This is a genomic window from Corynebacterium sp. CCM 9203, from assembly GCF_041357675.1.
Classification (GTDB): domain Bacteria; phylum Actinomycetota; class Actinomycetes; order Mycobacteriales; family Mycobacteriaceae; genus Corynebacterium.
In genome coordinates, this window is the sequence record NZ_JAUERY010000003.1 from 402,967 (window position 1) to 460,637 (window position 57,671).

The 57,671-nt window shown below is 60.8% G+C and carries 51 protein-coding genes and 1 tRNA gene (2 of these 52 only partly in view); 18 read left to right on the plus strand and 34 right to left on the minus strand.

Annotated elements, in window-relative coordinates; all coding sequences use genetic code 11:
• From QWU44_RS08550 to QWU44_RS08585, 8 genes are all read right to left on the minus strand, one after another.
• Window positions 1-131, minus strand: partial view of a hypothetical protein gene (locus QWU44_RS08550; protein WP_370915252.1) — the 5' portion only. The gene continues 421 nt to the left of window position 1, outside the view; the window shows 131 of its 552 coding nt (coding positions 1-131); the start codon lies at window positions 129-131; the stop codon falls past the left edge of the window.
• Window positions 132-271: 140 nt separating this feature from the next.
• Window positions 272-2,101: an ABC-F family ATP-binding cassette domain-containing protein gene (locus QWU44_RS08555; RefSeq protein ID WP_370915253.1), complete on the minus strand. Its 1,830-nt coding sequence runs from the start codon at window positions 2,099-2,101 to the stop codon at window positions 272-274.
• 20 nt (window positions 2,102-2,121) lie between these two features.
• Window positions 2,122-3,066, minus strand: coding sequence for a 4-(cytidine 5'-diphospho)-2-C-methyl-D-erythritol kinase (locus QWU44_RS08560; RefSeq protein WP_370915254.1), 945 nt, complete (start codon window positions 3,064-3,066; stop codon window positions 2,122-2,124).
• Window positions 3,063-3,974 carry a 16S rRNA (adenine(1518)-N(6)/adenine(1519)-N(6))-dimethyltransferase RsmA gene (gene rsmA, locus QWU44_RS08565; RefSeq protein ID WP_370915255.1) on the minus strand — a complete coding sequence of 304 codons (912 nt, stop codon included), beginning with the start codon at window positions 3,972-3,974 and terminating at the stop codon, window positions 3,063-3,065. The genes QWU44_RS08560 and rsmA overlap by 4 nt, the downstream gene beginning before the upstream one ends.
• 66 nt (window positions 3,975-4,040) lie before the next feature.
• On the minus strand, window positions 4,041-5,186 hold the full coding sequence (locus QWU44_RS08570; RefSeq protein ID WP_370915257.1) for a transglycosylase family protein: 1,146 nt from the start codon (window positions 5,184-5,186) through the stop codon (window positions 4,041-4,043).
• Between the two features lie 224 nt (window positions 5,187-5,410).
• Window positions 5,411-6,247 carry an energy-coupling factor transporter transmembrane component T gene (locus QWU44_RS08575; RefSeq protein ID WP_370915258.1) on the minus strand — a complete coding sequence of 279 codons (837 nt, stop codon included), beginning with the start codon at window positions 6,245-6,247 and terminating at the stop codon, window positions 5,411-5,413.
• Window positions 6,241-8,376: an ECF transporter S component gene (locus QWU44_RS08580; RefSeq protein WP_370915259.1), complete on the minus strand. Its 2,136-nt coding sequence runs from the start codon at window positions 8,374-8,376 to the stop codon at window positions 6,241-6,243. Before QWU44_RS08580 ends, QWU44_RS08575 begins: the two co-directional genes overlap by 7 nt.
• 224 nt (window positions 8,377-8,600) lie before the next feature.
• Window positions 8,601-9,449, minus strand: a complete 849-nt coding sequence (locus tag QWU44_RS08585) for a TatD family hydrolase (protein ID WP_370915260.1) — start codon at window positions 9,447-9,449, stop codon at window positions 8,601-8,603.
• Window positions 9,450-9,647: 198 nt separating this feature from the next.
• Between QWU44_RS08585 and QWU44_RS08590 the strand changes: the two genes are divergently transcribed.
• The 6 genes from QWU44_RS08590 to QWU44_RS08615 are packed head-to-tail and all read left to right on the plus strand — an operon-like array spanning window position 9,648 to window position 16,677.
• Window positions 9,648-10,226: an MptD family putative ECF transporter S component gene (locus QWU44_RS08590; RefSeq protein ID WP_370915261.1), complete on the plus strand. Its 579-nt coding sequence runs from the start codon at window positions 9,648-9,650 to the stop codon at window positions 10,224-10,226.
• Window positions 10,223-10,942: an energy-coupling factor transporter transmembrane component T gene (locus tag QWU44_RS08595; RefSeq protein WP_370915262.1), complete on the plus strand. Its 720-nt coding sequence runs from the start codon at window positions 10,223-10,225 to the stop codon at window positions 10,940-10,942. Before QWU44_RS08590 ends, QWU44_RS08595 begins: the two co-directional genes overlap by 4 nt.
• Window positions 10,939-12,444, plus strand: coding sequence for an ABC transporter ATP-binding protein (locus tag QWU44_RS08600; RefSeq protein WP_370915263.1), 1,506 nt, complete (start codon window positions 10,939-10,941; stop codon window positions 12,442-12,444). The genes QWU44_RS08595 and QWU44_RS08600 overlap by 4 nt, the downstream gene beginning before the upstream one ends.
• Window positions 12,445-12,456: 12 nt before the next feature.
• Window positions 12,457-14,253: an ABC transporter ATP-binding protein gene (locus tag QWU44_RS08605; protein ID WP_370915264.1), complete on the plus strand. Its 1,797-nt coding sequence runs from the start codon at window positions 12,457-12,459 to the stop codon at window positions 14,251-14,253.
• Between the two features lie 5 nt (window positions 14,254-14,258).
• Entirely contained in the window at window positions 14,259-16,022 is a 1,764-nt protein-coding gene (locus QWU44_RS08610; protein WP_370915265.1) for an ABC transporter ATP-binding protein, read from the plus strand.
• A 13-nt stretch (window positions 16,023-16,035) separates the two neighbouring features.
• Complete coding sequence (locus QWU44_RS08615) at window positions 16,036-16,677, plus strand: TetR/AcrR family transcriptional regulator (protein WP_370915266.1); 642 nt, start codon at window positions 16,036-16,038, stop codon at window positions 16,675-16,677.
• Between the two features lie 16 nt (window positions 16,678-16,693).
• Here QWU44_RS08615 and QWU44_RS08620 read toward each other — a convergent pair whose 3' ends face one another.
• From QWU44_RS08620 to rsmI, 5 genes are all read right to left on the minus strand, one after another.
• Complete coding sequence (locus QWU44_RS08620) at window positions 16,694-17,494, minus strand: HAD-IIA family hydrolase (protein ID WP_370915369.1); 801 nt, start codon at window positions 17,492-17,494, stop codon at window positions 16,694-16,696.
• A gap of 55 nt (window positions 17,495-17,549) precedes the next feature.
• Window positions 17,550-19,823, minus strand: a complete 2,274-nt coding sequence (locus QWU44_RS08625; protein ID WP_370915267.1) for a hypothetical protein — start codon at window positions 19,821-19,823, stop codon at window positions 17,550-17,552.
• Between the two features lie 199 nt (window positions 19,824-20,022).
• The gene (metG, locus tag QWU44_RS08630) at window positions 20,023-21,852 is read right to left on the minus strand and encodes a methionine--tRNA ligase (protein WP_370915268.1); all 1,830 of its coding nucleotides are present in this window, start codon (window positions 21,850-21,852) and stop codon (window positions 20,023-20,025) included.
• A 116-nt stretch (window positions 21,853-21,968) separates the two neighbouring features.
• Window positions 21,969-23,801 carry a BCCT family transporter gene (locus QWU44_RS08635; RefSeq protein ID WP_370915269.1) on the minus strand — a complete coding sequence of 611 codons (1,833 nt, stop codon included), beginning with the start codon at window positions 23,799-23,801 and terminating at the stop codon, window positions 21,969-21,971.
• A gap of 157 nt (window positions 23,802-23,958) precedes the next feature.
• A complete protein-coding gene (gene rsmI, locus QWU44_RS08640) occupies window positions 23,959-24,807 on the minus strand; it encodes a 16S rRNA (cytidine(1402)-2'-O)-methyltransferase (protein ID WP_370915270.1) in 849 nt (282 codons plus the stop codon).
• A 254-nt stretch (window positions 24,808-25,061) separates the two neighbouring features.
• Here rsmI and QWU44_RS08645 point away from each other — a divergent pair, with 254 nt between their 5' ends.
• On the plus strand, window positions 25,062-26,546 hold the full coding sequence (locus QWU44_RS08645; protein ID WP_370915271.1) for a dolichyl-phosphate-mannose--protein mannosyltransferase: 1,485 nt from the start codon (window positions 25,062-25,064) through the stop codon (window positions 26,544-26,546).
• Window positions 26,547-26,567: 21 nt separating this feature from the next.
• Here the strand turns inward: QWU44_RS08645 and QWU44_RS08650 are convergent, their stop codons facing one another.
• From QWU44_RS08650 to galE, 4 genes are all read right to left on the minus strand, one after another.
• Window positions 26,568-27,812 (minus strand): alpha-amylase family protein, encoded by a 1,245-nt coding sequence (locus tag QWU44_RS08650; protein ID WP_370915272.1) that lies wholly within the window; start codon window positions 27,810-27,812, stop codon window positions 26,568-26,570.
• Between the two features lie 115 nt (window positions 27,813-27,927).
• Window positions 27,928-28,620 carry a zf-HC2 domain-containing protein gene (locus tag QWU44_RS08655; RefSeq protein ID WP_370915273.1) on the minus strand — a complete coding sequence of 231 codons (693 nt, stop codon included), beginning with the start codon at window positions 28,618-28,620 and terminating at the stop codon, window positions 27,928-27,930.
• On the minus strand, window positions 28,617-29,021 hold the full coding sequence (locus QWU44_RS08660; protein WP_370915274.1) for a DoxX family protein: 405 nt from the start codon (window positions 29,019-29,021) through the stop codon (window positions 28,617-28,619). Before QWU44_RS08660 ends, QWU44_RS08655 begins: the two co-directional genes overlap by 4 nt.
• Window positions 29,022-29,086: 65 nt before the next feature.
• Window positions 29,087-30,094 (minus strand): UDP-glucose 4-epimerase GalE, encoded by a 1,008-nt coding sequence (gene galE, locus QWU44_RS08665; protein ID WP_370915275.1) that lies wholly within the window; start codon window positions 30,092-30,094, stop codon window positions 29,087-29,089.
• A gap of 271 nt (window positions 30,095-30,365) precedes the next feature.
• Between galE and QWU44_RS08670 the strand changes: the two genes are divergently transcribed.
• Entirely contained in the window at window positions 30,366-31,214 is an 849-nt protein-coding gene (locus QWU44_RS08670) for a mechanosensitive ion channel family protein (protein ID WP_370915276.1), read from the plus strand.
• 454 nt (window positions 31,215-31,668) lie between these two features.
• On the opposite strand, the gene QWU44_RS08675 is transcribed toward QWU44_RS08670, so the two are convergent.
• The 6 genes from QWU44_RS08675 to QWU44_RS08700 all read right to left on the minus strand — a co-directional run bounded on the left by QWU44_RS08675 (window position 31,669) and on the right by QWU44_RS08700 (window position 39,159).
• On the minus strand, window positions 31,669-32,463 hold the full coding sequence (locus tag QWU44_RS08675) for a hypothetical protein (RefSeq protein ID WP_370915277.1): 795 nt from the start codon (window positions 32,461-32,463) through the stop codon (window positions 31,669-31,671).
• A gap of 1,897 nt (window positions 32,464-34,360) precedes the next feature.
• A tRNA-Ala gene (locus QWU44_RS08680) sits at window positions 34,361-34,436 on the minus strand.
• 167 nt (window positions 34,437-34,603) lie between these two features.
• Window positions 34,604-35,932 (minus strand): gephyrin-like molybdotransferase receptor GlpR, encoded by a 1,329-nt coding sequence (gene glpR / locus QWU44_RS08685; RefSeq protein WP_370915278.1) that lies wholly within the window; start codon window positions 35,930-35,932, stop codon window positions 34,604-34,606.
• Between the two features lie 138 nt (window positions 35,933-36,070).
• A complete protein-coding gene (locus tag QWU44_RS08690) occupies window positions 36,071-36,775 on the minus strand; it encodes a GNAT family N-acetyltransferase (protein WP_370915279.1) in 705 nt (234 codons plus the stop codon).
• Window positions 36,776-36,801: 26 nt separating this feature from the next.
• The gene (gene glp / locus QWU44_RS08695; protein WP_370915280.1) at window positions 36,802-38,091 is read right to left on the minus strand and encodes a gephyrin-like molybdotransferase Glp; all 1,290 of its coding nucleotides are present in this window, start codon (window positions 38,089-38,091) and stop codon (window positions 36,802-36,804) included.
• Window positions 38,092-38,247: 156 nt separating this feature from the next.
• Entirely contained in the window at window positions 38,248-39,159 is a 912-nt protein-coding gene (locus QWU44_RS08700) for a UTP--glucose-1-phosphate uridylyltransferase (RefSeq protein WP_370915281.1), read from the minus strand.
• Window positions 39,160-39,242: 83 nt separating this feature from the next.
• On the opposite strand from QWU44_RS08700, the gene QWU44_RS08705 reads away from it, so the two are divergent.
• The 3 genes from QWU44_RS08705 to mscL all read left to right on the plus strand — a co-directional run bounded on the left by QWU44_RS08705 (window position 39,243) and on the right by mscL (window position 41,177).
• Entirely contained in the window at window positions 39,243-39,884 is a 642-nt protein-coding gene (locus QWU44_RS08705) for a 5-formyltetrahydrofolate cyclo-ligase (RefSeq protein WP_370915282.1), read from the plus strand.
• A gap of 78 nt (window positions 39,885-39,962) precedes the next feature.
• Window positions 39,963-40,643, plus strand: coding sequence for an SAF domain-containing protein (locus tag QWU44_RS08710; protein ID WP_370915283.1), 681 nt, complete (start codon window positions 39,963-39,965; stop codon window positions 40,641-40,643).
• Between the two features lie 108 nt (window positions 40,644-40,751).
• Window positions 40,752-41,177, plus strand: coding sequence for a large conductance mechanosensitive channel protein MscL (mscL, locus tag QWU44_RS08715; RefSeq protein ID WP_370915284.1), 426 nt, complete (start codon window positions 40,752-40,754; stop codon window positions 41,175-41,177).
• Window positions 41,178-41,373: 196 nt separating this feature from the next.
• On the opposite strand, the gene QWU44_RS08720 is transcribed toward mscL, so the two are convergent.
• The 6 genes from QWU44_RS08720 to QWU44_RS08745 all read right to left on the minus strand — a co-directional run bounded on the left by QWU44_RS08720 (window position 41,374) and on the right by QWU44_RS08745 (window position 46,291).
• Window positions 41,374-41,949 (minus strand): molybdenum cofactor biosynthesis protein B, encoded by a 576-nt coding sequence (locus QWU44_RS08720; RefSeq protein WP_370915285.1) that lies wholly within the window; start codon window positions 41,947-41,949, stop codon window positions 41,374-41,376.
• A gap of 74 nt (window positions 41,950-42,023) precedes the next feature.
• Entirely contained in the window at window positions 42,024-43,331 is a 1,308-nt protein-coding gene (locus tag QWU44_RS08725; RefSeq protein WP_370915286.1) for a S1C family serine protease, read from the minus strand.
• A gap of 101 nt (window positions 43,332-43,432) precedes the next feature.
• Window positions 43,433-44,893 (minus strand): ATP-binding protein, encoded by a 1,461-nt coding sequence (locus QWU44_RS08730; RefSeq protein ID WP_370915287.1) that lies wholly within the window; start codon window positions 44,891-44,893, stop codon window positions 43,433-43,435.
• Window positions 44,890-45,582, minus strand: a complete 693-nt coding sequence (locus QWU44_RS08735; protein WP_370915288.1) for a response regulator transcription factor — start codon at window positions 45,580-45,582, stop codon at window positions 44,890-44,892. Before QWU44_RS08735 ends, QWU44_RS08730 begins: the two co-directional genes overlap by 4 nt.
• Window positions 45,583-45,835: 253 nt before the next feature.
• Entirely contained in the window at window positions 45,836-46,009 is a 174-nt protein-coding gene (gene rpmF / locus QWU44_RS08740) for a 50S ribosomal protein L32 (RefSeq protein ID WP_370915289.1), read from the minus strand.
• Window positions 46,010-46,024: 15 nt separating this feature from the next.
• Complete coding sequence (locus tag QWU44_RS08745) at window positions 46,025-46,291, minus strand: type B 50S ribosomal protein L31 (RefSeq protein WP_370915290.1); 267 nt, start codon at window positions 46,289-46,291, stop codon at window positions 46,025-46,027.
• A gap of 759 nt (window positions 46,292-47,050) precedes the next feature.
• On the opposite strand from QWU44_RS08745, the gene rpmB reads away from it, so the two are divergent.
• From rpmB to QWU44_RS08775, 6 genes are all read left to right on the plus strand, one after another.
• Entirely contained in the window at window positions 47,051-47,287 is a 237-nt protein-coding gene (rpmB, locus tag QWU44_RS08750; protein ID WP_198735422.1) for a 50S ribosomal protein L28, read from the plus strand.
• 3 nt (window positions 47,288-47,290) lie between these two features.
• Complete coding sequence (rpmG, locus tag QWU44_RS08755; protein ID WP_010187624.1) at window positions 47,291-47,455, plus strand: 50S ribosomal protein L33; 165 nt, start codon at window positions 47,291-47,293, stop codon at window positions 47,453-47,455.
• Window positions 47,456-47,458: 3 nt separating this feature from the next.
• Window positions 47,459-47,764, plus strand: coding sequence for a 30S ribosomal protein S14 (gene rpsN / locus QWU44_RS08760; RefSeq protein ID WP_370915291.1), 306 nt, complete (start codon window positions 47,459-47,461; stop codon window positions 47,762-47,764).
• A gap of 12 nt (window positions 47,765-47,776) precedes the next feature.
• Window positions 47,777-48,025 carry a 30S ribosomal protein S18 gene (gene rpsR, locus QWU44_RS08765; RefSeq protein WP_370915292.1) on the plus strand — a complete coding sequence of 83 codons (249 nt, stop codon included), beginning with the start codon at window positions 47,777-47,779 and terminating at the stop codon, window positions 48,023-48,025.
• Window positions 48,026-48,323: 298 nt separating this feature from the next.
• Window positions 48,324-49,271 carry a putative nucleotidyltransferase substrate binding domain-containing protein gene (locus QWU44_RS08770; RefSeq protein ID WP_370915293.1) on the plus strand — a complete coding sequence of 316 codons (948 nt, stop codon included), beginning with the start codon at window positions 48,324-48,326 and terminating at the stop codon, window positions 49,269-49,271.
• 86 nt (window positions 49,272-49,357) lie between these two features.
• Window positions 49,358-50,020, plus strand: a complete 663-nt coding sequence (locus QWU44_RS08775; RefSeq protein WP_370915294.1) for a TetR/AcrR family transcriptional regulator — start codon at window positions 49,358-49,360, stop codon at window positions 50,018-50,020.
• Window positions 50,021-50,044: 24 nt separating this feature from the next.
• On the opposite strand, the gene QWU44_RS08780 is transcribed toward QWU44_RS08775, so the two are convergent.
• From QWU44_RS08780 to QWU44_RS08795, 4 genes are all read right to left on the minus strand, one after another.
• The gene (locus tag QWU44_RS08780) at window positions 50,045-50,902 is read right to left on the minus strand and encodes a CoA ester lyase (protein ID WP_370915295.1); all 858 of its coding nucleotides are present in this window, start codon (window positions 50,900-50,902) and stop codon (window positions 50,045-50,047) included.
• 129 nt (window positions 50,903-51,031) lie between these two features.
• Window positions 51,032-52,588 carry a bifunctional phosphoribosylaminoimidazolecarboxamide formyltransferase/IMP cyclohydrolase gene (gene purH / locus QWU44_RS08785; protein WP_370915296.1) on the minus strand — a complete coding sequence of 519 codons (1,557 nt, stop codon included), beginning with the start codon at window positions 52,586-52,588 and terminating at the stop codon, window positions 51,032-51,034.
• A 70-nt stretch (window positions 52,589-52,658) separates the two neighbouring features.
• A complete protein-coding gene (purN, locus tag QWU44_RS08790) occupies window positions 52,659-53,279 on the minus strand; it encodes a phosphoribosylglycinamide formyltransferase (RefSeq protein ID WP_370915297.1) in 621 nt (206 codons plus the stop codon).
• 80 nt (window positions 53,280-53,359) lie between these two features.
• The gene (locus QWU44_RS08795; RefSeq protein ID WP_370915298.1) at window positions 53,360-54,763 is read right to left on the minus strand and encodes a DUF6350 family protein; all 1,404 of its coding nucleotides are present in this window, start codon (window positions 54,761-54,763) and stop codon (window positions 53,360-53,362) included.
• A 497-nt stretch (window positions 54,764-55,260) separates the two neighbouring features.
• Between QWU44_RS08795 and QWU44_RS08800 the strand changes: the two genes are divergently transcribed.
• Complete coding sequence (locus QWU44_RS08800; RefSeq protein ID WP_370915370.1) at window positions 55,261-56,004, plus strand: M23 family metallopeptidase; 744 nt, start codon at window positions 55,261-55,263, stop codon at window positions 56,002-56,004.
• 180 nt (window positions 56,005-56,184) lie between these two features.
• On the opposite strand, the gene QWU44_RS08805 is transcribed toward QWU44_RS08800, so the two are convergent.
• Window positions 56,185-57,671: the 3' portion of a UvrD-helicase domain-containing protein gene (locus QWU44_RS08805; protein ID WP_370915299.1), read on the minus strand. Its footprint extends 1,012 nt past the window's final position; the window shows 1,487 of its 2,499 coding nt (coding positions 1,013-2,499); its start codon lies off the right edge, out of view; the stop codon is at window positions 56,185-56,187.

The window sequence follows — 57,671 nt, forward strand, 5'->3', positions numbered from 1 at the left end:
CCTACGAAGACACCGAACGCGGCCAGTGACAGCAGAAGCATGAGGGAGCAGAGCGAGTACAGATTCCCCGGGCAGCTTTTCCCGTTCAAATCCGAGACATGGGGGGCATCCCGGATTTCCTCGGAGCTCACCCGGGCACCACCTTTCACCGCCTCCACATTTGCTAAAACCTTTCGGCTTTTAGCCTTCTCTTATGCAGGCGTCAGTTTATCGCATCCCGGCGCTGATGCAGAGTTTCGTTACACCTCCCCCCAATACGGGGGTAACGCCGTTAGCCCTCCAGTGCTTCCCCAAGCTCCATCCACATGCTCTCCAACTCCGAGATCTCCTCTTCAAGCGCCACCTGACGGGCGTTCAGCTCAACAAGACGTGGCTGGTCAAGCAGCTCCGCAGCCTCCGCCATCTCGATCGCCAACGAAGATTGCCTGGACTGGAGCTTGCCCATCTTCCGCTCGATCGCCCGCATCTCCTTCGTCAGACGCTGCTCCTCAGCCGCCGACAATTTCCGCTCCCCGGAGTCTCCACCAGAGCTCTCCATCTGTGAATCACCCAGGTTGTTGGCTGAACCGAGATCCAATACCCCACCACCGTTCCGGGCTTCCGACCGTGCACGGCGTTCGAGATACTCCTCGATCCCACCGGGTAAGTTCGTGAGTTGCCCGTCCCCGAACAATGCCCATGTGCTGTCACAGACCCGCTCGATCAGGTAACGGTCGTGAGAGATCACGACGAGGGTTCCGGGCCAGCCATCGAGAAGTGACTCCAGCTCCTGCAAGGTGTCGATGTCAAGATCGTTGGTGGGCTCATCCAATAGAAGTACGTTCGGCTCAGCCATGAGCACACGCGTCAACTGCAGACGGCGCCGTTCCCCACCCGACAGATCACCGACAGGGGTGCGCTGGCGTTTCGCCGAGAATCCGAGCCTTTCGGCGAGCTGTGAGGCACTCAGTTCACGTTTACCTAGTTGTACGTAACTCGCCACATCCTCCACAGCGTCAAGGAGTCGCTGCCTCGGATCAAGATCATCCAGTTCCTGGCGCAACCATCCGAGCCTAACCGTCTTTCCCTCGACACGTCGACCGGCTGCCAGTTCATGTTCTCCGGCGATGGTTCGGAGCAGGGTCGTCTTCCCGGAACCATTGACTCCGACCAAGCCGATACGTTCACCGGGATTTAATCGCCAGGTGAGATCACGAACCAACTCTCTTCCATCGGGGGTTGTGATGGTGGCATCCTCGAGTTCGATGACCACACGCCCCTGACGTTTCCGGGAGAAGGCCATGAGCTCGACGGTGTCCCGGGGAGCCGGAACGTTACTAATCAACGCTTCCGCAGCCTCGATCCGGTACCGGGGTTTCGAGGTCCGGGCCGGTGCCCCCCGCCGTAGCCAGGCCAATTCCTTGCGGGCGAGATTCTGCCGCCGCTGTTCGATCGCGTCGGCTTGCCGGGTTCGCTCGGCCCTCGCAAACATCCAGTCGTTGTAGCCACCCTCGTAGGCATCGACGACGCCGTCATGCACCTCCCAAGTTCGGGTCGCCACGGTGTCAAGGAACCACCGGTCGTGGGTCACCACAACGAGAGCACATCGGCGGGCAACGAGATGGGCAGCGAGCCACTGAACGCCTTCGATATCGAGATGGTTGGTCGGCTCGTCGAGAATCAGCAGATCCAGATCCCGGACCATAGCGGCCGCGAGATTCGTGCGACGCCGTTCACCCCCGGACAACTGGCCCACAGGTGTCTCCAGGCCAAGATCGACGATTCCCAGGCCCCCGAGCACTTCCCGGACCCGTGCCTGAGAGGCCCACTCGTAGGTGTCGAGGCCGAGAGGCCGCAGTACGACATCCGCGACGGTGTCAGTGTCAGTCAGGTTCGCACGCTGAGTGACCACGGCCATCCGAAGATCACCCATGTGCGAGACTCTGCCGGTGTCCGGAGGTTCCACACCCGCGAGAATCTCGAGCAGTGTAGTCTTTCCCCCGCCGTTGAGACCGACGACGCCGATGCGGTCACCCGTCTGGACACCGATACTCACGGATTCGAGCAACGGTTTCAGACCGAAGGTCTTGGACACATTTTCCAGGTTGATCAGATTGGCCACAGCCATTTAACCTTTCATCGTCAAACGAGTTCGGCCCCGGGAGCGGGTCCGGTGGTAGTGACCGTTCGGATGACGGCACCCCCCTGAGCCGCCAAGTCTGCTGCAACACAGCGGGCCGATTCCGGATCCGCGCACAGGAAGACACAGGTCGGCCCGGAACCTGAAACCAGGCCCGCGAGTGCGCCGGATCGCACACCAGCCGCAAGGACCGACGCCAGCTCGGGTTTCAGCATAGTCGCGGCAAGCTGAAGATCGTTGACCAGGTGCGTAGCGACCTCTGTGACGTCACCGGCTGCAAGTGCCGACCGAAGTGCATCCGGGGCAAGCACCGTTCTCGGCGCAAACCCGTCTGCGCGCAATTGATCGAGGGTGGAGAATACACGCGGCGTCGGCAGCCCCCCACGGATGAATGCAAGCACCCAATTCACCCTCGCAGTGGTGCTCACCACCTCAAGTAGTTCCCCCCTACCGGTACCGATGCGAGTACCGCCAAGCAGGGTGAACGGCACATCCGAACCAAGTTGGGTTGCGAGATCCAGCAGCCTGTCAGCGCCCGGGGTCGGAAGACCATGCTCCCGCAGGACCGCAGCGGTACCGATCAACGCTGCGGCGGCGTCCGCGGAGCCACCCGCCATCCCGCCTGCCGTCGGAATACGCTTATCGATGTGTATCCGTATTCCCGGGAGTTCGGCGGCAGGATCCAGCGTCAGCACATCCGCAAAAACAGCCTGGGCAGCGCGCCAGGCAAGATTCCTCTCATCCCCGGGCACCTCTCCGGCGTCGAGTCCACTGACACTCAGCCCACACACCCCCGACACGCCTTCCACAGATTCGACGGTGACCAGGTCATGGAGAGCAAGGGACTGGAAGACGGTGGTGAGCTCGTGGTAACCATCGGCACGTAGATCCCCGACCCCGAGGTGCAGATTGATCTTGGCGTGACCCGCTACAACGACGCGAGTCACCCGCCCACTCCCGCGAGCCGCACGAAATCAGCGACACCGAGCCTCTCACCGCGGAGCCCCGGATCGATCCCCGCCGCAATCAACGCGGCCTCAGCATCAGGACCGGAACCATAGTACCCGGACAACGCAGCGCGAAGCGTCTTTCGCCGCTGTGCGAAAGCCGCGTCGACGAGCGGGAAAACCTCACGTCGAGCTTCTGCGGTGACCGGCCAAGGTTCAGCTCCCACCGGAAAACGATCAACACGGACGAGTCCTGAGTCGATCTTCGGAGCTGGCCAGAAAACATTGGTACCTATGGCCCCGGCTCGCCGTACCGAACCATAGAAGGATGCCTTGACGCTGGGGACACCGTAGATCTTCGATCCGGGCCCCGCCGCCAACCTGTCAGCAACCTCCGACTGGACCATCACAAGCACCCGGGTAATCGACGGGAACTCAGCGAGCAGATGCAGGAGCACCGGAACAGAGACGTTGTAGGGAAGGTTCGCCACGAGCGCTGTCGGCTCGGGAGCCCCCGCTCCCGACAGGTCCACTGGGCGCACGGTGAGCGCATCCTGCAGTAGCAGGACCAGCTTGCCCGAGTGCTCAGACGACCGCTCCGAAACAGTTCTCCGAAGGCGTCCCGCCAGTCGGGGGTCGATCTCAACTGCGGTCACGGATGCAACCGTGTCGAGAAGCGCGAGAGTGAGGGAACCGAGCCCTGGCCCCACCTCGATCACATGATCGGATTCAGTCACACCTGCGGCGGCAACGATACGGCGTACCGTGTTCGGATCATGAACGAAGTTCTGCCCAAGTTTCTTCGTGGGGGTCAGTCCCAGTTCATCAGCCAGTTGCCGAATCTCCGCCGGGCCGAGGAGCGAGGAGCGGCGGGGCGGGGCGGGATCATTGTCCGGGGATATATCCATCGTATTGCTCAATCTACCGCAGCTTGAGAGCGGGACCTACCACAGACCCCTGGTGTTTCGGTGGCGTTACCGGATTCCGAGCTGCCGGGTACACGCGGGCCATGCGCCCCACCCCTGACCGGCACGAACCTTCTCGCCGATTGCGATCTGCTGTTCCCGCGTTGCCATCCATGCCTCCGGTGCATACTGACCACCACCGAATCCGAGCCAGGTTGAGGGGGTGAACTGCAGACCACCGGAGAAACCGTTTCCGGTGTTGATGGACCAGTTGCCGCCGGCTTCACACTGCGCGAGTGTGTCCCACACCGATCCGTTGGACACCGCAGGCGCAGCAGGCTTGGTCCCCCGGGCGATGGTCGCCGGAACAGCCGGGGTGACATCCTTCTCCTCGATGACGTTGTTCGCCATTTCCTTGCCGTTGACATAGCGAATCTGACGTACGATACGACGGCCACCGGGCACCCCCTCCACCGTCACGGTCTCTGTACCGACAGTCGCCTCGGGATCATCGACATAGATCGGATCGACAGTGAACGGAACAATATCCGTCACCGTGTCCGTGTGAATCCGGTCGATGACGACGTTAACCCCGTCAACCAGGCGGGTATCCGCGGCGGGACTCAGCGTATCTTCTGCCCCCAATACCACCCCCTGCGCCTCAAGCAGATCCCCGACCGTCGCGACAGCCTCGGTGACGGTCGCCATCGAGCCACCGTCATAGAGATCCACGGTCTTCGGGGTAGTCACCTCCAACGTGAAACCGGAGGTCGGCAATGCCGTGGAACGCTGTGCGCTCAACACATCATCGGAACCGATGAACCCGAGCTCATCGACCAGCGCCCCGACCGTGAGGGCCGTGGTCTCCACCATGTGCTCAACACCGTCGACACTGACGGTGACAGGCCGGACGGTACGTACGACAATGCGTGAATCCTGACCGGTCAAACGCGCGTCAAGGTCGGGTGTCACAACAGTTTCGGTCGATCTAACATCAACCCCCGCCTCATCCAGGACAGCATCGACGGTGGAAGACATCGTGGCCAGTCGGATGGTTTCACCATCCACATCAACGGCGACGTCCTTCTTCGCCACCACCGCCAGCCCGCCACCAACCATGAGCGTCGCGAGCATGCCCCCCGTTGCGACCCGTAGGGGGACGGAATGAGTGCCGTTGAGACGGTTGATGCGAGACTGTCGGTGCTGTGCTGTCATGACTGTGGAGTTGAAAACCTGTCTGCCTCGGATGACCAGTGGATGCCGGACCACACTTAACAACCGGGAAAAACACGGTTGTGATCCGACACAATCACCACCAAGTTACGGTAATCAACTCGCAGTTGTCGACCCTTCAGCAAACCTTAAGCAACATGAGTCACACCAGGTAACAGATGGTTTCTCGAGCACCGCCAGCACCACGACGGTACAGACCCCGGATGTCAGCCGAGAAGGAACAAACCCAGGACACTGGCTACGACGATGAGCACGGGAAGTACCCAGTGCACGGCACGGATGCCGACAGCATGGTGCAGTGTGCGGCGTCGATAAGCCCCGAATGCCCGACCGTCGACGGCGACGGCGAGCTGCTCGCCCTGCCGCATCGACGCAGCGAGGACCGGAACAGTCGCAAGGGCAAGCACCCTCGGACGAGCGCCTGCCCGACCCCGGGCACGCAACCCGGCCATCCGGGTGACAGTCACGATGTCACGACCGATGATCCGCAAATAGCGCATACCCAGACCCAACACATCCACCACCCGGTAACTGACGGGAACATAACGCAGCACAGTGTCGGTGAGTTCACGCCAGGTCACCAACAACAGAAGCGGAGCCCCCGCCGTTCCGGCTGCCGTTGTCCGTAACCCGCCGGTCATCCCCTGGAGCACCTTCTCCCTGGGCGGATCCCCGGGCAGCCAGTTCACCGGCGGCGAGGGTACAGCCGGTTCAGGCAGCCAGAACAGAAAACTCAGCCCCACAACAACCACGAGAACAGGCACGCATACCGTGGCCGCAAGCCCCCATCTCGGGTTGAGAAGCCAGATGGCGAAGAGAGTCACCCCCAGGACCACCGCGGGCAGCGCAGGCCCCTGCGCCAACAGGGTCACCACCATCGGAACCGTGACCGCCACGGTGGTCAACAACGGGTGCGCCCATCGACTCCGGTCACTGCAGCGGTCCCAGGCACATACCACCGCCGTACGCTCCTCGGGGGTCAAAGGGGTGCCGTGGTCCCCGGCAGGTACTTCCCGATCAGGAACTGATCTGGATTTCACCATGGTGTCACTCCTTCCGTAGACCCGGAAACCAGGTGCATCCGGTGTGTCGCCACGGCTGCCGCAAAGTCAGGGTCATGCGTGGCGATCAACGTCACCCGTTCCGCGGCATGGGTGTTGATGGCATCAGCAAGCTGGCGGGCGCCGGTTCCGTCCTGCGAACTCGTCGGTTCATCAAGCAGCACCAGGTCCGGATCGGAGATCAGGGCGACAAGGACGGCCAGTCGTTGACGCTGACCACCGGAAAGCTGCAGCGGATGCCTGGCTCCGGCGTCAGCAAGCCCGATCATCTCCCGCCACTGTGCAAGTTCCCCAGCACCCACAGCAAGACCGGCTGCTGTCGCAGCGGAGCGAAGTTCGCCGTCGACAGTGCCATTGAGGATGAGATCACCGCTACGCTGCGGCGCCCAACCAATTCCCCCACGGATGCGTTCCGCCCGTCCAGGAGTGATGCGCCCCTCCAATCCATGGTCGACCCCGGTGAGAGCACGAATCAACGTGGTCTTTCCGGCGCCGTTCGGACCTGTCAACGCGACCACTGCGCCAAGCGGGACAGCGGTGGTGACGTCGTGGAGAAGTTGTTTTCCATGTCCGTGCACTCCGACGCGGTCCAGCTCCAGGGCGGTTCTCCCGGGCCCGGTCCCCGGCGTCCGACCACACCCGGAGCCCCGGAACACCGCCGTAGTATTCTCCGCCCACGGTTCAGGCACCCGCAGCCCGAATTCACGGCACTGCTCCGCATGCTCGGCATAGACTTCCTCAGGGGTTCCATCGACCGCGATCCCCCCGCCTGGGGAGACGATGATCACCCGATCAGCCAGACCCATGTGTGCCTCGGCACGGTGGTCAACAGCGAGAACCGTCATCCCCCTCTTCTCCCGTACCCGGTGCAATACCTCAGTGAACTGTGTCGTGGCCTCGTCATCGAGCTGGCTGGTGACCTCGTCAAGCACAAGCACGGGGGTATCCAGGACCAGTGCCGCGGCGAGCACGAGGCGCTGCTGCTCTCCGCCGGAAAGGGTCCAGGGGTCCCGCAACGGATGAATGTGGGTCAGACCGACGTCATCGAGTGCCGCCAATGAACGCCGAGTGCCTTCCTCCGCGGGGACACAGAGGTGGTCGAGACCACGCCGCACCTCATCAATGACCGTTGCCGCGAACAACTGACTCTCCGGATGCTGCCATACCGCCGAAACCCGACGGCTAACTTCAGCGACCGATGCCACGGTGCCGTCCGGACCCGCGACCACAATGCCGTCGATGGTGATCGTTCCACTGGTCTCTGCCGGGAAACCGGCCCCGAGTGCACCTGCAACGGACAGAGCGATCGTCGACTTGCCGGAGCCGGTCGGACCAGACACAAGCGTGTAGCTGCCTGCCGCGAGTGTGAGACTGACGTCACTGACTGCTGGAGCCGGAGCTCCCGGATAGGTGACCGTGACGTGATCCAGTACCACCTCCGCGGCCTCCGGCCGCACCTGTACACCCGGCTCCCGGGAAGGACGCGGAACATCCACGGACCGCGCGGTGTCCAGCGCGATACCACGGAGATCAAACCCGGCGCTGACCAACTTCCGCGCGAGAAGCCAGGCCAACCAGCCATAGATGAGGCCCAGACCGATTCGCACGACTCCAGCCATGATGATCCAGATGGTGTCCAGGAGCAGAAACTCACGGTAAAAGAACATGGAGATCCAGTTCACCGCACCTACTGCCGCGCTGGCGAGCATCGCAGCGAGCAACCACCCGCTGCTGGTGTCTCGGTTCCCACGCATCGTCCACGGTGCGAGCACCGCATCTATGATCAGACCCGATATCGGGGAGAACGGATTGAACCCCACGATGCCAGCCACCACCGAGGTCACCGTCGCCACCCCAGGACGCCGGAGCAGAAGCGCCGCCGTGATCATCGGGAGCATCCAGGGGAACGGCGTCGGGAACGCCAGCCAGGGAACCGTCGCCCGGAGCATCCATCCGATCGGTCGAACAACCTGGATGATCAGCCCTGACGCGGCTCCCAGAACACAACAGACGATGAGCGCCCGGGTGGTGAGGCTGGGTAGCCGTAGTCGGTTCCACCGCAGCCTGGTGTCCGGCTCCGTCCTCCCGTTCACAGCGGCGTCAGCGGGCATCAACCCACGCACCCCTCCCGGAGAAGTCGAAATGCAGCGGCTGGGACGAGTGCGGTAGTTGCGGTAACACAGAGGGATCCTCTCGGCGGGGTCGGACAGAGAGACACGAGCGCCGGACGGAGAACGGAGCCTCAGCTCCCCCGGTGGGCTCCGGCGGAATGACCATCAGGCACACCTTATCTCAACCATCTGCTTCATCTGCGCTCCCAGCCTTTCCGGGACGCTCAGCCCGGAAGGGTCAGTCCGTAGACCCGGTCGAACGTGGAATTAACCTCATCCGCGAGTTCCCTGACCTCCACGCCACGAACCTCGGCGATACAGGCGTAGGTGTGCCCTATGAGTGCCGGTTCGTTCTTCGATCCGCGGTACGGGACCGGCGTCATGTAGGGGGCGTCGGTTTCCACGAGTAACTGTCCTGCGGGGGCGATCCGCGCCGCCTCCCGCAGGTGGTCATTCGCATTGAAGGTGACATTGCCACTGAAGGAGAGGACATAGCCGCGTGACAGTGCCTCCTCCGCCACATCCAGTGGAGAGGAGAAGCAGTGCAGCATCACCTCACGAGGAGCCGGGGAATCGGCGAGTATCCGCAGGAGATCGGCGTCAGCCTCCCGGTTGTGGATCATCAGTGTGCGGCCCGAATTTACGGCTAGGTCGATGTGCCAGCGGAGCGCCTCCTCTTGGATATCCATCGGGGCGCAGGTCTCGGAGTGATTGATCCAGTAGGCATCCAGACCGGTCTCCCCGATCGCGACACAGCGCGGATCACGAGCCATTTCGGCGAGTCGGGTCCGGACTGTGTCATCCATCTGATCCGCTCTCGTGGGGTGCACCGCACACGCCGCGTAGACCCGCTCGTGACTGTTGGCCGCCGCGAGTGCGGCACACGCTTCCTCCAGCCCATCCCCCACGGTGCAGAGCTTCTCGACACCAGCGTCCACGGCACGGGCAACGAGAGCACCGATCTCCTCCGGGGTGCGGGCACCACAGCTCGCGAGGTGCGTGTGGGCATCCACCATCCCCGCAATTCGGTCAGCGGGGACAGGTGTGGGGCGGGGCTTTTTGTTCTTGGCCATGTCGCTCGATTCTAACGGCCCCGGGGCAGGTTCCCACGCCCATCCAAACACCCCTACCAACATGTGTAAGCCTATGCTATTACTGAATAGCAATCACCATTATGTGAAGTAGATCAGAAGCAGCCTTTCGTGCACTATGCGAAAGATCAAAAGACCAGGTAGTCGCTCCGCGACTCTCACCACTCCAAGGAGCACCGCGTGTCATCCCGCCTCGACACCAGAGATTTCATCAACGTCGGTATCTTCACCGTCATCTACTTCGTCGTTCTCTTCCTGACCGGAATGCTCGGGATCATCAGTCCGTTGAGCATGTTCATCGGATTCACCGTGGGGCTCCTGCTCAACGGCACCGTCGTCACCCTCTACCTCGCCCGTACCCCGAAGATGGGCGCCCTGACCCTCCTGAGCCTGCTCGTCGGCATACTTCTGTTCCTCACCGGCCATCCGTGGATCGCCCCGGTCGTGAGCACCATGGCAGGCTTCGCGGGAGACGTCGCTTTCGCCCGACTACGTGGCACCTGGCGGGTACCGGTGGCCTACGCGTTTCTCTCCCTGCTGTACCTGGCCCCGTGGATGCCGATGTTCTACAACTCGGAAGCCTACTTCGCGTACATCGCCGATGAAATGGGCCAGGACTACGCCGACACCCTGGCCAGTTTCCTACAACCGTGGACCCTGCTGTTGTGGGCCGGCATTCTCTTCGTTGTCGCTTTGATCGGAGGACGGATCGGGGTGCGCATCGGACGGCGTAGTTTCGCGCGGGCTGGGCTGGCGTGAAAAATCCTGACCCGCGCACCCTCCTTCTGTTGCTGCTCACCGTCAATGCACTGGTGATGGGGAACACCGACCAACTGGTGATCGCTGTAGCGGCACTGGTCACGAGCCTGGCACTGGTGGGTGCTGGTCGACTGCGGTGGGCGGTTCTGCTTCTACTCTCGTTCATTGCTCTGACCGCCGCCGCCCATATGGTCCCCGACCTCTGGCAGAACCCTGTGACGGCACTGATCGGAGTGCTGGCCTATTGGATCGCCAGATTTACGGTCGCGTTCGGGGTCGCGGTCTACGTCCTCGTCCAGTTACGCCCGGCAGAACTGAATGCGGCACTCCGCAGGATGCACGCACCGAACTGGCTCATCATTCCGCTGGCCGTTGTCGTCAGGTTCCTCCCTGCACTGTTCACAGAGACCCGTGCGATCAACGAAGCGATGAGCCTGCGCGGTATCCGGCCCGGAGCCTTTGGGCTACTGTTCCACCCGCTGCGCTTCGGTCTGTACGTCGTCATACCCTTGTTGTCCTCGGCAGTCCGGATCAGCGATGAACTCGCGGCCGCAGCTCTGATCCGTGGTCTGGGTGCCACGAAGCATCCCGACGGATCCACCATTCGGCCGACCACGGTCACGAGGATCGGCTTCGGTGCTGCGGATCTCATCCTCCTCATCGCCATTGCTGCTCTCGTAGCACTGAACTTCAGCGGATGGAGGTTGCCGCGATGACGGACACCGGGCTAATCACCCTCGACGAAGCAAGTTTCAGCTATGGCAGCACACGCGCCCCCGGGGCCGAGGACATATTCGGTCCCGCCCCAGACGTGACTAGAACGGAACCCGAGCACGGGGTCGCCGATATCACCATGCACTGTGCACCGGGCAGTCTCACACTGCTGTGCGGGCCCTCCGGGTCGGGTAAATCGACCGTTCTGCGCCTCATCAACGGTTTGAACCCACATTTCCACTCCGGAGATGTGACAGGAACGATCCGCGTCAGCGGGGTCGACATGCCAACCACCCCACTGGTCCAGGTCGGTCGATTGAGCGCTACCGTGTTCCAGAATCCCCGTACACAGTTCTTCACGTCGACGGTCACAACCGAACTTGCCTTCACCCGGGAGAACTTCGGACACGACCCCGAGTTGATCCGGCGGCAGATCGACAGTGCGGCCCTCCGCTGCAGGATCGACGAACTCCTCGGGCGACGCCTGTCGACGCTCTCCGGTGGACAGCTCCAGCGGGTCGCCTGCGCCTGCGCCGTCGTCGCCGGTGTACCTGTCCTCCTGCTCGACGAGGCGACTTCGAATCTCTCTCCGCAGGCGATCGATGAACTCAGTGATCTACTCGTGGAGCTCAAGTCGGAGGGAACGACGATCATCACCGCCGAACACCGGCTCCATCACCTGCGGGAGCTCACGGACGAGGTGTACTACCTCCGCGACGGGCGCATCAAGCACCACTTCACCGGGCAGGAGTTCTTCGATCTCGATGAGGGAACACGGCGAGCTCTGGGACTCAGGTCACTCACCCGCCCGACGCCGCCCAACCCCACCGCAGATTCGGGTTCTCCCGATACCACCGACGGACTGGAGCTGCGGGACATCCGCTTCTCCTACGGGAGGACCCCCGTGCTGAACATCGACCGAATGGTTTTCCCGGCGGGTGTCATCACGGGATTGATCGGACCCAACGGAGTGGGAAAGACCACTCTCGCACGACTGATCTGCGGACTCGAAAAACCTGCACGCGGTGGCCGTATCACCTTGGCAGGCAAAACTCTCTCCGCTCGGGCCCGGGCGGCGGCCGGGTACATCGTCATGCAGGACACCGGACGCCAACTGTTCGCGGACACCGTCCTCGACGAAGTCACCCTTGGCACCCCCGGAGACCACGACGCTGCCGAACTTCTAGCGGCGCTCGGATTGGCGGACACCGCCTCCCGGCATCCCCTGTCGCTGTCCGGTGGGCAGCGGCAACGGCTGGTCATCGCCACAGCATTGGCACAGAACAAGAAAGTTTACATCTTCGACGAGCCGACGTCCGGGGTGGACCTCGCACACCTGGAGGCGATCGCCGCCAAGCTACGGGAACTCGCCGACGCCGGTGCCGTGGTCATCGTCATCACCCACGACGCCGAGCTGATCTCCGCCTGCTGCGACCGCGTCATCGAGTTGTCCGGCCACCGGGAACGATCTTCGCACACGGTCCCCGCCCAACAACCAGAGTAAGGAGAATCACCCATGACAGCACCCCAGGTGAAACAGTCCACGACCGTGCAAACGGTGGAGGACCCCAAAGCCAGGTCAGCGGCGGAGAAAGCCGCCCTGAAGGAACTGCTCGCCCCCGTGTCGAAAGCCCTGCTACTCGGACGGGTATTCGGAGTACTCTCCGGGATCACCGCCATCGCCCCCTACATCGCTCTCGTCCGACTGGGCACGATATTGCTCGATGCCCGGGCAGCCGGGGTGCCCCCGGACGGTGGAGATGTCCGTTCCGTCACCGCGTGGCTCATCGGCGCGTTCCTCCTCCAGGCGATGTTCATGTTCATCGGTCTAGGAATCACACACCACGCCGATCTCAGACTCGGGGCACTCGTGCGGCGCGCCCTGATCGCCAGAGTCGCCACCGCCCCGTTAGCGTGGTTCACGGACACCAACTCCGGACGGGTCCGCAAGGCGGTACAGGATGACATCCGCACACTGCACACACTTATCGCCCACGCCCCGGTGGAGACGGCGGCCGCTGTCTCAGCGCCAACGGCGCTCATCATCTACGCGTTCGTCGTCGACTGGCGGTTGGGCCTGCTCGCCATCGCGAATCTTCCCGTTTACATACTCATCATGGCCCTGTCCATGCGGGGCATGGCAGAGAAAACCGTGGAGATGGATGTCCTGCTCGGGGACGTCTCCGCAACCGCCGTGGAATTCGCCGAGGGTATCGAGGTGGTCAAGGCGTTCGGCCAGACCGGCCGTGCGCACCGACGCTTCGCCGATGCTGCGGACCGCTTCGCGAATTTCTTCTACGACTGGTGCGGCCCACAGATGCGCACGTCTTCGCTCGCTGAGTCGATGATCAGTGTCCCGCTGCTCATGCTCGTCAACGTCACCGGTGGTGCCTTCCTCGTCCGCAGTGGCGCAGTCACCGTCCCCGATGTCCTCGCAACCACACTCATCTCCCTGGTGATCCCAGCGGCGATCACCGTCGTCGCCACCTCGAGCTGGGCCTACATGACCGCCGGGGCATCAGCGATCCGGTTGCAGGAAACCCTCGACACCCCCTCCCTCAGAGCCGGTGCCGGAGCAGAACCTGACAGCCACACGATCCGGTTCGAGGACGTGAGCTTCGCCTACGGGGATACTCTCGCGGTGGATCACGTCACTATGACCTGCCCCGAGGGAACCATCACCGCTCTCGTCGGTCCCTCCGGATCCGGAAAGTCCACCCTCGCGACGATGCTCGCCCGGTTCACCGACCCCGATTCCGGACGCATCACCCTCGGTGGCGTCGACCTCAGGAACTTCACCACCAGACAGCTCTACCAGCACGTCAGTTTCGTACTTCAGAACCCGAAGCTGCTCCGCCTGTCTGTCCGCGAGAACATCCGGCTCGCCACACCCGGGGCGACGGACGAGGAGATCTGGGCCGCCGCCGAATCCGCCCACATCGCTGATGAGATCCGTGCTCTCCCAGAGGGGCTGGACACCGTCATCGGTGGGCCCGACGGCACCACCCTGTCAGGTGGGCAGTCTCAACGTATCGCCATCGCGCGCGCACTACTCGCCGACGCCCCCGTGCTCATCCTCGATGAGGCACTGGCCGCGACTGACCCCGACGCCGAATCCGCGATCCAGCAGGCACTGAACACACTGGTCATCGGCCGCACTGTCTTGGTCATTGCGCACCGGCCCGAATCCGTGTTCGGCGCAGATCAGGTCATCAGGCTCGCCGAGGGCCGTATCACCGACACACTCACCGGCGAGCAGGTCACCGATGACGCAATCGCCACCCTCATGGGACAACCCCGAAACAGGAAGTGACCATCATGGCTGCCACACGATTCGATCCACTCCAGCTCGCCGTCCTACGCAGGCAGATGAGCCCCGAGGGAAACCGGGAATTCACCGTCCATCTCACTGTGAGTGTCGCCAGCGGAATCTTCGAGGGGCTCGCACTACTGTCACTGCTTCCCGCCGCTGCGGCGCTCGCAACCGGCGAGACCGCAGCGGGGTTGCCGTTCGGTGCTTGGCTCGGAATCCTCGCGATTCTCGCTGTCGTTACCTTCTACAGTCGCTACCGCCAGGCGGTGACGGGTTACGGTGCCGTCACCGACTACATGCGCTGTACCCACCACGCCCTCGGAGACCATCTCGCGACCCTGCCCCTCGGATGGTTCAGTTCCGCCTCAACCGGGGGACTGTCGAGGTTGGTGTCCAGCGGCTTCATGCTCGTCTCGCAGATCCTCGCGCACATGCTCCACGCCGTAGTCACCCAGGTGAGTTCACTGGTCGTCGTCACCATCGGGGTGTGGATCTGGGACTGGCGGATCGGCTTGACCCTCACCCTCACCACGCCGTTGATCTTCGCCAGCCTGGCGTTGCTGAGAAGGTACAAGAATCTCAGTGATCAGAAGGTCGCCCGCACCGACCGCGAACTGTCCGACCGGCTGGTGGAGTTCGCGATCTGCCAACCCGAGCTCCGCGCGGCAGGCCACACAGATGACTTCGGTCCCCTTGTCCTGGCGGGCGAGCACAATGACTCCGAGAGAATGCGGGACTTGAAGCTCTCCGTCGTTCTCCTCGGAATCAACGGGCTTGTTCTTCAGATGGCCGTCGTCGCGCTCATCACCGCAGCCACACTCGTCGCCACCGCTGGTTCGATGAACCCGGTCGAAACCGTGGCTTTCATCGGGTTGATACTCCGGTACAGCCAGAATCTCCAGATACTCAGCGATTCCTTCACCGCAGTGACCGTCGCTCAGGCCCCCATCGCCCGCATGGGTGCCATCCTCGACACACCCGTCTTCGAAGAGCCCACACAGCCTGCCGTTCTCGACGCCCCCGGTCGTGTCGAGCTCCGGGACGTCAGCTTCGGTTATAGCGACGGGACCCCGGTTCTCCGGAGCATCTCCTTCACCGCGGAATCCGGCACCCTCACCGCGCTCGTCGGCCCCTCCGGTTCAGGAAAGACGACCATCGCCCGCCTGATCTGCCGCTTCTACGACACGGATGAAGGATCGGTGTGTGTGGGCGGGGCGGACGTACGTGACCAGTCCACAGAACAGTTGATGAAGCAGGTGTCGATGGTATTCCAGGACGTCTATCTCTTCGACGACACACTCGAGGCCAACATCCGGATCGGCCGACCTGACGCCACGGACGAGGAGGTGCGTGAAGCCGGACGCATGGCCGGTGTCGACGCCATCGCAGACCGTCTCGGGTGGGACGCGAAAGTCGGTGAGGGAGGCCGTTCGCTGTCCGGGGGTGAACGCCAACGAGTGTCCGTCGCCCGGGCGCTGCTGAAGAAGGCACCGATCGTGCTCCTCGATGAGGCGACCGCCGCCCTCGACGCGGAGAACGAGGCCAACATCGTCGCATCCGTCGCGGAGCTGGCCAGACATTCCACCGTCATCGCGATCGCCCACAAGCTGGACACCGTCAGGGCCGCTGACCAGATCATCGTTCTGGATGACGAAGGGCGCGCCGTACAGAAGGGAACCCATGCGGAGCTCATCTCCGGGGAAGGACCCTACAGGCGTTTCTGCAGGCGTCGCGAAGCTGCGGCAGGGTGGCGTCTGACACAATCCTGATAGCCTTTGCCCCATGGAACCATGTCAGCCCCCGCGCCGGAAGACTGGCCCCAAACCTGTGTTCACTCTCGATCAGGCGGTGGACGCCGCCATCGCGCAGGGAATCGACCGTTTCACACTCACCGGTGTGGCCAAGATCCTTGGGGTTGCAGCCCCCAGCCTCTACCGGGTCGTCGACTCCCGCGATGACCTGCTCATGCATTGTTTCCGCCGCGCCACTGAAGAGCTAGATCTGCCGGATCCCACGTCGAGCTGGCAGAACCAGTTGCGCGAATACACGGACGCAATCTGGAGAATGTGCAGGGCCTACCCCGGTATCGCACAATCGCTGTTAACCTTCCCCGGGTCACACTTCGCCATCCAGGACTACCTGGACGACCTGACCCGGGGACTAGTCCACGGCGGTTTTCCCGGCGGGGATGATGACATGCACTTCATCGTTGACATGCTCGGAGACAATGTGCTCGTCGCAAGTATGGTCACCCAGTCACTACGCGACGGTGACGGATTCGAGTTGGCCAGGCAGCGTCTCGGCTCCGTCCGTAGCGAGGACAGGCAGCACTTCCCGATCCGGGAAGATCTGTGGGACTACAACTGGCTGCAACGCAAAACCGAATTCGCGATCCGGGGACTGGAACTCCAATTAGGCAACTGAACCGGACCGCACCGGCTCAGTTTTTCTTCGCGGATTCCTTCATAGGTTGCAGAAGCTGGTTGACGCCATCAAGAATCTCATTGGACTGGAACGGGAACTCACGGATCGATTCTTTTGAGGAAATCCCCGAGAGCACCAGGACGGTGTACAACCCGGCCTCCATGCCCGCGACGATATCTGTGTCCATCCGGTCTCCGATCATACCGGTGTGTTCACTGTGCGCACCGATCTTGTTCAACGCCGACCGGAACATCATCGGATTGGGTTTCCCGACCACATATGGTTCCTTCCTGGTTGCCTTCGTGATCAGCGCAGTGATGGCTCCCGTCGCGGGGAGTATCCCCTCCGCACTCGGCCCTGTGGCATCTGGATTCGTCGCGATGAACCTGGCCCCCTCGTCGATGAGGCGGATCGCCTTGGTGATTGCCTCAAACGAGTAGTTTCGGGTCTCCCCCACCACCACGAAGTCGGGCTCCCTATCCGTCAACACGAATCCGGCTTCATGCAGCGCCGTGATGATACCCGCCTCACCAATCACGTACGCGGTACCACCACGGGCCTGCTCCTTCAGGAACGTCGCCGTAGCAAGAGCGGAGGTCCAGATCCGCTCCTCGGGTACATCAAGCCCCGAATCCTGGAGTCGGGCGGCCAGATCACGCGGCGTGTAGATGGAATTATTTGTGAGTACCAGGAACGGCGTTTCATCCTTCTTCCAGGTCTCGATGAGATTCTGGGCACCGGGGAGTGCCTTGTTCTCATGAACGAGGACGCCGTCCATGTCCGTGAGCCAACTGGAAATATCTGATCTAGTACGCATGACCTCCACGGTAGCCCATCTGTACAGCGTCGAGGGACGGCTCATGTTTCCACGACTACTGGTAGCGCGTGGTCCCTTCGGGGCCGACATCATTCGACACAAGTCGCGCATAGCAGTCGTTCGGACCCCACCCCTCGTTCCGGCACCACTGTAGGGCCCCGTCAGCGGTCGGGAACCCCACACCGGACAGTGTGACCCACCATTCCTTACGGTCATAGTTCCGCCAGTCACCACTCCACACCAGCCGTGACGTGGGGTACCTATCCCGGAACTTCAAGTGCGTACGAAGGATGGAGTCACAGTCGTGCCCACCCGTACCTGGTTGCATGGACGCCAACTGGGGTTGCCAGAGACCGGCGAGTTCATCGGCGACGATGGGGCGGTCACGCCGCCGGATCTCCTCCAGTGCCCCGCACGCGGTGGATGATGCCTCCTCTGGCCCTAGTCCGCTACTTCGAGCGATCTCAACCGCTGGTTCATCGTCGATTCGTGAGTCCCCGGACCACTCACCGTCATCCCGCCCTTGTTTCTCACCACGTTCACACTCGACGAGGATGAGTCCACCGGACAGTTCAAGCGTCCCCGACACCGTACCCGGAGATGCGGCCTTATCCCCCGCGAGACTTCCCGGGGCGATCCAATAGCTGCCCTCTGGGAAGCTGAATGTCACAGTCCGTCCCCCAGGCGGAATGACGATGGGCGACGCCGACAGGTCGAACACCCCACTCGCAACGGTGATCCCGCTCTGGGTTCTCAACCGAAGAACGAAATCCCGACCGTGGAGTACATCTCCCTCCGGGCAGGCGGGTTTGACAAACATGTCAGCGGAGAGGATCCCCGAGTCCAGCGACAGAACATCGGCACGCAGTTCGGGGACTCGTCCACACGCGGTGAGTGCATGTGGGTCACTGCGGGACACATCCACCGACGATCCAGTATCGGAATCCCCCACCCCGGCGACGGTGATGTTCTCCTGCCCGGGGAGCGAAGTGACGAGATCTCCCGTCGCACGGTAGAAATTCACACCGGCCCGGTCACTCACAATGAGACCGTCTGGTGCCGTAGCGACTCCGCCACCGGCTCCAGTGACGGATAGTGTCCACACCACATCACCCGTTGCGAGGTCGACCGCCTGACCGGTGGTAGTAAACAGTCGCTGGCCGTCTGTTCCCACCGGCTCCCCGGGATCCTCAACAGGCCCGCTCCAGAGGACATCCCTGGTTGCAATGTCAATACCGATACGGCCCCCCGACGCGGTGAACACAGCGGTGTCCCCCACCACGACGAGACTACGCACACTAGAGAAGGAAGTCGCCGCCCACAGAATCAGATCGACGATGACGTCACCGTTGTCGAGGTCCACCAGATCTCCACCGGCGATGGCGATGCCCCGTGGTGTCGTGCTCACCTGCCAGGACGGTAGAATTACCGACTCGTAGTCACCGATGATTGTCCCGTTTATGGCAGTCAGCGTTCCCCCTCCGGCGGGGCCGCCGCTGGCACCGGGGGCGGGGTTCGTGCAGGGCTGGGAGAACAACGGCCCGTCCGGCCCTGGGACCGCAGAGAATGTGGCGCCCATGGTGAGGATCTCGAGGGTGTCCGGATCGAACACGAAGGTTCCCGCACTGCCGGTGTCTAGCCCAATCGAACCGTTGAATGTCGCGGAGGGCACCGGATCACCGAGGATCGGGCACATCTGGGATGTGGCGATCGTTTTGATCGACCAATCGGTACCTTTGATGTCCCTTCTGGCCAGCAGATAACCGTCACCTCCATCGGGGTAACCATGGAGGTACACCGCGCCACGGTAGACGAAACCACCCACGAGCCTCCGCATGATGCCCGTCGCCACCGGATTCCCTACGAGCTCCTCTCCGCCACCGGTGACCGCATCAATCAAACGGGCTCCCGTACCGGCGGACCTACACACAAGCTGTCCGGAATGCGCGAAATCCGGAAAACACCCCAGTTCATCGTCCCTCCACATCTCGGTACCTGTACCGGTGTCGTACGCGACTACACCATCGCCGTCGGAGTCGAGCACCGCCACGCCCCGCTCGACGTAGAGCGGAGCCCTTGCTATGGGGTTTGATCCAGGTGCTCCGGATGCTCTCATCGATAGGGAGGGGGCGTGCCATTCAGCGACGGGAGTCGTGGGAAATGTGACCCGCGACAGGTACGGGGAACTGATGGTGTGCGTATCCGTCCCGGAAATATCCCCATCCGAGTCGGCTCCTGTGCCACCGGAAAACCCCGGAACCCGGCAGGCGACGACACCGAGAAGAAACACCGCAGCGAGGGTCCGGAGAATAACATTCCACGGCTTCACACCGGCATGGGACCGACCTGAACCATGAGGATAGAACACTGCTGCCAGCTCCCGGGGTAATAGGCCGTCGCCGAGAGCGAGCCCCCAATGGACTCCGGAAACCCTAGGCTACGTGCACGAACAACTAATTACCTGAGAGTACCGGAGTCGATGTAACGGGTGACCATGGAAAGGGGGAACGTGGCGCCGGTTCAACCCCTCAGTGCACCGGAGCCCACTCAGGGCCCGTCTCGCCGAGCTCGGGATCGAGCTTGGCGACGAGCGGTTTCGGTTTGGCGAGTACAGTCCCGGGCACAACGTCGATGCGCTCCCAACGTGCCTGTTGATTGACATAATCTCCCATGATGACGGGATAACTGCGCCCCTTATCAGGAACCCCAACACCGACCGGCTCGACGGGCATGTCATCCGTAACGTCGTGAATCTCAGGCATCGCCGCCCAGATTCCGTCGCGTCCCAGAGTCTCGTGCACCTTCTGTGCCGTATGTGGAAGATACGGGGTGAGCAGTGTGTTGCAGTCACTGACCACCTGCAGGGCGGTGTGCAGCACGGTGGCCAGCCGCTCGCTCTGCGACTCATCCTTGGCCAGCTTCCAGGGTTCCTGCTCCGCAATATAGGCGTTCGCCTCTCCCACCACGTGCATCGCATGGGTGATCCCGGCCTTGAACTTCGACTGCCCGAGTGCAGCTCCCACGACATCAAAAGCATCAGCCGACAGGGTGAGAATCCGGCGGTCGGAGTCAGTCAGCTCCCCGGGTACCGGAACCTCACCGAAATTCTTGTGTGCCATCGACACCGTCCTGTTGACCAGATTGCCCCAGCCATTAGCCAGCTCATTGTTCACCCGACGGACGAACTCGTCCCAGGTGAAGTCAGTGTCGGTGTTCTCAGGGCCCGCAACTGCGATGAAGTAGCGCAACGGGTCGGGGCCGAACTCCTTCAGGAAGTCCTTCACGTAAATGACCACGCCCTTGGAGGATGAAAACTTCGATCCTGACATCGTGAGGTACTCGGAGGACACAACCTCCGTGGGGAGTTGAAGCGCACCAAACTCGCCTTCTTCTCCTCCCCTGGCACCGAGGCCCCGGTATCCGAGGAGCTCACCGGGCCAGATCTGGGAGTGGAACGTGATGTTGTCCTTGCCCATGAAGTAATAGGACAGAGCATCCGGGTCGGTCCAGAACTTCCGCCAAGCCTCCGGCTGGCCGGTACGCCAGGCCCACTCAATGGACGATGAGAGATAGCCCACAACAGCGTCGAACCAGACATACAGTTTTTTCGCGCTGTTTTCGGACCAACCCTCGATGGGAACCGGGACACCCCAATCGATATCTCGGGTCATCGCACGCGGCCGAAGATCAGCCAGCAGATTCAACGAGAACTTCAGGACGTTCGGGCGCCAATCAGTACGCCCCTTCAACCATTCTTCCAATGCTCCGGCGAGTGCTGGGAGGTCGAGGAGGAAGTGTTCAGTCTCGACAAACTCAGGGGTTTCACCGTTGATCTTGCTCACCGGATCGATGAGATCAGCCGGGTCAAGTTGATTACCGCAGGCGTCGCACTGATCTCCCCGTGCCCCTGCAGCACCACAGAGTGGACAGGTACCTTCGATGTAGCGGTCGGGCAATGTCCGCCCCGTGGACGGACTGATCGCCCCCATGGTGGTTTCCGCGATCATGTACCCGTTGTCGTGGAGTCCCCGGAACAGTTCTTGGACGACGGCATAGTGGTTACGGGTCGTAGTCCGGGTGAACAGGTCGTAGGAGAGGCCCAGACCAGCAAGATCCTCGACAATCTGACGGTTGTATCTGTCAGCGAGCTCCTGCACACTGACGCCTTCCTTCTCCGCCTGGACGAGCAGTGGAGTGCCGTGCTCATCTGTTCCTGAGATCATCAGCACATCAGAACCCGACATTCGCTGGAAACGGGCGAACACGTCGGAAGGAACGCCGAACCCCGCCACGTGTCCGATGTGGCGAGGGCCGTTGGCGTAAGGCCAGGCAACAGCAGTGAGCACAGACTTCGTCATGTCGACAAGCCTAATTTATCGACTGCTCCAGTGCCGACGCCGGGTCCCCACGCCATCACAAAACCCCGTCGGCGGATGTTCCGTCGGCGGGGCCTCGCGAGTGAAACTCGGTACTGCTACTTCTTATTTACCTTCTTCATTGCCTTAGCAACGTTTTTGATCTTGGGGCTTTTCGATGCTCTGGCTGCTCTCTTAGCCTCACGCTTCTGGTGCTCAGCATGGATCCGAGCTTCACGAGCCAGGTTCATAGCGAACTCGCGCTGCGCCTTGTGGTCCAAATAGAGCTGATCGTTACGCAGATCCTTCACGATAGCGAACATCAGCACAAAGATGACCACCAGGAACGGACTGGCCACAATGATGGTCACGTTCTGCAGATTACCCAGGACATCCGCGCCACCGCTCAGCAGAAGGGTAAGACCAATGGCCGCAGTTCCAACACCCCATCCGGCGGTGACGAAACGATTAGCCTCGAGACGACCATTCTGGCTCATCGAGCCCATTACGGTGGAGGCAGAATCCGCCGAGGTGATGAAGAAAGTGGCGAGCAGCAGCATCGCGATGAATGCCGCGATCGACCCACCGGGAAGGGTGTAGAGGAGATCGAACAACTGACGCTTCGCATCACCATCGCCATAGATGGATTCACCGATCTGTTCGAGGTGTATCCCGGTGCCACCGAAGATGCAGAACCAGAGGACGGATACAGCCGCAGGAACGGCAATAACGCCGATGACGAATTCACGAATGGTACGACCGCGGGAAATACGCGCCAGGAACATGCCGACGAAAGGACTCCAGGAGATCCACCACGCCCAATAAAAGATTGTCCAGCCGGAGAGCCATTCGCCGGCGGTGCCATCAGCGGAATCGGCGGTTCGGGCTGCCATCTCGAAGAATGCGAGCATATAGTTGCCCACCGCAGTCGGGACCATGTTCAGGATGTGGACCGTCGGACCTAGGATGAAGACGAACAGGGCGAGGCAACCCGCCAGAACCATGTTGACGTTTGAAATGTACTGGATACCCTTGCCCACACCGGACATCGCGGAGATAACGAAAGCCAGGGTCAACACGAGCACAATCATGAGGATCGTGGAGTCGGAGGCATCCGGAATCAGGCCGGTCTTGTCCAGCCCTGCGGAGATCTGGACGGCACCAATACCGAGTGATGCAGCCGTACCGAAAACTGTCGCGATAATGGCGAGAATATCGATGATTTTACCTGGTACACCTTCGGCACCCTTGACCCCGATCAGCGGGGTGAAAGCTGAACTGAGCAATTGCTTGCGCCCGACGCGGAAGGTCGAGTAGGCGATACCCAGTCCCACGATGGCGTAGACGGACCACGGGTGCAGAGTCCAGTGGAAGAGGGTTGTGGCGAAAGCGGTACCAACCTCCCGTTCACTATGCCCGGGAACACCGGAGCGGTAGTGACCAAGGGGCTCTGCAGTTCCGTAGAACATCAGACCGATGCCCATACCCGCCGCGAACATCATCGCAATCCAGCTCGTCGTGGAGAACTCCGGGGCCTCATTGTCCCGCCCAAGCTTGATCTGGCCAAACTTGGTGAAGGCGATGAACACGATGAATGCTACGAACACTGTTCCGAACAGTGCGAAAGCCCAGCCAAAGTTATTCACCACGACCGCGAGCGTTTCCGAGGCGAAGTCGGAGAACCCCAGGGGACTGATGAGGCCCCATGCGACAACCGCAATGACGATCGCCATCGCGGGGAGGATTACGGGCCAGCAAAGTCTGTGGAACTCCGCATCGGCTTCAGAGACAATGGCGTCAGTGTCATCGTCATGGTGGAGCGGAGCCGGAGATTCCAGCATCGACGCCAGGGTCTGCGTCGCGGAACGGGGCTCGGGTTCAGTCAGACCGTCCTTCGGTCCGCGCTGATGGGTATGGTGCGCGTCTTGTTCATTCGGGTCAGAGTTGGTCATGCTTCCAACATGGTGCCAAACCGGTGATTAATCAAATGACCAGCATTTTTTATCGCGAACTTAAGGAATTTATAGCGCACTTACGCCCTTAGCGAACCCCCCATTGTCGCTGACCAGAGTAGCTTCCAACCGGTTCTGATAACAACTGTGCAACATTTTAGTCACGGATTCGAATAGCACCGTCGTAGATCTGCTTCTTGGAGACGCCATGCGCTGCGGCAAGGTCCGCGCACACAGCCTTCAGACGCTCCCCGCCAGATGCCCGCCGAGCAGCCTCCACCACGAGATCAGCAACATCCCGAGTGTCAGGTCGTGCACCTTCAATAACCACGGATATTTCCCCCCTAACGCCCCCTTCCGCCCATTCCGCAAGGTCAGCGAGTCGCCCTCTCCTGACCTCTTCATATGTTTTGGTCAGTTCCCGGCACACCGCCGCACGGCGGTCACCACCGAGTACATCCGCAGCATCCGCCAGCGTCTGGGCCAACCGGTGCGGAGACTCAAAGAAACACACCGCCCGACGTTCGTTCCGTAGTTCCTCCAGCCAGGAAACCCGCGCCCCATGTTTCCGTGGTGCGAACCCATCGAAACAGAACCTACCAACGGGGAGCCCAGACAACGCAAGGGCCGTGGGCACAGCCGACGGCCCCGGGAAACAGGTCACCGATATACCGACTTCATGCGCCCTGTCAATGAGCAGAAAACCGGGGTCCGAAACGCTCGGCATCCCTGCGTCACTGACAATCACGACGGTGCCTGTACGGGCGAACTCAAGTAACTGCTCTACTCGCCCCGCCTCGTTGTGGTCGAAGTTGGAGATGATTTTTCCCCGCGGCCTGACACCGAGCGCGGCGGCAAGCATCAGAGTTCTTCGGGTATCCTCAGCCGCAATCACATCCGCAAACTCGAGGGCCGCCGCGAGACGCGGGGAAGCGTCCGAGACATTGCCCAACGGGGTTGCGGCGACGATCACGCCCACCGGTAACTGACGAGATTCGGACTGCATGGGGCCAGTGTCCCACATCCCACCCGCAGTACCCCACACGACAGCCCCGGACACCATGAAATGAGAGAGCAAGTAGCCAACCATCCCACACCCGCACCCGGGCCAATACACTTGGACGGGTGATCGCAGACATGCCCCCTACTCCCGCGACAAATCAGTCCTTGATGCAACCGGAGACCACCCCGGAACAACGTTTTCAACCCCCTCCACCTATCGGTCCCCTGTCCCATCCCTGGACCCGCACGGATACCTGTGTGTTCCTGGTCATCGGCGCCCTCGCGGCGATCACCCGTTTCTTCAGGCTCCCCTTCGCCACGGGGAACGGAACCCCTGTCTTCGACGAGAAACACTACGTCCCCCAGGCATGGGAGATGGTCCGATCAGCAACAGATCCACTCACCGGTGGCATCGAAGCCAACCCCGGTTTCGGACTCGTCGTACACCCACCTCTGGCGAAACAGCTAATCGCCTATGGCGAGATGCTCTTCGGATACACACCTACAGGCTGGCGTCTCAGCACTGCGGTGTTTGGTGTCGGGACAATACTTCTCATCATGGCACTCACCCGTCGACTCACCGGTTCACCGTCCGCGACAGCCGTCGCCGGTCTCCTGGCGCTCGTCGAGGGTGTTCTCCTGATCTCTTCTCGATTCGGCATGCTGGATATCTTCCAGGCATTCTTTATCACAGCCGCCGCCTATTGCATCGCCAGGGATTTCACGCAGGTCCGGGATAGATACCACCGCGCCTGGAGCGAGGGGAAGCTGATACCGGGAGGATCCGTGTTCGGCCCCTCCGTCGGCTACCGGTGGTGGAGGTTCGGCTGTGGACTCATGCTCGGACTGGCGCTCTCGATCAAATGGTCGGGTTTGTACTACATCGCCTTTTTCGGCATTCTCACCGTCTGCCTGGACATCTGGTTACGGCACCACTATCGCATAGCCAAACCGTTCACGGGCATGCTCGTCCGCGACGCATTCCCTGCCTTCGCTTCTCTCGTCTTCCTCCCCGTCCTTGTCTACGCGTGGAGCTGGCGTGCCTGGTTCGCCTCAGAAACCGGTGTATACCGGCACTCCGCCACCAATGGGGACATCAACCCGGATTCTCTGCTGTCCAGACTCCCCGACGCGCTCGCAGGCTGGGTCTATTACCATCAGCAGGTCCTCCAGTTCCATGCTTCGTTAACCAGTTCGAGCGGACACAGCCATCCTTGGGACTCGAAACCCTGGTCCTGGTTGGCCGCGACCCGGCCGATCCTCTACTACTCATCGACCGGGTTGCCCTGCGGTGAGGACACCTGTCGACGGATGATCATGCTCTTCGGCAACCCCGCCGTCTGGTGGTTGACCGTTCCCGTCGTCCTTTGGGGGCTGTGGTGTCTGATCATCCGCAGCGACCTTCGCTTCGCGGTACCGGTGACAGGATTCATCGCGAGCTGGCTCCCGTGGATCATCACTTACGATCGCCAGATGTACTTCTTCTACGCCACCGCGATGGTGCCCTTCACCATTGTCCTTCTGGCGATCACGCTGGTTCAGATTTCTCGCACCGGGGGGCACATCAGTTCCCGAGTTCCCCAGGCGAGGATTCTCCCGAAGCTCACCTGGGGCGGGTTCGGGGTAATCGTCTACCTAGCTCTCACCGTGGCACTGTTCCTCTACTTCCTACCAATCCTCTACGGCTTCCGCATCACCGACGAGCACTTTGAATCAATGATGTGGCTGCGCAGTTGGAAATAACAGGACACATACCCGGGAACCTCACACGTCGAAACGGTAGATCTCCTCGCCCTCGCGGGTGATCCGCACCTCCGTGACGGGATCCGTGGACAGAGCGACCCGGAGGCGCTCACCGTCTCTGCCCACACAATCAAACGTGTACGCGGTATTCGCCAGGTCCACCGTCTCCACCCGGGCGTGAACCAGCCACGGGTGGTTACGTCGCACAGAGATCAGATCATGGTGGATCCGACGCAACCACTCGCCCTGTTCCCCCAATTCAGCGGGTGATCCCGGGAAGGCTGGGCGAACCTCGTCATCACCACCGACACGTTCGTACTTCTCCCCTTCCATCCCGAACTCATCCCCGTAGTAGACAGCCGGAACACCACCAACCGTGAAGAGGACCGCAGCAGCGACAGCCGCCTTCCGCGGGCCGATCTTCGTGGCGACACGAGTCACATCATGGTTGCCGACGAACGTGTAGGGAGTGAACGTCCCCAGCAACTCATTGTGGCGGCGCAGGCACCACTCAAGCTCGAAGAAATTGTCGTCCTTCAGGGAGCTCCACGTCGCCTTCCACAACTCATAGGCGGTGACGGAGTCCACCCCTGAGCGTTCGACGTAGTCCGCGTAATCACCGTGAATCATCTCCCCGTAGATATACGCCTCCGGGAATTCCTCACGCACACGTGGAAGGACGGACCTCCAGAATTCCGGGGGTACCGCGTACACGGCATCCAGACGCCACCCTGCGACACCCCGACGCAACCAGTGAAGCATCACCTCGGCGACCAGATCCGCCACGCGCGGATCATCATGGTTGAACTCCACGAGCCCATCATGCCCCTCGAATGTCTCCGGACGCGCCGTCTCACCGTCAAAGGAGATCCGGAACATTCCCGCGTACTCCCCCTCCGGCCCCTCGGACAGCGCCCGCCGAACCAGAGGATGGTCACTGCTGACATGATTGAACACACCGTCGAGAAGAACCTTCACCCCACGTTCAGACGCAGCATCGATAAAACCGTCGAAGTCCCCGTCGTCACCAAGCCTGGGGTCAATTCGGTGAAAATCGAGGGTGTCATATCCGTGCGACGTCGAATCGAAGACCGGGCCGAGTTGAACCACATTGAATCCCAGACCGACCGCATAATCCAGCCAGTTGACCAAGGCAGGCAATCGATGCGTGAGTTCACGCTCCCCCGGGCCCGAGGGACGCACCGGGGCCGCGGTGAAACCCAGCGGATAGACGTGCCAGATGATGGCGTGATCGGCGAAGCTCATGCGAATTCAACTCCTGGAGATCGGTTCAGGTCGACGGGCATCACGGAAGAACGTCGACCCTGTCACCCCAAGTCTGCCACGGCCATCCGCCCGGCACACAGCCAGCAGGACACCCCTAATCAGGTTGTGCAGTGGCCGCACGCCACGCCCGCCCCATCGCCACCAGACCGAAACCAGACAACCACGTCCACAACAGAACCAGAGCGGAGACCAGCAGCAGCACCAGCCCGAAAATATCCGACGTACTGGCGTACCCGAGCACTACATCCCTGGCAGCAAAACCGAAACTAAACGCCCAGAGCGCCCCGTAAACGGGTAGCATCCCCGAAACGCTCTGCGGCCTCCATGCCGCGAAGAACAGACCGAAGGCAAGCGAGAGCCGCACCGCCGCGGCATCGACGAGCAGACCCGCCACCACCGTCGCATCCGTCAACGGATCCACCGGCACCGCAGCCACTGACGCGGACGAACTCAACAACACGATCGCCCAAACCACATATGCCACACCAAGAAGCACCAGGATCAGCCTCGACACGACCAACCCGAATTCCCGAGCCGCGGCCCGTCGCCGCATCTCGGGTTCAATCCCCGCCAAAATGGACGCCGACAGATCAGGAGGAACCATCGGATCTGAGCCAGTTGCCGCAGCCAATTTCAGATGTCGATTCAGCGCCGCCGCAGAATTCAGAAACGCCCGGCATTCCCCACACGCAGCCACGTGGGCATCCACGACCTCGTCATCGATCCCGGCTGATTCCCCATCCAACCGCGAAGACAACGCCCGCTGAATCTCCACACAGTCGATCATTTACCCAGAACCCCGTCGATGCTCGCGCGCCCCGGCCCGAACACGACCACCATGAGAAGCGCAACGATAAGCACGACAACATACTCATAGCCACCGTCGGCGACGAACATCTCCGACCCGAGATGCACAAAGTAGAAGGCACACGCCATCAGAAGCGCCAGACCACCGGCAGCGAGCGTCGCCAGTAATCCCACAACCAGCATGCCCCCACCCGCCAGCTCCGCGACCGCAGCGATCCACGCCGAAATCTTAGGCTGTGGCACCCCAGCCGCGCTGAACCGCCCGGTGGTCTCGGTGATGCCCGTCAAATAAACCTTGTCCCAGCCATGGATGATGAACACCAGCCCGAGGACCAACCGAAACACCAGTAACATGCCGTCCCTGACAACCGGTTTATCCATGAGGACAGACTACCCGGTGGCATCCCCACCGATGTGACACTCCCCGCACACGCGCGGCGCGTGGCCTAGAACTCGTCGAGAACGGTTCCCCGGACCTCGAACCACCTCAAGGTATCCGCGATCCCCTCATCAAGGGAATACTCAGCCACCCAGCCCAGTTCATACTTCGCCCGACTGGACCGGGTGAATGCACCCGCGACGTCGCCCGGGCGCGGCGGACCGGTCACAATCTCTAGCTTCTCACCGGAGACCCGGGAGAAGGCGTCGGCCAGCTCGAACACGGTGGTTCCGTCGCCGGTACCCAGGTTGATCACCCGGTAGGAGCTCTCAGCATCCGTGCCCGGGACCACGTCATCGAAGCGCTCCACAGCCCGACAGTGCGCCTGAGCGAGGTCCCAGACGTGGATGTAGTCACGGATACCGGACCCGTCCCGGGTGGGCCACTCGACACCGGTCACGGTGAACGGCTTACCCGCGTTCTTCGCCTCGATCATCTTGCCCATGGCGTGCGACGGGAACTCCAACTGGAGCCCGGTACGCATCTTCGGGTCGGCCCCAATCGGGTTGAAGTAGCGCAGGGACAGAACCTTCAGGTCCGTGCCGTGCGCGATGTCCCGCAGCATGCCCTCGACGTGGGCTTTCGTGCGTGCATAGGGGCTCGTCGGTGAGATGTCGCAGTCCTCGTCCACCGCGAAGTCCCCCCGAACCGCGTAGATCGACGCCGACGACGAGAAGATGATCCGCTGACAGCCATTGGCGAGCAACGCATCAACGAGTTCGAGTGTGCCCTCGACGTTGTTGCGGTAGTACCTGATCGGCTCCGCAACGGACTCGGGAACGACGATCGACGCCGCACAGTGGATCGTTACCGCGATATCCGGATGTTCGGTGAAGATCCGGTCCACCACGGACCGATCCGCGATATCCCCCTCGTACACGGTGCGATCCGTGACGAACTCCCGCCGACCGGTGGAGAAGTTGTCCAGCACGATGACGTTGTGGCCGAGCTCCATCAACGCGGAGCCGACCGTCGATCCGATGAAGCCTGCACCGCCGGTGATGAGAATGTCCATGTGGGTTCCTTGCCTGGGTTCGTCCGTCGCGCGACCGGAGTGATCGCCGCCGCCCTCTGTCGACGGGTAACGGAACGGTCTCGTTTCCACCGAACCTATCACTGCCAGGCTTGCATCAGTCGGGGCATCGCCGGGAAACCGGACGATTCACCGACCCTGCAGCTCCCCCTTCCTGCTCCCTGGCGATGGCGCGAGACATCCCGTTACCCTGAACATCAACGGGAATATCCTTACCCCCGACCGTCCGACAACGCGAAGGAACCGCTGACAGATGCTCGAACTACCACCGATCACCTGGCAAGCGGCACTGCTCGGACTCACCGTGACACTGTGCGGCTATGTATTCTCCCGAGTCATGAACTGGGCGACCTCCCGATTCCTGCACTGGCGGGGCCGCAGCGACTCCTCCCGCCGGGTGTTCGCAGGCCTGGTCCAGGCAGCAGTGATCGTCATCTCCCTCGGCGCGGCCCTCACCATCGTCTTCCCCAGCGTCAAACCCGTCGATATCCTCGGCGGAATCGGACTCTTCTCCCTGGCGATCGGTATCGCCTTCCAGACGGTGCTGGGCAACATGTTCGCCGGAATGGTCATCCTCGCCCGTGACCGATTCCGCGTCGGCGACCAGATATCGCTGAAGGATCACGCGGGAACAGTAGTGGAGATGCAGTTGTCCCACACCGCGATCCGCACCTTTGACGGCCGATTGGTCCTCATCCCAAACTCCGCACTGCACTCCGAGATCGTCACCGTGCAGACGGGCTTCGAGTACGTCCGCTCCACCGTCGCCTTCAATCTCACCCTCGGCACCGATCTCACCGCAGCCCGAGAGGTCGCGCTGAATGCCATCCGCGAACTGCCCAGCGTGCTCTCCGATCCACCGGCCCAGGCGCTGTTCTCACAGGTAGACAGCACCGGAACAATACAACTGGACCTGAGATTCTGGACCAGCGCCCGACAACTCGACACCAAAGAAGCCCAAGACGCGGTGATCGAGCATGTCCTGGGCTCCTTCGCCGAGAACGGAATCACCATCGGGACACCGCCGTTGGTCGTACAGCTCACGGAGATACCGGGTTCGTACGATACGACGGGAGTAGCGGGAACACATGATCGCCTCTAGGCGGAGACATCTGGGCACAATACGATCGACGCCGCCTGCACAAGCCGATCATTGTCCCCATTCCGGAGCTGCTACCAGACCAGAGGAGTACATCGGACCCTATATCGGGTAACTGCAAAGATCCGACCGAAATCTCGGAATTGAACCAGCAACTTAAACGAGTTACAGAAAATCAATATCGAACGCCAAAGATAATTTCACCGACATCGGATGAATCATTCCAGAACTCAGTACATCCCATTAAAGAATACCAGCCAAGGCCCCTCAAGGCGCTGAACGATAGCCTCGCTTCACTAACCCCATCATTTGAAAACTAAGATGGCCAATTAACGGGCCCACGCAAAAAGCACCAAAATACCGGTTTACGACTCCAGAAAAACTAGTTAACAAACCATAAAAATCCGCACAATTTAAACATGCAGAGAGTAGTTTCATCTACGACTCGAAATACACCTTATTCTTTACCAGATTCCTGAACAAATGCCCCTTTTTCGGAAGAGCCAGCCTCATAGCCAACACTGAATCTTAATACTTCCTCAACCCCTGACCTAGAGCCTCCCATATCCTTCCATTCAATTTTAACCACTTCAGACCGAACCATTGCCCGCATACCATACAACAGGAAAACAACAACTATAATCGAGGCCACCGTGAAAGCATTTCGAAACGCAAAACCATCAAACAATGAGGATACTGAATATGTGAATATACATAGCCAGAAGAGAACAACTGAAAGACTAAGCAAATGGTTAATTTTTGACACCGAATAGGGGTACGCTCGTAAGGGGTCAAGACACTTTCTTTTATTTGGCAGTTTTCTAACAGAGTGGATTGGAATTTCCGAAATCACCTCAAGCACAGTGACATGGTATTCCCAATTTTCCTGCCAATACTTACTCCCCAAACTTGACCAGTACCAGCCTACTGCAAATAGAACTCCGAGCAATGAAAACAGAACCTCGAGAACATCAGACCCGTCGCTTCCCCATTTGAGACCAGCGAAAATTGCAACCATGAAACCCCAGTAGTAGGTTGCCCTTCTCCAATAGAGTTCTATCTCAAAATTCCTTGTTTCGTGAGCGATTTTTAACAGATTTTTCAAACGATCATCCCGATTAACATCAATCTCACCTGTCTCCATACCCATGCATTTGATCGATCGCTCAGGCCAAGGATCTTTGTAATTCAGGAAAAAATCTTTGTACGCTTCTATTCCTTCAAGTTTTGTGATTCTATTTTTATCACTCATCAACCCCAAATCCTTTCCACATGATTCACTTGACTCTAAAATGAATACTAGAAACAGTTTAATCAGCATCGCCTGCTATAAATACATTTTACCCACATAATATAATGCAAAAACAACCTAACAACTGACGCTATTCAACCAGCAATTCCCGACCACACTCTATCTGAACTACACATTCTCCATAATAGATATGGACATAAAGAAACCCTACAGTAGTTGAGTGGCGGTGGTATTGCATAAAGTGTCGTCCACCAAATTTGTGACGGGTGAAGTTTTCATCGAACAGTCGTCACGACATCCAACTTCCTATACTGCTTCATTTTCGACCGAACGTCCACAAATAACATCATACCCAGCCCTGTCAATACTGCTATCACGATCTTACCACAGATAACATTGCCAGATACCCTCGGTGATACGTAACGAGAATGTTATTTTGTAGGTAAAATACTCTGATTGAAGATCCAACTGATCCCACCTGATGATGATGGGAGAAGTGGCCTCATCAGGACCGTTTCGACGACATCAGACAGGCCTGGGTAAACGTCGCCAGATTAGGTCGCGTTGCACGAGGATAAAACAGCTACCGCGGATACCAGAATAAGACAATGAGATCCAGCGCTACGCCTAGTCCACCTCTTCTATGCGAAGCTGTCAGGTGCTGAGCAAGCTTAGGCGTCGACGGCTACCTCTGACGATCAAAATATCCGGATGTTCGAACTCTCCGCACCACCGGCTTCCCTGCGACGATGACGCAAAACGGGAGAATCGACGTCCATTCTGATGATCCGGAGCGTAGCTGCATGTTCATACCCGGACAAGGCCATCCCACGCCGACAAGGTAGTCGTTGAACGAACTATGGGTCGGATCGGTTGGACGGAACAGTGATACTGAAAGTTCAGGAGATCGATGCAGGCAAGCACAAAACGCGCCCGTCACTCCGTTAAAAACGGACTGGGCGATTCAACAAATCAGTGGGGCGCCAAACCGGTTATGCCTCACCAACACTTCCGAACAAACGACCCCTGCAGACATTTTTACGTCTCTGTACGGTCAACAACCTCGGTTCAACACAGTCATCGGCGACTCATCTGGTTCCGGGATGTAAGCCAGGTTTGTGGTCATGTCTGCGGGCAATGGCGAGGAAAAATCAGTTAGGTTTCAACTACACTTTCGCGGTTCGCCAGGCCTAGCTCATCTCCAAGCTATGAAGTAAAAGAACGTGATCATCCCCACCGGGTCATCGGATAGGTCGGACAGATTGCGCAACAGACGACTCCCAGCGATAAAATCTTTTGAGCTGGTGCAAAACAATGAAATCGGCCGTCCCTCCCCTCCTTCCCACCGGTGGGCTACTCGAGGCCGGTTGCACAGTCATGATCGCAGCTTAACGCGAACTACCTACTATCACTATCGATGGCAGGATAGACTTGGCCGGTCGGCACCTGGGAACATTCGAGACGATCATCAAACAAGTAGTCGCCAGACTGTGCATAGCAACTGGCATCTGCCCGTGCAGTAGATCCGTGTTCCATAACGCGAGACCACCAACACGTCTCCAGACGAGCCGTCAAAGACCTCATAGGGCGTCACGACGGTGGTTTTCCGAAAGTCACGATCCACGGACATGCGCCATACCGCGGCATCCCTCGCGGTGTCCTCCGGGGCCAATGTGAAGGAGTTCAGCGGATGCTCGGGCACGCGAAGGCCTCGATGCCCCTGGACCGCTACGCGGATCTGTTCGACGACGATCTAGACCTCGTTGCGGTGTCGATGTCCAAGTTGATCCGGGACTCCGGGCACTGACCGAATCGTGAAGCGTACGGAGAGCGTACGCGCATGAAAGAAGCGGCACCTTCCGTTGTCTGGAAAGTGCCGCTTACCTTGTGTTTCTTTTGGTGGAGCTAAGGGGAATCGAACCCCTGACCTCCTCGATGCGAACGAGGCGCGCTACCAACTGCGCTATAGCCCCTTGCAGTGCGTCCTCATGGACCCACTAGGGAACCGGGGCCTGGATCAACCGGACCACGCGGTACTGGTGGACATGTTACGCCCACTGGCCCGATGACACAATTTGGCTTCGATGCACCGGAATCGGCACCTGTGAGCTCGCCCAACCGGTGTCGCCAGGTTAGCTGATCAACCTGCCCTGCGTGGGTGGTAGGCCGCTATATCGATGACGGTGTTCTCGTCCGTTCCGGTGCCCGCATAGCCTTCGTGAAGTTCAAGCTCATGGAAGTCGGGGCTCTCGTCGTCGATCTCCAGGACGATGGCGCCGGGGCGCCGGAGGCGTGCGGGGACTCCGAGTTCGGCGTCGGCGGCGTTCCGTACGCCGAGGCGTGCGCGGCGGATCTGGCGGATACGGCGGGCGCGGAGCTCCTGTTCCGCCATGACCTGGGTGCGCAGCGCGTAAAGGTACATGCCGAGCAGTAGCCCCACTGCCGCTGGAACGAGCCACGACAGCCCACCGAACAGGAAACCGATCCCCAGCCCGGCGAGCAGGAGCACCGCGAGGATGATCAGGATGCGTTGACGCCGGTGGAACCGGGCTGCGGCGTAGGCGTCGTGGGTCTCGGGGTCGAATCCGCCGCGTCCACGTCTACGGGCGGCGAAGGCGATGTCTTCGTCGGTGAGTTCCGGGGTGTCGTCCTCATTCTCGGTGGATTCCGTTCCCCGGGGTTCGTGGGTGTAGTCGTAGGCTTCACCGATGTCATCCGCAGGGCTGTAGTCTCCGGCAGGGTGCAGGAGGTCTGCCGGGTCAGTGTAAGCATCATCGTGGTGGAAGACTTCTTCGTCGTCGTAGTCGAGGTCTGCGGCCGGGATGACCACTGTGTCGGAACCGTCGGTCTTTCGGGGCAGCACCGTGAGTTCGGTGATGACCTCGCCTTCCAGGATCTCGATCGTCTCTTGTTCCGATGGATGCATCCGGGGGCGCATGCGACTACGGATGTCCGCCACTGCGGCCCTGCGTCGTGCGCTGGTGGCGGCCCGGGGCTGCTGGTCAACATTTTCGGTGTCGTGTTGCCCGCCATCAGAGTCGTCCGCATCACGGTTGAACAGTGCGGAGATGTAACCCCGGACACGGTCCCATGTGGATTCACCGTCTTTGGTTCTCTTGACGGTCTCGGGGCTCGGTTGAGGGGTGTCGTCGGTCGTTTCCTCAATGTCTGCGTCAACGACTTCCCCGGCTCCTTCTGGGGAACGGGGATCCTCAAGTAATTCATAGTCGGAAGCGACATCCGGGTGATCTGTGGCAGTCGGCTCCACACCGTGACTGCGGGTATCAATAGGCCCTAGCCGGGGGCGCCGTCGCGGTACCGGGTGTGTGCCGTCCCCGGAGAACACGATGCGGGTGTCTTCGAGTCCTTCACCCGCGTGCCGGATCGGTCGCCGGTTACGCAGAACGAGCGGAAGGAGTACAAACAGCCAGACCACGACGGTCAGACTGATGACGAATGTTCCGAACATGAGCGTACGCCCACCTTCCACTTGGGTACGACGGAATAGCGGGACAGAATGACCTGCCACTTCTTCCATACACTAACCGGGCTTCCGGAAAGGACAGTGTAGGCACGCCGCGAGCGGATATCCGGAGCTTCTCACCGGTCAGGTCGTAGCCCTGATTATCCTCCCGTGTCGGGTGAGACGTTCTACACACGGTTCGAGGAACTCCCCTTCGGTGAGCGCAACGAGATGGTGGTCCCGCCAGTCCCCGTCGATGTGGAGGCACCGGGCAAGGTAGCCTTCCTCCCGGAATCCATTGTTCGACAGTACTTTTCCGGATGCGGGATTAGACGGTAGATAGGTTGCCGTCACCCTATGGACGCCGACCCTGTTGAAGGCGTGGTCCGTACCGAGGGCCACTGCTGCCGTCGCGACGCCCCGACCCGAATAGCGGCTTGACACCCAGTATCCGATCCAGCAATCGGACACGACGCCGTGCTGGATGTTTCCCAGTGTGAGCTGCCCGGCGAAACGTCCGTCGCATTCGATGACCATCGGTACCAGTACACCTTTCGCCGCCATGTCGCGGAGAGTGAGAAGGAGGCGCCACCACGCGGAGTTGTCGTGTTCCCGTTCCCAGGGACCATCGGCGGTGGGCTCGACAGGGCGAAGAATGTCGACATCCTCGATCCGCATAGCTGACCAGTCTCCCGCGTCACGCCGGAGGAGGGGGCGTAGCCGAACCCGGGTTCCGTCTGGAAGCGCGACGCGTTCCGTGACCTCGGGCCAGCCGGGATGTTCGGGATGCGGGGTGCGGCGGGCACGGCGTTCCGCGCGTCCAAGGGCACGTCCAAGTGGATCTATCACAACCGAAGCCTATCTGGCTGACCGGGTCACTGGTTCTGGGAGAGGAAGAGAACATCTACGACGTCACCGGGGCGGATGGCGGTGACCGTCTCCGGGATTCGGATCATCGCGTTCGCTGCTCCCATTCCGGCGAGCAGATGCGCCGGTGCGCCACCCGCACCGGCAAGTCCCTCGACGAGATAGTCCCCGGTCTCGGCGTCACGCATGAGCTGGGCACGGATGAGTCCACGCCGCCCTTCGCGTGAAGATATCCGATTCAGTACCCGAGCTTTGACCACCCGGCGGTTCGGGTTTCGTTTACCCAACGAAAGCCGTACGACAGGTCGAATGAATGTCTCGAAGATGACGAGCGCGGACACCGGGTTCGAGGGCAGCAGGAACACAGGTATCCCTTCGTCACCGAGGAGGCCGAATCCCTGGACTGAACCCGGATGCATCGCAACCCGGGTGGTGTCGATGTCACCGATCTCGCACAGAACCTTCCGGATGTTCTCGGAGCCAGCACCACCGACGGCACCGGAGATGACGATGATCTCGCTTCGGAGCATCTGCCCCTCAATGATCTCACGCAATCGACGGGGTTCACCCGCGGCAATGCCCACCCGGTGGACGTCAGCACCTGCCTCTCTGCCTGCCGCCGCCAACGCATAAGAATTGACGTCGTAGACCTGTCCCCGACCCGGCTCGCGATCGATATCGACGAGTTCAGCCCCCGCAGAGATGACGGACATCCGGGGGCGGGGATACACCAGTACCTTCGAACGCCCGACTGCCGCGAGAAGACCGATCTGTGCGGGACCGAGAACACTCCCCGGGGACACAGCGACATCACCTTCGCGGATGTCATCACCGATCTTCCGGACGAATTCACCTGAACGCACAGGACGTTCCGCGGTCATTCTCTTGTGTCCGCGATCCGACCATGCCAGCGGGAGAACGGCATCGGCCAGTGTGGGCAATGGTGCCCCCGTGTGTACGCGGACCGCTTGTCGGGGTTGGAGCCTGAGCGGTTGTTGGGAGCCTGCCGGAACTTCTCCCACGACAGGTAGGGAAGGCGCGTTACCGACCGCTTGGGGACGGGTGGGGTCGATCGCTGTGGGGTTCTCAGGGGTTCCGATTCCGCGTTCCCCACCGATGTCCACGGCACGGACGGCATATCCGTCGATTGCGGCTTGGGTGAAACCGGGGAGTGGGCGGGTGGCCTGGACTTCCTCCGCACACATCAGACCCAACGCCTCGGAGATGGCGATGCGAACTGGCTCCGGGGTAACCGCTGCACGGGTCACCAGGGACAACTGCTGTTCGACGGAACGCACTCGCTTCGTCTCCTTCCCGACGGACGCGGGTTCGATCACCGCGTCATTCCGCCGTAATTGTAATGCGGCGGGGTTTTCTCCATGACGTCATCCACCGGTGGGCGGGACGGACGGTGGCACGTACCCTCCCGCTGTCCACGTGCCACTTGTCGGTGGTTACTCCGAGTCGAGGAGTTCGGCCACCCATCGACGCAGGGAAGGACCATACTCCGGGTGGTGGATACCGTAGTCCACGCAAGCGCGGATGTAACCGCCTGGGTTACCCAGATCGTGTCGGCGTCCCTCATGGATGACGATGTGGACGGGATGCCCCTCGGTGATCAGTAGTTCGATCGCATCGGTGAGCTGTAGTTCCCCACCTTTACCGGGCTCGATCCTTCGGAGGGCGTCGAAGATCGCCCTGTCCAGTAGGTATCTGCCGGTGGCTACGAAAGTTGAGGGCGCTTCCTCCTGCATCGGCTTCTCCACCATGCCGAGGACCCGCTTCACGTCGTGGGATCCACCATCGATTTCCTCGATGTCGAACACCCCGTAGTTGCTCACTTGGTCGGGCTCCACCTGGAAGGCGCAGAGTACGCTGCCACCGCGTTCAGCGCGGACCTCGGCCATGCGCTCCATCACGCCTGTGGGAAGAACCAGATCGTCGGGAAGCATCACCGCGACCACATCCTCGTCCCCGTCCAGGACATCCTCAGCAAGCCCGACAGCATGACCGAGTCCCAGTGGTTCGCACTGCTCAACGGGGACGGCACGGATCAATGACGGCGCCCGGCGCACCTTCGCCAGATGTTCCTCCTTACCGCGTTCTTCAAGAGCCTTCTCCAGGTCGGGATGCTCCCGGAAGTGTGCGAGCACCCCCTTCTTGTTCGGGGCGGTGATCACTGCAAGCCGCGTGGCCCCCAGTTCCGCCGCTTCCTCGGCGATCAGTTCGATACCGGGGGTATCAACAACCGGGAGCAGTTCTTTGGGAACGGTCTTGGTCGCTGGCAGGAAACGGGTGCCAAGTCCCGCTGCGGGAACGACGACCGTCTTCACCGCATGTTTGTGCAATTTCGTCGGCTTGCTCATACCTTGAGCCTACCGGCACCGCGCGGCGAACCAGGCAACGCGGAGCCGGTGAGTACCTCATTCGGAGATTAAAGTGGATGGACATGGAGAACACGATTAACCGGCTCCCGGAAAGTCCACCCGGAGAGGTCGGCGAGTCGAAGAATCAGCTAAGGAGCAGGCTACTTGCTGCCCGGAAGGCACTGCGGCCCGACAACCGCAGGTCGTTCAACGAACGGCTCACCGCCGAAGCCGCGCGACTGGTACGGCTGAATCAGCCGGATTCCGTCGCCGCTTATTCCCCGATGCCCGACGAGCCCGGTGGAGACCTTCTCGTCCAGGGATTGTTGTCGGTGACATCCGAGCTCTGGCTCCCGGTCAGCGGATCCGGTGGACACCTGGACTGGGGCAGGTGCTCATCGGTCAAGGAGCTGCGACGCGGACGTTTCGGGATCACCGAGCCCACCGGTCCGCGGTCGGGATCAGTCCCGGGAAACACCGTTCTCATCTTTTGCCCGGCACTGGCCTGCGCCCGGAACGGGATACGCCTCGGTAGAGGAGCGGGCTACTACGACCGCGCACTCGCGGACCTCGACCACACCCGATGCACCGTGATCGCAGTACTCCACCACTGGGAATTGCTCGACACGATCCCTTCGGAGTCGCATGATGTTCCGGTGGATGGTGTCCTCACCCCCGAGGGGGTTCGATTCTGTTCGCCAACCCGGGATCACGGGGAACCCTGACGGTAGCCAGATGGTCTGACGGGTATGAGATTCCCTGTCAGACCCGGTCTGCATTCATCGTCAACCGAATCCGCCTCCGTGCTCCGAACCACCATCATGGCGATCAAAACCCCGGGGTGGCGGCGCCACCGCACGGTACGTCAGGTGATGGCGCTGGTCCTCGTTCTCCTGGCAGCCCTCACCGCATTGTCCTCCCTGCGGAGCACCGACCCCTGGGGAGTCGTGATCTCGCGCCCCGTGACAGCCGGCACGGAACTCGGCCGGGATGATCTGGAGCGGCGGAGGATCCCCGCGAGTTTACTTCCCCCCGGCGGACTCACCGAGATTGAGGCTGGTGTAGGGCGAATCATCGTGGTGTCCGCCGATCCCGGGCAGATCCTCACGGAGACACTACTCGTGGGCCCTGAGCTGACTGCACGAATGATCGACGGTCTAGATACCGATCCACGCCGGGGAACACCGACACTCGTCCCCCTGAGACTCTCCGATTCATCGGTGATTCCGTTTCTCGGACACGGTGACACAGTGACGGTTCTGGTTGCCGAAGACACAACGCCCCCTGACACCGGGGTGAGACGGGGTTTCCGGGTCATTGCAGAGGGGGCACGCGTCGTGCTCGCAGGAGATCCAACAGGCAAACGTGCCAAAGATCCGGCTACGGTGCTGCTCGCACTGCCAGAGGAGGATGCACGGATGGTTGCCTCTGCCGCATTGACCGCCCCAGTTGCCGTGGTACTGACGGGAGCGCGGGCCGGATGAGAGTGAAAGGAGGTCACCGGGGCTAGAGTGTTGTCGTTGCCTTCGATACCTCTACGTAGATGGTGACATAACTCATATATTTCCCCGATCGAGGAGCCTAGAACTCTCATGCTGAACGGTTTCAAGAATTTCATCCTGCGCGGGAACGTCGTCGATCTCGCGGTCGCCGTCGTCATCGGTTCCGCATTTACCGCGATTGTCACCTCATTCTCGAACCATCTCATCAATCCGTTGCTGGCGGTCTTCGGTGGGACCGACTACGCGGGCTTCGGCTTCCACCTCCGCCCGGGTAACCCCGCGACGTTCATCGACATCGGAGCTATCATCACCGCGGCAATCAACTTCCTCATCATCGCGGCCGTGATTTATTTCGTACTCGTTGCCCCGATGAACAGGATCAAAGAGCTCCAAGCCGCGCGTTCCAACAAGGAAGAAGAAGAGACCCCCGCCCCCGTGGAAGTCGAACTGCTCACGGAGATCCGTGATCTGCTCAAAGAGCAGCGCCGAAACTCTACAGATGAAAGCCCACGTTAACCCCAGTGCGGCGGACGTTGACTCCGCCAGTAGGCTTCGTCGAAACCCCCGTCCGCTGACACATCGGATCTGCCGTGTTCAGGGATGCCTGTGATTCGACGAGTGACCGCCGCACGGTCGACGGAACGGTCGATATTCAGTGCAGTGGAACGTCGAACCACTCTACGTCGCGGTGATTGCGAGGGAGCCACCTTATCTAGTCCACCGACCACGCCTGGAGCTGATCGATGACGTGGTGCACCAAGGGACCAAGTGTGGCCATACCGTCACGGATGGCCGCGCGTGAGGCAGCAAGGTTCACGATCACGGTTGACCCCGAGACGCCGGCTATACCGCGAGAAGTACCTGCGTCGATGGCGCCGCACGCAAGACCAGATGCACGCAGCGCCTGCGCCACACCGGGAAGAATCTGATCGAGGACAGCCCTCGTGGCATCCGGAGCCTTGTCCCTGGGACCAACACCTGTGCCACCCACGGTGATAACCAGATCGGCTCCACCGACGACGGCTGTCTCTATCGCCTTCCGGATGTCATTCTTCGTGGAGGTCACCTTCACCACGGCATCGACCGTGAAGTGATCCTCCTGCAACAACTCCGTGACTAACCTGTCCGTGTCGTCCCGGTCGTCGGCAGTCCTGTCCGTTACCAGAACCACGAGTGCCCGCCTGGGAGCGGGAAGCGGCCGGTTTCCTTCAGACGCCTTAAGAAATTCCGGGTCCGGCTCACCAAAATCATCGAGAGCGGAGTTGTCGGGAGCCAGGTTGTTGTCCATGTTCTAGGAGTGTACTTTCTCGGAGCCAACGACGTCTATTGATCATTTCTTTCCGGGGTTGCTGCCTTGCCGGATCAGTTTCCGGTCAAGGTGACTTCAACGTCACGGCTCGTTCCATTCTCCGGATCCGCAACCTTCAGAGTGACGGTCTCCCCGAATTCATGGGACCGGATCGTAGCGATCAGCGCGTCATTACTATCGATAATCCTGTCATTGACCTTGATCACAATTTCTCCCGGACGGAGACCGGCTGACTCCGCAGGTCCCCCGGGAGTCGTCGACTCAATGAGAGCACCCCGGTAACGCGACTGTGATGCGAGAAGAACCCCCAGGAGTGGATGGGTAACTTCTCCAGTGTCGATGAGCTGCTGGGCGATGCGACGCGCCTGGTTGACGGGAATCGCGAATCCAAGACCGATGGATCCCGCCTCCGCACCGCTGGCGGTCGAAGCGATGACAGAGTTCATTCCCACCAACTGTCCCTCCATATTCACCAGCGGGCCGCCCGAATTCCCGGGATTGATCGCGGCATCGGTCTGGATCGCATCGATGAGTGAGGATTCGCCACGATCACCACCAGCACGCACCGGACGGTTCAGTGCAGAGACTATGCCGGTGGTCACCGTGGCGCTGAGCCCGAGGGGTGATCCTATAGCAATTACCTGCTCACCGACCGCGAGATCATCCGAGTTCCCGAAGCTCATCACCGGCAGGTCAGTGGCATCCCGAAGCTTGATGACGGCAATGTCGGTCTGCGCATCAGCAGCGACGATGTCCGCCGGAAAAGACCTACCGTCGTTCAGAGTCACCCTAATCTCTGAGGGCTCTCCAACCCCGGTCACGACATGATTGTTGGTCAAGATCATTCCGTCGGCGGAGATAATCGATCCCGAGCCCTCACCAGCTTTACGCGGCCCGGTGACGTCAATGGAGACCACCGCTGGAAGTACTCTGGCGGCGACCTCTTCCACACTTCCGGCGGCAGGCAGACTGGTTCGCCGTGCGGCCGGTTCATTGAGCGCGTTCACCTTCGGCGCTTCGGGAATCATCGCCTGATTGTTCTGGCTGACCACGACCCCGGTGATCGTCCCGGTGAGGATCGCTGTCGTCAGCATGAGCGCCGTGACCGGAATGACCCCGAGGCCACGGCTCTTCCTGGAGCGGTGCCTGCGAAACTGCCGGGGAGCGGGGGTGGTGCATCCAATTTCAGCGTGACCAGCATAAGGCTGACCCTCGCACGAATCGGACGGCCGCGAATACGGAGAGGTGTCTCCTACGGCCGACTGCCGGTCGATGCCGCCCCATCGCTGTGATCCTGGGGACGCTCCAGTGGACTTCACGTCAGTTCGATCATCCGGGTAGCCGTCTACATCATCTGTCACGGGTTTTCCACCAAAACTCTCGTCATCGTTCATAGATCTGATTATCGTCCTTGTTTCTGTACCCCACCTGTGAGCCCCCTGCATGTCCCATGCGTCTCCGGTCAGACACCGCGGTCTCCCTCGACGCTTGCAACACCGGGAAGCGTCACCCGCATCATCGCACCTCCATCGTCAGACTCTTCAGCAACGATGGTTCCCGCATGCCTCGCGATAACCTGGGCGACAATCGCGAGCCCAAGTCCGGAACCCGGCATACTACGGGCCGCGATGGACCGGTAGAACCTCTCGAAGACCTTCTGGCGGTCCTCTACCGGGATACCGGGGCCGGAATCCGAGAACCGGATCTCCATGACACCGTCCCGGATCTGTTCCATGTCAATCCGTACCTCTCCCCCTTCCGGCGACCATTTCGCGGCATTATCCATGAGGTTGAGCGTCGCTCTACCCAGTGCGAACGGATCGCCGTAGAGGAACCACGGTGTTGAACGGAACGTGAAGGTTACATCAGGACGGCGGCGTCGAACCCGCTCCAGTGAGGTTTCCATGCATTCGACAAGATCGACGCACTCGACAATCTGCTGCGGCCCATCCTCACGTGCAAGATCAACCAGATCGCCGATCAAGGTCGACAGTTCCTCGATCTGCGCAATAACGTCCCGTTCAAGGTCCCGACGGTCCTGCTGACTGATCGAGGCCCCACCCTGCCGGTCCACCATCATCAGAAGTTCGATGTTGGTGCGCAGACTCGTCAACGGAGTCTTGAGCTCATGCCCGGCATCCGCCACCAGCTCCGCCTGCCGACGTCTCGATGCCGACAGCGCGGCCAGCATACCGTTGAAACTCCGGGTGAGCTGCGCCAGTTCATCATTACCGACCACAGTGATGGGGCGCAGGTCGTCGGTGCGCGCGACGTAGTCGACGGCCTGCCGGAGGCGACTCACCGGCCGTAAACCGGTGGTGGCCACCACCATGCCCGCCGCGATGGCAATGAGCACACCTATCCCCCCTATGAGGAGGAGAACGAGTCCGAGTGAGGAGATCAGTTGATGGGTCCCACGCATGTCCTGGGCCAGGATTACGGTCGCACCGATCTTGTTGCGCGCAGCGAGAATTCGTTCCTCGCCACTACTTCGTACGGACATCTCTCGGGTGCCCTGAAGTACGTACACCTCACCCAGAATCGGAATATTGTCGCCGATCGGCTTCACCGATCCAGGCGGATAGTAGGCGACCCTGATGTCGGGGTTGTATGTTTTGAAAGTGGCAACCTCAACATCAGGGTTGTAGACAAAAGCCGGGTCGAAACTGTTCTGCAGCAGCGATGAGGCCTTTTCCTCCAGCTCTTCATCGACATGTTGGGTCAGCGAGGTGGACACCGTCCAATAGGCGACGAGGGTCATCACGCCGACGGCCACCGCAACCATGAGCGCGGTGACCATCGAGAGTTGCCAACGGAGCGGTGCACGCCGTGACCAGCCGACGTGTGTGTGCTCGAGGGGGTCCGGAGAGCTGTCCCCCACTGCCGCCGGGCCGGAATCCGGCGTCGGCGTGCGAAGAATCACGGAGCTGTCTCCCGCAGAACGTAACCGACACCTCGGACCGTGTGGATCAGCCTCGGCTCACCGTCAGCCTCGGTTTTACGCCGCAGATATCCAATGTAGACCTCAAGTGCATTGCCCGACGTCGGGAAGTCGTATCCCCAGACCTCCTCCAGAATGGATGCGCGTGACAGAACTCGCCGGGGATTGCTCATGAGAAGCTCGAGAAGCGCGAACTCGGTCCGGGTCAAACTGATCGGGCGCTCACCTCTCGTCACATCACGAGTATCGGGGTCCAACCGAAGATCCAGGAACTCGAGTTCCTGAGAACCCGTGCTGTTGACGGCGTCTGCAGCAGCTCGGCGCAGCAACGAGCGCACCCGTGCAAGAAGTTCCTCGAGAGCGAAGGGCTTGGGGAGATAGTCATCCGCTCCGGCATCGAGACCCGCTACCCGGTCGGAGACACCGTCACGGGCGGTCAGGACGAGGATGGGACGGTCATCGCCGGTGGAGCGAAGGCTCCTGCAGACCTCGAGACCGTCGACTTTCGGCATCATCACATCAAGAATCACGAGATCGGGCTGTTCCTTGGTGATCAGGTCAAGCGCAGCTTCCCCATCTTCCGCAAGTACGACATCGTAACCGTTGAAGGAAAGCGAACGCCGTAGCGATTCACGAACCGCCTGTTCATCATCTACAACCAGAATCTTCATGTCTCCCATTGTGCCTTGAACGGATGTGGTTTCGCTGAACATCTCCTGCGCAGCAGATGTGACTGGCCGTGACATGCGGAAATAGAACTGAATGAGGCCCGAAACCTCCGTGGATCACGTTTTCGACCGCTTCTCGGGCCACACCTGCTCTAGAACCCACACCTACGACACAACGAAAGCCGCCCCTGCACCGTGGAGGCACAGGGGCGGCTTTCATTATTACTCGATCAGCCGGAGCCGATGGACCGTCAGATCAGAACTGCTCGACCTCGACCAGCCCCATCTGCGCAGCCTTGACCAGGCGGCGCGGGATCAGGTGCTCACGGCCGTCAATCTTGACCTCCTGGAGGGCGACATTGTCGGCCTTCCACTGAGAACGACGGTGGTGCGTGTTCGCACGGGACATACGACGCTTCGGAACTGCCATTTTCTATTCCCTCCTCTAAGCCTTTTTAGTGCGCCGGGCACGGGACCCGTAGCGACGCTGGAACTTCTCGACACGACCGGCGGTATCCATGACACGCTGGGCACCGGTCCAGAACGGGTGCGACTCGCTGGTGACGTCGACGACGATGAGTGGGTACTCGTTGCCGTCCTCCCACTCAACGGTGCGCTGGCTCTTTGCGGTGGAACGGGTCAGGAACTTGTGACCCGTGCCCGCATCCTGGAAGACCACCGGGTGGTAGTCGGGGTGGATATCCTTCTTCATTCTCATCCCTTTAAGATCACGTACGTGTGCTGATCGGCGTACTGGCGCGCTGGAAGCGCGGTATGCAGCCGCTAACAGATACTGGTACTAACGGTGCCCGCAGGCCTGCCACGCCACCTCGACGAGCGACGTCATCCGAATGAACCGGCGCCGCACCCGTCCACGCTGGTGATACCCCAACAGTCAGACCACAAAGGCCGATCTCGGGGCATACCTGGACGTAGCCGTGTATGCATCGGTGAATCCTACAACGTAGAACGCCGAAGACCGAAATCCTGGACCGGCAATGGCGCACCATTCCGGAAAACCGGGTAGGTGAATCACTGCCGTACGTCAACCCTCCAAACGATCCCCGCGGGAATCAGGTGGATCAAACGACGGATTCAATTCGACCCGCCTATTCTAGTCGTGAAGTGCACCAAAAAGCAATAGAGTCAATTTACTCCGTCGTCATCCCAAGCGCCGAAGATCCGCCGCCGCCGAGGTTGAATACCCTTGACCGTAGATGGAAGCCAAGCAGACCCCGCCCGATCCCACCGCCGAGAAACGGAGAAGGTGGGCGAAGAATGGGTGGCACACCGGTAAAATTAGGCAAAAACGGGCCTTCCCGGTATGGTTGTCCCTTGCTGTTGTCGAAATATTCGTTATCGCCCGCACAACTGTCATGGCCGCGCCCCGATACCCCCCTGTTAACCCAGGTCAATAACTCGGAGCGGCTGCGGTCAGCGTTGTAGACGGGCGGCTAGGAGAAAGAAACCCATGTCGGCTATTTGCCAGGTCACGGGACGCAAGCCAGGTTTCGGCAAGTCCGTCTCGCACTCGCACCGACGCACCAACCGCCGTTGGAATCCCAACGTGCAGCGTCGCAAGTACTACCTGCCCTCTGAGGGCCGGACCATCACGCTCAACGTGTCCACCAAGGGCATCAAGGTCATTGACCGCGACGGCATCGAGGTCGTCGTTGCCCGTATCCGAGCTCGCGGAGAGAAGGTCTAGAAGATGGCACGTAATGACATCCGTCCAATCATCAAGCTGAAGTCCACCGCGGGCACCGGCTACACCTATGTGACGCGCAAGAACAAGCGCAACAACCCCGATCGCATCACGCTGAAGAAGTTCGATCCAATCGTCCGCAAGCACGTCGAATTCCGCGAGGAGCGATAATTCATGGCCAAGAAGTCGAAGATCGCCAAGAACGAGCAGCGCAAGGAAATCGTCGCCCGCTTCGCGGAGCGTCGCAACGAGCTCAAGGCCATCATCAAGAACCCGAACTCCTCTGACGAGGAGCGCATGGATGCACAGTACGAGCTGAATCGCCAGCCGCGCGACGCTTCCCCGGTTCGTGTCCGTAACCGTGACGCCTCTGACGGTCGCCCCCGCGGTTATCTCCGCAAGTTCGGTCTGTCCCGTGTCCGCGTCCGCGAAATGGCTCACCGCGGTGAGCTTCCGGGCGTCCGTAAGTCAAGCTGGTAAGGGAGTAGCGATATGAAGCGCACCAACATGAAAAAGGCGCGGATGGAGCAATCCCGCCGCCCGAAGAAGAACCCTCTCAAGGCCGCGAAGATCGATCGCGTCGACTACAAAGACGTGGACACTCTTCGACTGTTCATCTCCGACCGCCACAAGATCCGTTCACGCCGGGTCACTGGTCTGACACCGCAGCAGCAGCGTCAGGTCGCCACCGCGGTCAAGAATGCCCGTGAAATGGCTCTCCTGCCGTTCACGAGCCGCTAGGCAAGATTTCATCCGGGTCCTCCTTTTGGGCCCCTCCGCAGCCGCCTTCTCGGGCGACTATGCGATGACAGCGAACTTTCGCCGCTGACATTCGTGACACGGCCAAAGTAACGTCGACACTGCGTTGACGTGAACAACCGGCCCGCAACAACCACCCCTTCCCCGGGTAGTGGCGCTTGCGGGCCGGTTTTCGTGTGTCTGCTTCCGGTTTCCGATTCCTTCTTGGAAACCCACCCGCTACTGGTAGATTGAGCCGGAAGATTACGCTCCCCATCACCTGCTCCCGGAGGCCGCTGCAGTGCTGCATGATTCCCTCAACGACCTAGCCGAACAGGCGCCCTTGTGCACCACGGCAGCCACGGTTCGTGGTGTCCTCACCGAATCCCACGACTTACTGCGGAACGCTCTCGATCATGGTGTCGATGTGGTGGAGGTCACTAACTGGTACACCCAACTCGTGATCGATGTCCTCCACAGCCCCGGTGTCGTTTCACTCACCGGTGGTGCTGAGGTCATCGTCACCGGCCCATACGGTCGGGGATCCGGAACTCCGACCGCAGAGCTCCATTGGCTGACTGTGTTGCCCTCTAACGACATCCCCGAGCCCGATCCCACAGTGAACCTAGGGCGACTCGTCTCTGATGCAGGACTCCTTCGTGGGGTGTGCCCCGGGGAGCTTACCCCCATGTCCCGTTTGACCTGGTCCAAACGCATCGACACCGCGGTGGCTACCTGTGACGGGGAACTTCTCGGATGGTTCGCCGACGCAGGTGGGTGGTTCACCGACGCCGTGCTCGAACGACTGAAGGACCCCACTCCCCTACTCGTAGAGGCTGTCGCACACCGTCCACCCGCAGTTCGGTCGAGGGATGGTCTGCCACGTAAGGATGTCCCCATAGATGTCCAAGAGCAGTTGCTCACCCCACTCGGCCAGCTTGTCCGGTGGGCGGGTATCGCCGCTGGGTGCCGGGAGACTCGTGTCATCGAGCGTATTGGTGTAGCCCGCGGATCGGGCGTTCTCCTGGCGACAGAGGCCGATTATCTCCTGGAGGTTTGGGAAGCGGGTCTCGAATTGACGCTTGCCCGCTGGCACGAGCGCGTCCAGGATGAACCAACAACCCTTGAGATGCTGCCGCAACTACAGCGTTCGACGTTCGGGGCTGCGTGTCGCATGCTCGCGGACGTAACCCGGTCCGCTGCGGAACGTCATGGAGTGGATATGTGGAAATGCGGTACGGGGGCATGAGTCGGGGACACCGGTGCGGATATGTGTACTCTCCGCGGGCTAGACTCTGGGGGTCCGTGAACGAGAAGGAAAGGCGGGTGAGCTAGATGGCTGGCGCCGTGGGACGTCCACGTAAGAACAGCCCCCGCCGTCGGGGTAGCACCGCCCGTGAGGAGATCCTCGACGCGGCGGCGGAGCTGTTCACGACACAGGGATTTGCAACCACCTCGACGCATCAGATTGCGGATGCCGTGGGGATCAGGCAGGCATCCCTGTACTATCATTTTCCGTCTAAGACCGAAATTTTCCTGACGCTTCTCCAGTCCACCGTGGAACCGTCGTTGGCCCTCGCGGAGCGTCTCGATTCCTCTGACGCCGGTCCAGCGCAGAAGCTCTGGGCGTTGGTTGCCACCGAAGCCCGATTGCTTTTGTCGACGCGATGGAATGTAGGTCGTCTTTACCAGCTTCCGATCGCATCATCGGAGGAATTCACCGAGTTCCATGCCCAGCACCGGGAGCTGAAGGAGATCTTCCGTTCGATGGCCGCTGAGCTCATCGGTCGTGGTGACCAGCGAATTGAACTGCCGTTCTATCTAGCCCAGTCGGCGACCGAGATGCGGAGCAACGACGGTATTGTCCCATTCCCACTGTCGACGGAGACACTTCCGTCGACAGCCGTGATGCTTGCGGACGCCGCGCTCACCGTCCTCGGAGGTACCGCCCCGGAGGACCGGAGTGCCCGCACTCTGGAACTGCTCGCCGACGATTGAGTGGCGACAGGTCCGTGGCCCGATTCATCCGGCTCGGGAGACCAGACGTCGGGCTTGTGCGATCAGAGGCGCATCAATCATCTCGCCGTTAATCTTGAATGCGCCGGGATGCTGAGCTGCCTCCTTTACGATCAATCGGGCACGGGCGAGCTGACCTGGTTCAGGCGCGTATGCACGACGGATGACGTCGACTTGACGGGGATGAATGCAGGCGGTGGCTGCGAAACCGGATCGGGCTGCATCGGTAGCCTCCTCGTAGAGTCCACGATCGTCGTGGAAGTCCGCGTGTACCGCGTCCACAACGAATTTTCCGACGGCTGCGGCGTGCAGGTGCATTAATGAACGACTCAGACGCAAAGCATCCCGGTAGTGCCCCGGACGGTCCGCGGGAGCGCCCTCATCCGGTTGGAAACGTGAATGGGTTCCACCGAGGTAGGCGCAAAGATCCTCGGCCCCCCAGTACAGTCCTACAACATCCGGGTCAGCGGCGAGCTCCCCAAGATTGAGGACAGCCTGCGGAGTTTCGATGAGCGCTATGACGTTGAGTCCCCTGACGGCGTCCGGGACGTGGTCGATAATTTTCGGGACGATCACTGTCCGGTACGGACTACCACGTACGGCGCTGACGTCATCCACGAATCCCGGGTCACTCGGGCCGCATACCCGGACGATCGTGCGTTCGGAGTCCAGACCCGACTCGGCGATGTTTCTGCGACCGTCCTCCCGGGAACACGAACCCGCCCCATCTTCAAGGTCGAGGATGACCATGTCGGCGCTCTCGGCGGCTCTGGCGAACCGTTCAGGGCGATTCGCCGGAGCGAAGAGAAGCGCTGGGCCTACGATAACGGGGTGCCTGCCGTCGTGGTCGTTGGATCCGGTCATGGTCGTTCCTCTCGCACGGGATACCCGGACCGGGGTGAGCCGGGCCGAAAGCCGCTCGCACGGGCTATGGGGACTTCTCTCCGGCCATTATGCCGGAGTCACCGTGTGTCGGGCGCCGGAATTGGGGGATCAGTGAGCGAAATGCCGGGCTCCGGTGAGGTACATGGTAACTCCTGCACGGGTCGCGGCCTCGATGACCTCAGCATCGCGGATCGACCCCCCGGGCTGAACCACGGCAGTGACGCCTGCTTCAGCAAGCACCTCGAAGCCGTCGGCGAAGGGGAAGAAGGCATCCGATGCAGCGACTGCTCCCCTGGCCCGGTCCTCTCCCGCCCGCTGGACCGCGAGCCGAGCGGAATCAACACGGTTGACCTGGCCCATACCGACACCGACGGTCGCACCGTCAGCAGCGAGCAAGATGGCGTTGGACTTCACGGCACGTACGCCGCGCCACGCGAACACGAGATCGGCGAGTGTCGCTTCATCTGCCGCTTCACCCGCTGCGAGCGTCCAGTTTGCGGAATCATCCCCTTCGGCATGAACCAGATCACGTTCCTGGACGAGGACACCGCCTGAGATCTGGCGCTGCTCGAATCCCCCCCGAACAGGTTCCTCCGCGACGAGGATACGGATGTTCTTCTTTCGCGAAAGCACCTCCACAGCCCCCTCCTCATACGAAGGCGCAATAATAACCTCGGTGAAAATCTCGGCGACCTGCTCTGCCATCTCTACGCTGATCTCGCGGTTCGCGGCGATCACGCCACCGAACGCGGAGACCGGGTCACAGGCGTGCGCCGCACGGTGGGCTGCGGCGATCGAGTCGTCCGAGACCGCGATTCCGCAGGGATTCGCGTGCTTGATGATCGCGACGCAAGGCCGCTCGTGGTCCCACGCTGCCCGCCAGGCAGCATCAGAATCAGTGTAGTTGTTGTAGCTCATTTCTTTGCCGTGGAGCTGCTTCGCCTGCGCCAGCCCACTACCATCGACATCCTTGTACAACGCCGCGGCCTGATGTGGGTTCTCACCGTAGCGGAGCGTGGCGGAACGGACGTGAGTCGACCCGATCCAGGAAGGGAAGTTCTCTCCGGGTTCGGTCTGACCGGTGAGCCACCCGGCAACAGCAACGTCATAGTCTGCGGTATGCCGGAATGCCGCTGCAGCGAGCTTCCTGCGTTCCTCGCGGGTGAATCCACCTTCGGCGACTGCGCGGGCGACATCTCCGTAGCGGGCAGGATCGACGACGACGGCGACGGAAGGATGGTTCTTGGCGGCTGCCCGGACCATCGACGGTCCCCCGATGTCGATCTGCTCGACGCACGCGTCGAAGTCGGCACCGGAGGCCACGGTCTCGGTGAACGGGTAGAGGTTGACCACCACGAGTTCGAAGGGGGAAACACCGAGCTCACTCAACTGATTGAGATGCTCCGGTCGACGGGTATCAGCGAGAATACCGGCGTGCACCCTGGGGTGGAGTGTCTTGACCCGACCATCCAGACACTCAGGAAATTCTGTAAGTTCCTCCACCCTGGTGACTGGTATCCCGGCATCCGCGATCCGGGATGCGGTCGATCCGGTGGAGACGATCTCGACGCCCGCAGTGTCGAGTGCCCGTGCCAGTTCCTCCAGACCTGACTTGTCGTAGACGCTGATGAGTGCGCGGGTGATTGCCTTGCGATCGTCGCTCATGGCTGTTGTGGGGGCCTTTCATGGTCGTTCAGGGTTTGTCGTTGCTGTCCAGCGTAGGTGCCGGGTTAACTCACGGTGTGGCGGAGGGGGTGCCAGAAGGGGGCTGGACCCCACGAACGTCCGTGGGGTCCACCGCATCGAGTAGTTCGACGATCAGTCGGCGTTCCACAGACTTGATGCGCTCGTGGAGGGACTCGACGTTGTCGCCGGGCAGAACGTGAACGGCTTCCTGCGCGAGGATAGGACCCGTGTCGACCCCTTCATCGACGAGGTGAACCGTGCACCCGGTGAGCTTCACCCCGTGTGCGAGAGCATCCGGTACGGCGTGTGCCCCGGGAAAGGAGGGTAGGAGTGCTGGATGGGTGTTGATTACCTGCTCCGGGAAGTCCGCGAGAAAGCAGTGCCCGAGAATCTTCATGAATCCGGCCGAAACCACGAGGTCCGGGCACATACCCGCTACGGCCTGCCTGAGTTCTTCGTCCCAGTCCGTCCGTGGACGGCCCCGGTCAAACGGAACCACCCGGACGGGGGTTCCTGTGGCGTTCGCACGCTCTACGGCCCCGCAGGGCCTGTCGGTGACGACACCGACAACGCAGTAGCGTGTGCCGGCTGCGTCGAGGATCGCCTGCAGCAGGGTTCCCGTCCCGGAGGCGAGCACCACCACTCTGGTCAGTTGTCTGTCTACGGTCACCGCGACAATGTTAGTACCCGGGGGCGGAAGACAGCGTATACCCACTGCTTTTTCGGCGTCTTCCCGGATACACCGACCACTCAGGATGTCGGTGTGTCGTCATCATCGCTGACGTCATCTGGCGTTGAAGACTCCTCCACCTGTGACTCATCTTCATCCCGGGGGGAATCTTCCGAGACTTCTTCCCCTGCCGCGACAAGATCCTCGACATCGGCGGATTCCGGGGACTCTGTGGCCCTCCACTGTTCGGCGTCACCATCATCGGGATTGATCGTTCCAGATTGCCCGGAGGTCGAGTCCTCGCTCTTTCGCGGTTCCACCGCTACCTCATCCTCGGGTGTACCGGGGCTCCCGGCTCGACGGTCAAGCAAACCTGTCACTGCAAGTACTACCAACCCGACTGCGGCAAACTCGATGGATACCAGGACAGCAGTGAAGATCAGCATCACTCCACTCGCCCCGTAGACGCCGACGACCCCCCCAGACATCCATCCGACGATGAGGGTGAAGAAACCCGCCCACAGACCGGCGACAGCCATCTCCGGCCAGGTCCTCAACTTCGCGCCACAGTACCTGCTGGCGATGACTCCGGCCAGAACCAGCGGAATGATAATGAGCAGGAGCGCCCACCCATCCATCCCGGACGGAAAGGCCGCGAGGATCGGTAGCGGCGGCAGCGGGACGACGTTCGCACCATAGAGGGACACCGAGGCATCCCCGAGGTGGAACTCGGATCCGACGAGGACTCCTGCTCCGGCCACAGCGGCATCAGGCAGGTAAAGGAGACTAACGACGAGTAACCCAAAGGTTGCGGATGTACGTCCGAAGGTGGCGAACAGGTCATTCAGAACGTGAAGGTGCGCGAAGGCACAGACCAGAACGAGAAGAAGCCCTGCGGCGGCTAAAGCGAGCAGGAACCGAATCGCGGGCACTACGGGATCGGTCACCAGTGGTGGAACACCGAACTTCCTGGCGAGGGCATGCCACAGCTTCGGCCCCATCCCGATCGCGAGTGCACTCAGGTGCAGTACTAGGACCCTCCCGAGAACTGGGATGAGTGGCGGAACCTCGACGGGAAGAACGGGACGGGCGTCAACGAGCATCACCACAGCCGTTGCCGTGAGGAGCATCGGGACGATGATCACACAGCCGGTGAGCACGGCAAGATCGGCGACAGACATCCGGTGCCGGACCGCCGCCCGAACCCGGTGCGCAACCAACCAGATCACCCCGAGTGCGGGCAGCATCGGAAGCTGGGAGAGGATCACCGAGTCCGAGGCCACCGGAGCAAGGTTCACCGCCAACCAAAGTTGCGCCACGGTAGCTGCTAGCGGCACAAAACCGGAGTTCGTGAATATCAAGGCGCACAGCGCGAGGAGAACCACGACAGCGACGATCACCACATTGGGGATTACGGCCACGGGCAGGAATACCCGTAGACGCTGCCGGAGCCCTTTCCGGTTCCGCACGCCAGCCGGAGCCACTGGCGTGCTCCGAGACTTGGTGGGGGATGCGTTTCTCCGGGGTCGACTCCGAGGCGCGGAAGGTCTGTTCGGCCGAGGATTTTGACGTGTCTTTCTGCTCACCGCTCCAACTGTGCCATCCCGACCGTCTCCCGGGGCGTTGACACGGCCGGGTTAGCATCCAGGCTCTATGCACTGCACAGGGGAGATCTGCGAAAAAAGATCTGGGGGCTGTGTCGATGTCCGAAATCTCGGAACCATAATCTGCGGCGATCAGCCACACGAATGCACGTGAACGTGTACTGTTACTACGTGCGGAAGATTCACCTTCCGACACAACATGTCTGACATGTAACCCCAGGCCATACCCCCCACACCCGGGGGTGACCAGCCTCACAGACAATAGGCTCGAAAGACTTGCCAGGTTTGTAACAAACCGTTATCGTTGTGAAGCGTTAGGTAACGGGACGGTCACATCCCCAATGGATGTGGCGTTGAACAAGACGGAAGAAGGCTCAATGCACAAGCAGGCTCAGCGGAAGACCGCAGGCGCGCATCGCAAGCAGTCCGTCTCATCCAACGCCAAGAGCCGAATCGCCCTGGTAGCCGTCGCAACCGGAGCTGTCTCCACTGCAGGTGCAGGTGGTGCAGCCGCCGCCCATGCGACCCATCCGGCTGCGGCATCTGAAGCACACAGTGAATCCCCCGATTACACACTGGTCGCCGATTCCGTAGGCCCGATCCTCGGAAGTTCTGAAGCACCTCAGATTCTCAACATCGCGGAGTTCAAGCCGATCGACAACTTGGCTGAGCAGCTCAACAAGGCCATCCAGTACAACGCTGAGCGTATCGCCGCGGATCTCGCGGCTCGAGCCCCGAAGAGTTCTGTTCCGGCACACGGCACACTGACCTCCACTTTCGGCCCCCGCTGGGGAACCGTTCACGCTGGTGTGGATATCGCCAACGCTCTCGGTACCCCCATCATGGCTGTGGAGGACGGGACCGTGATCGATGCCGGACCAGCATCCGGCTTCGGACAATGGGTTCGCATTCAACATGCTGACGGAACGGTCACCGTATACGGGCACATGGAAACCATCGATGTTTCCGTGGGCCAACAGGTTTCTGCTGGACAGCGGATCGCGGGCATGGGATCACGTGGTTTCTCCACCGGTGTTCACGTCCACTTCGAGGTTCACCCCAACGGTGGTGCAGCGATCGATCCCCTCCCCTGGCTCGCTGAGCGCGGTATCTTCCTCTAAAACGGAGATAGTTCGTCGACCTTTTTCTCTTCAGGCACGTCACGAATATTTCGTTGACGTGCCTTTTCGTTCCCCCTCACTCTTTTCGTCAGACTCGTCGCAGTGCAGAAAGCCGCCGGACTTGGAGGACACCATTTCCCTCATCTGTCCGACGTTCTCCCGCATGGAAACACCGGGATGTCAGAGTTTCTCCATCGGCAGACCTGCCATGAGCATGAGCCGTACAGTGCCGGAAGATCCGAAATCGATCGTCGCGGAATCGTAAGCCCCGACTGGCGCAATCTCCGTTACCGTTCCCAGACCGTACTTATCGTGATTGACCCGGTCTCCCACCGTGAGCTTGAGTACCGGTCGCCCGGCGCCCGATGACCGAAGGCGCGAGGAACTGCGCCCATCTCCGGCAGCAGCGCCTGGACGCCCGTTATGGGAACGGTATCCGCTGCCCCGAGTACTGCCCCAGACACCATTTCCTGCGCTGCCTTCGGGTTCTTCACGGCGCCAGTCGACGAGTTCTGTAGGGATCTCTGCGAGGAACCGCGACGGAGGATTCGTCATGGGGTTACCCCATGAACTGCGTAACACTGCACGCGTCAGGTAAAGGCGCCTACGGGCACGCGTGATCCCCACATAGGCGAGACGTCGTTCCTCCGCAAGCTCCCGGGGGTCACCGAGAGAACGCAGGTGCGGAAACTGGCCGTCTTCCCATCCAGTGACGAACACGACCGGAAATTCGAGTCCTTTCGCGGTATGCAGAGTCATGAGGGTGACGACACCCTGGTCGTCATCGGGGATCTGATCGGCGTCCGCCACGAGTGAGACCCGTTCAAGAAACGCCTGCAGGCTACCCGGCTCAGGTTCACCGGTTTCCGTCTCATAGCTGCCGCCGTCCATCTCTGCGTAAGCGATCCGCATCGCGGCATCACTGGAGAACTCCCGTGCCACGGCAGTGAGTTCCTTCAGGTTGTCCAGCCGAGTCGCATCTTGCGGATCACTCGACTTCTCCAGTTCCGCGATATAGCCGGTGCGGGTGCAGACCTCAGTGATGAGCTCCCCCAGATCCGGCATCCGGGTCTCGGCGTTGACCGATTTCGTCCCGACCTCCCGGAGTTCGTTCAACAGGTTTACGAAGCCTGCCACGGCGTTCCGCCCACGCACTCCAAGCATGTCGACCTCACCCGCCGCGGCGTCGATAAGCGCACGGTGGAAGCTGATGCGGTTGGTGTCGGCGTGCAGTGCGACAAACGCCTGTGCCCGGTCACCGATACCACGGCGAGGAGTGTTAATGATCCTGCGCAGACTCACCGTGTCGTCGGGATTGTCCAGCACCTTGAGGTAGGCGATGATGTCCCGGATCTCCTTGCGTTCGTAAAACCGTGTTCCACCGACGACACGGTAGGGCACACCGGAACGGATGAACACCTCTTCCAGTGCACGGGAGGCGTTGTTCGTTCGATACATCACCGCGATATCGGAGTAGTTCAGGCCCCGATCAATGAGGGCATCGATCTCCGAAGCGATGAACCGGGCCTCATCGTGCTCATTGTCGGCGACATACCCGACGATGGGTTCCCCTTCTCCGAGTGCCGTCCACAGTTTCTTCTCCCGCCTTCCCGCGTTCCGGGCGATGACGGCATTCGCGGCGGAGAGGATTGTCTGTGTCGAACGGT

Coding starts and splice junctions, on each gene's coding strand:
- rsmA (WP_370915255.1), bottom strand. CDS start 3,974: ATGGATATATCCCCGGACAATGATCCCGCCCCGCCCCGCCGCTCCTCG.
- QWU44_RS08570 (WP_370915257.1), bottom strand. CDS start 5,186: ATGACAGCACAGCACCGACAGTCTCGCATCAACCGTCTCAACGGCACT.
- QWU44_RS08575 (WP_370915258.1), bottom strand. CDS start 6,247: ATGGTGAAATCCAGATCAGTTCCTGATCGGGAAGTACCTGCCGGGGAC.
- QWU44_RS08580 (WP_370915259.1), bottom strand. CDS start 8,376: ATGCCCGCTGACGCCGCTGTGAACGGGAGGACGGAGCCGGACACCAGG.
- QWU44_RS08585 (WP_370915260.1), bottom strand. CDS start 9,449: ATGGCCAAGAACAAAAAGCCCCGCCCCACACCTGTCCCCGCTGACCGA.
- QWU44_RS08600 (WP_370915263.1), top strand. CDS start 10,939: ATGACGGACACCGGGCTAATCACCCTCGACGAAGCAAGTTTCAGCTAT.
- QWU44_RS08605 (WP_370915264.1), top strand. CDS start 12,457: ATGACAGCACCCCAGGTGAAACAGTCCACGACCGTGCAAACGGTGGAG.
- QWU44_RS08610 (WP_370915265.1), top strand. CDS start 14,259: ATGGCTGCCACACGATTCGATCCACTCCAGCTCGCCGTCCTACGCAGG.
- QWU44_RS08615 (WP_370915266.1), top strand. CDS start 16,036: ATGGAACCATGTCAGCCCCCGCGCCGGAAGACTGGCCCCAAACCTGTG.
- QWU44_RS08620 (WP_370915369.1), bottom strand. CDS start 17,494: ATGCGTACTAGATCAGATATTTCCAGTTGGCTCACGGACATGGACGGC.
- metG (WP_370915268.1), bottom strand. CDS start 21,852: ATGACGAAGTCTGTGCTCACTGCTGTTGCCTGGCCTTACGCCAACGGC.
- QWU44_RS08635 (WP_370915269.1), bottom strand. CDS start 23,801: ATGACCAACTCTGACCCGAATGAACAAGACGCGCACCATACCCATCAG.
- rsmI (WP_370915270.1), bottom strand. CDS start 24,807: ATGCAGTCCGAATCTCGTCAGTTACCGGTGGGCGTGATCGTCGCCGCA.
- QWU44_RS08650 (WP_370915272.1), bottom strand. CDS start 27,812: ATGAGCTTCGCCGATCACGCCATCATCTGGCACGTCTATCCGCTGGGT.
- QWU44_RS08655 (WP_370915273.1), bottom strand. CDS start 28,620: ATGATCGACTGTGTGGAGATTCAGCGGGCGTTGTCTTCGCGGTTGGAT.
- QWU44_RS08660 (WP_370915274.1), bottom strand. CDS start 29,021: ATGGATAAACCGGTTGTCAGGGACGGCATGTTACTGGTGTTTCGGTTG.
- galE (WP_370915275.1), bottom strand. CDS start 30,094: ATGGACATTCTCATCACCGGCGGTGCAGGCTTCATCGGATCGACGGTC.
- QWU44_RS08670 (WP_370915276.1), top strand. CDS start 30,366: ATGCTCGAACTACCACCGATCACCTGGCAAGCGGCACTGCTCGGACTC.
- QWU44_RS08675 (WP_370915277.1), bottom strand. CDS start 32,463: ATGAGTGATAAAAATAGAATCACAAAACTTGAAGGAATAGAAGCGTAC.
- glpR (WP_370915278.1), bottom strand. CDS start 35,932: ATGTTCGGAACATTCGTCATCAGTCTGACCGTCGTGGTCTGGCTGTTT.
- QWU44_RS08700 (WP_370915281.1), bottom strand. CDS start 39,159: ATGAGCAAGCCGACGAAATTGCACAAACATGCGGTGAAGACGGTCGTC.
- QWU44_RS08705 (WP_370915282.1), top strand. CDS start 39,243: ATGGAGAACACGATTAACCGGCTCCCGGAAAGTCCACCCGGAGAGGTC.
- mscL (WP_370915284.1), top strand. CDS start 40,752: ATGCTGAACGGTTTCAAGAATTTCATCCTGCGCGGGAACGTCGTCGAT.
- QWU44_RS08720 (WP_370915285.1), bottom strand. CDS start 41,949: ATGGACAACAACCTGGCTCCCGACAACTCCGCTCTCGATGATTTTGGT.
- QWU44_RS08735 (WP_370915288.1), bottom strand. CDS start 45,582: ATGAAGATTCTGGTTGTAGATGATGAACAGGCGGTTCGTGAATCGCTA.
- rpmF (WP_370915289.1), bottom strand. CDS start 46,009: ATGGCAGTTCCGAAGCGTCGTATGTCCCGTGCGAACACGCACCACCGT.
- QWU44_RS08745 (WP_370915290.1), bottom strand. CDS start 46,291: ATGAAGAAGGATATCCACCCCGACTACCACCCGGTGGTCTTCCAGGAT.
- rpmB (WP_198735422.1), top strand. CDS start 47,051: ATGTCGGCTATTTGCCAGGTCACGGGACGCAAGCCAGGTTTCGGCAAG.
- rpmG (WP_010187624.1), top strand. CDS start 47,291: ATGGCACGTAATGACATCCGTCCAATCATCAAGCTGAAGTCCACCGCG.
- rpsN (WP_370915291.1), top strand. CDS start 47,459: ATGGCCAAGAAGTCGAAGATCGCCAAGAACGAGCAGCGCAAGGAAATC.
- rpsR (WP_370915292.1), top strand. CDS start 47,777: ATGAAGCGCACCAACATGAAAAAGGCGCGGATGGAGCAATCCCGCCGC.
- QWU44_RS08775 (WP_370915294.1), top strand. CDS start 49,358: ATGGCTGGCGCCGTGGGACGTCCACGTAAGAACAGCCCCCGCCGTCGG.
- QWU44_RS08780 (WP_370915295.1), bottom strand. CDS start 50,902: ATGACCGGATCCAACGACCACGACGGCAGGCACCCCGTTATCGTAGGC.
- purH (WP_370915296.1), bottom strand. CDS start 52,588: ATGAGCGACGATCGCAAGGCAATCACCCGCGCACTCATCAGCGTCTAC.
- QWU44_RS08800 (WP_370915370.1), top strand. CDS start 55,261: ATGCACAAGCAGGCTCAGCGGAAGACCGCAGGCGCGCATCGCAAGCAG.